This is a genomic window from Bordetella ansorpii (assembly GCF_900078705.1).
GTDB lineage: Bacteria > Pseudomonadota > Gammaproteobacteria > Burkholderiales > Burkholderiaceae_B > Bordetella > Bordetella ansorpii_A.
Map to the genome: position 1 here is coordinate 338167 of NZ_FKIF01000007.1, position 55243 is coordinate 393409.

54 protein-coding genes, 1 tRNA gene and 1 pseudogene (2 of these 56 running past the window's edge) are annotated in these 55243 nt (G+C 68.6%); 34 read left to right on the top strand and 22 right to left on the bottom strand.

The annotated features are described in order from the left end of the window. The 7 genes in view from A6745_RS17230 to gspN are tightly spaced (each overlapping or abutting the next) and all read left to right on the top strand, a layout consistent with a single transcriptional unit that may run on beyond the window. Positions 1-217: the final stretch of a GspH/FimT family pseudopilin gene (locus A6745_RS17230; protein ID WP_066131323.1), read on the top strand. It extends 275 nt beyond the left edge of the window; 217 of the gene's 492 nt are visible here — the last part of the coding sequence; its start codon lies beyond the left edge, outside the window; its stop codon occupies positions 215-217. Beyond that, positions 204-587 carry a type II secretion system minor pseudopilin GspI gene (gene gspI / locus A6745_RS17235; RefSeq protein ID WP_082853120.1) on the top strand — a complete coding sequence of 128 codons (384 nt, stop codon included), beginning with the start codon at positions 204-206 and terminating at the stop codon, positions 585-587. The genes A6745_RS17230 and gspI overlap by 14 nt, the downstream gene beginning before the upstream one ends. Beyond that, positions 584-1198, top strand: a complete 615-nt coding sequence (locus A6745_RS17240) for a PulJ/GspJ family protein (protein WP_066129816.1) — start codon at positions 584-586, stop codon at positions 1196-1198. The genes gspI and A6745_RS17240 overlap by 4 nt, the downstream gene beginning before the upstream one ends. Further along, complete coding sequence (gene gspK / locus A6745_RS17245) at positions 1195-2190, top strand: type II secretion system minor pseudopilin GspK (RefSeq protein WP_066129819.1); 996 nt, start codon at positions 1195-1197, stop codon at positions 2188-2190. Before A6745_RS17240 ends, gspK begins: the two co-directional genes overlap by 4 nt. Then, on the top strand, positions 2187-3191 hold the full coding sequence (gene gspL / locus A6745_RS17250; protein WP_066129820.1) for a type II secretion system protein GspL: 1005 nt from the start codon (positions 2187-2189) through the stop codon (positions 3189-3191). Before gspK ends, gspL begins: the two co-directional genes overlap by 4 nt. Then, positions 3188-3811, top strand: a complete 624-nt coding sequence (gspM, locus tag A6745_RS17255) for a type II secretion system protein GspM (RefSeq protein ID WP_231886033.1) — start codon at positions 3188-3190, stop codon at positions 3809-3811. Before gspL ends, gspM begins: the two co-directional genes overlap by 4 nt. After that, entirely contained in the window at positions 3808-4554 is a 747-nt protein-coding gene (gspN, locus tag A6745_RS17260; protein WP_066129824.1) for a type II secretion system protein N, read from the top strand. The genes gspM and gspN overlap by 4 nt, the downstream gene beginning before the upstream one ends. Before the next feature lie 180 nt (positions 4555-4734). Here gspN and gspE read toward each other — a convergent pair whose 3' ends face one another. Together gspE and gspD are read right to left on the bottom strand one after the other, a co-directional pair. Further along, positions 4735-6165 carry a type II secretion system ATPase GspE gene (gene gspE, locus A6745_RS17265; RefSeq protein ID WP_066129827.1) on the bottom strand — a complete coding sequence of 477 codons (1431 nt, stop codon included), beginning with the start codon at positions 6163-6165 and terminating at the stop codon, positions 4735-4737. A gap of 9 nt (positions 6166-6174) precedes the next feature. Then, a complete protein-coding gene (gene gspD, locus A6745_RS17270; protein ID WP_066129831.1) occupies positions 6175-8817 on the bottom strand; it encodes a type II secretion system secretin GspD in 2643 nt (880 codons plus the stop codon). A gap of 124 nt (positions 8818-8941) precedes the next feature. On the opposite strand from gspD, the gene gspF reads away from it, so the two are divergent. Then, entirely contained in the window at positions 8942-10150 is a 1209-nt protein-coding gene (gspF, locus tag A6745_RS17275) for a type II secretion system inner membrane protein GspF (protein ID WP_066129834.1), read from the top strand. 182 nt (positions 10151-10332) lie between these two features. On the opposite strand, the gene A6745_RS17280 is transcribed toward gspF, so the two are convergent. Continuing rightward, on the bottom strand, positions 10333-10671 hold the full coding sequence (locus tag A6745_RS17280; RefSeq protein WP_066129835.1) for a P-II family nitrogen regulator: 339 nt from the start codon (positions 10669-10671) through the stop codon (positions 10333-10335). A gap of 99 nt (positions 10672-10770) precedes the next feature. Then, entirely contained in the window at positions 10771-12411 is a 1641-nt protein-coding gene (locus tag A6745_RS17285; protein WP_066129838.1) for an NAD+ synthase, read from the bottom strand. A gap of 200 nt (positions 12412-12611) precedes the next feature. Here A6745_RS17285 and argH point away from each other — a divergent pair, with 200 nt between their 5' ends. Beyond that, on the top strand, positions 12612-14027 hold the full coding sequence (gene argH / locus A6745_RS17290) for an argininosuccinate lyase (protein WP_066129841.1): 1416 nt from the start codon (positions 12612-12614) through the stop codon (positions 14025-14027). 94 nt (positions 14028-14121) lie between these two features. Here argH and A6745_RS17295 read toward each other — a convergent pair whose 3' ends face one another. Further along, complete coding sequence (locus tag A6745_RS17295) at positions 14122-14700, bottom strand: nitroreductase family protein (RefSeq protein WP_066129844.1); 579 nt, start codon at positions 14698-14700, stop codon at positions 14122-14124. Positions 14701-14855: 155 nt separating this feature from the next. Further along, entirely contained in the window at positions 14856-15290 is a 435-nt protein-coding gene (gene cadR, locus A6745_RS17300) for a Cd(II)/Pb(II)-responsive transcriptional regulator (RefSeq protein ID WP_066129847.1), read from the bottom strand. Positions 15291-15408: 118 nt separating this feature from the next. Between cadR and A6745_RS17305 the strand changes: the two are divergent. From A6745_RS17305 to A6745_RS17320, 4 genes and pseudogenes are all read left to right on the top strand, one after another. Further along, positions 15409-17871: pseudogene (locus tag A6745_RS17305) on the top strand (heavy metal translocating P-type ATPase); the annotation flags it as partial. 199 nt (positions 17872-18070) lie between these two features. Beyond that, positions 18071-18856: an amino acid ABC transporter substrate-binding protein gene (locus A6745_RS17310; RefSeq protein WP_066129850.1), complete on the top strand. Its 786-nt coding sequence runs from the start codon at positions 18071-18073 to the stop codon at positions 18854-18856. A 46-nt stretch (positions 18857-18902) separates the two neighbouring features. Further along, positions 18903-19583: an amino acid ABC transporter permease gene (locus tag A6745_RS17315; RefSeq protein WP_066131327.1), complete on the top strand. Its 681-nt coding sequence runs from the start codon at positions 18903-18905 to the stop codon at positions 19581-19583. Continuing rightward, positions 19580-20368: an amino acid ABC transporter ATP-binding protein gene (locus A6745_RS17320; RefSeq protein WP_066129853.1), complete on the top strand. Its 789-nt coding sequence runs from the start codon at positions 19580-19582 to the stop codon at positions 20366-20368. The genes A6745_RS17315 and A6745_RS17320 overlap by 4 nt, the downstream gene beginning before the upstream one ends. A 122-nt stretch (positions 20369-20490) precedes the next feature. On the opposite strand, the gene A6745_RS17325 is transcribed toward A6745_RS17320, so the two are convergent. After that, positions 20491-20823: a SelT/SelW/SelH family protein gene (locus A6745_RS17325; RefSeq protein ID WP_066129856.1), complete on the bottom strand. Its 333-nt coding sequence runs from the start codon at positions 20821-20823 to the stop codon at positions 20491-20493. 161 nt (positions 20824-20984) lie between these two features. Here A6745_RS17325 and A6745_RS17330 point away from each other — a divergent pair, with 161 nt between their 5' ends. Beyond that, complete coding sequence (locus A6745_RS17330; protein ID WP_066131329.1) at positions 20985-21917, top strand: LysR family transcriptional regulator; 933 nt, start codon at positions 20985-20987, stop codon at positions 21915-21917. On the opposite strand, the gene A6745_RS17335 is transcribed toward A6745_RS17330, so the two are convergent. From A6745_RS17335 to araD, 4 genes are all read right to left on the bottom strand, one after another. Continuing rightward, positions 21868-23430 carry an EAL domain-containing protein gene (locus A6745_RS17335; RefSeq protein ID WP_066129859.1) on the bottom strand — a complete coding sequence of 521 codons (1563 nt, stop codon included), beginning with the start codon at positions 23428-23430 and terminating at the stop codon, positions 21868-21870. The genes A6745_RS17330 and A6745_RS17335 overlap by 50 nt on opposite strands. Positions 23431-23619: 189 nt before the next feature. Beyond that, the gene (locus A6745_RS17340) at positions 23620-24606 is read right to left on the bottom strand and encodes a Bug family tripartite tricarboxylate transporter substrate binding protein (RefSeq protein WP_066129862.1); all 987 of its coding nucleotides are present in this window, start codon (positions 24604-24606) and stop codon (positions 23620-23622) included. Positions 24607-24728: 122 nt separating this feature from the next. After that, a complete protein-coding gene (locus tag A6745_RS17345) occupies positions 24729-25448 on the bottom strand; it encodes a ribonuclease activity regulator RraA (RefSeq protein ID WP_066129865.1) in 720 nt (239 codons plus the stop codon). Positions 25449-25501: 53 nt separating this feature from the next. Beyond that, complete coding sequence (araD, locus tag A6745_RS17350; RefSeq protein WP_066129867.1) at positions 25502-27235, bottom strand: L-arabinonate dehydratase; 1734 nt, start codon at positions 27233-27235, stop codon at positions 25502-25504. A 116-nt stretch (positions 27236-27351) separates the two neighbouring features. Between araD and A6745_RS17355 the strand changes: the two genes are divergently transcribed. Continuing rightward, positions 27352-28056 carry a GntR family transcriptional regulator gene (locus A6745_RS17355; RefSeq protein ID WP_066129869.1) on the top strand — a complete coding sequence of 235 codons (705 nt, stop codon included), beginning with the start codon at positions 27352-27354 and terminating at the stop codon, positions 28054-28056. Between the two features lie 14 nt (positions 28057-28070). Here A6745_RS17355 and A6745_RS17360 read toward each other — a convergent pair whose 3' ends face one another. Continuing rightward, positions 28071-29624: a sensor domain-containing diguanylate cyclase gene (locus tag A6745_RS17360; protein WP_066129872.1), complete on the bottom strand. Its 1554-nt coding sequence runs from the start codon at positions 29622-29624 to the stop codon at positions 28071-28073. A gap of 308 nt (positions 29625-29932) precedes the next feature. On the opposite strand from A6745_RS17360, the gene A6745_RS17365 reads away from it, so the two are divergent. Then, positions 29933-30901, top strand: a complete 969-nt coding sequence (locus tag A6745_RS17365; RefSeq protein WP_066129873.1) for a GGDEF domain-containing protein — start codon at positions 29933-29935, stop codon at positions 30899-30901. 59 nt (positions 30902-30960) lie between these two features. Here A6745_RS17365 and A6745_RS17370 read toward each other — a convergent pair whose 3' ends face one another. Then, positions 30961-31275: a DUF1488 family protein gene (locus tag A6745_RS17370; protein ID WP_066129876.1), complete on the bottom strand. Its 315-nt coding sequence runs from the start codon at positions 31273-31275 to the stop codon at positions 30961-30963. Positions 31276-31594: 319 nt separating this feature from the next. Here A6745_RS17370 and A6745_RS17375 point away from each other — a divergent pair, with 319 nt between their 5' ends. The 4 genes from A6745_RS17375 (at position 31595) to A6745_RS17390 (ending at position 33807) form a co-directional block, all read left to right on the top strand. Next, positions 31595-32101, top strand: a complete 507-nt coding sequence (locus A6745_RS17375; protein ID WP_156513433.1) for a hypothetical protein — start codon at positions 31595-31597, stop codon at positions 32099-32101. Beyond that, positions 32098-32712 carry a TetR/AcrR family transcriptional regulator gene (locus A6745_RS17380; RefSeq protein WP_066129882.1) on the top strand — a complete coding sequence of 205 codons (615 nt, stop codon included), beginning with the start codon at positions 32098-32100 and terminating at the stop codon, positions 32710-32712. Before A6745_RS17375 ends, A6745_RS17380 begins: the two co-directional genes overlap by 4 nt. Positions 32713-32892: 180 nt before the next feature. Continuing rightward, entirely contained in the window at positions 32893-33681 is a 789-nt protein-coding gene (gene xth, locus A6745_RS17385) for an exodeoxyribonuclease III (RefSeq protein ID WP_066129884.1), read from the top strand. 50 nt (positions 33682-33731) lie between these two features. Continuing rightward, positions 33732-33807 (top strand) — tRNA-Ala (locus A6745_RS17390). Between the two features lie 153 nt (positions 33808-33960). On the opposite strand, the gene A6745_RS17395 is transcribed toward A6745_RS17390, so the two are convergent. Continuing rightward, positions 33961-34419, bottom strand: a complete 459-nt coding sequence (locus tag A6745_RS17395) for a hypothetical protein (protein WP_156513434.1) — start codon at positions 34417-34419, stop codon at positions 33961-33963. A gap of 78 nt (positions 34420-34497) precedes the next feature. Then, complete coding sequence (locus tag A6745_RS17400) at positions 34498-35253, bottom strand: sulfite exporter TauE/SafE family protein (RefSeq protein WP_066129889.1); 756 nt, start codon at positions 35251-35253, stop codon at positions 34498-34500. A 190-nt stretch (positions 35254-35443) separates the two neighbouring features. On the opposite strand from A6745_RS17400, the gene A6745_RS17405 reads away from it, so the two are divergent. Then, the gene (locus tag A6745_RS17405) at positions 35444-36367 is read left to right on the top strand and encodes a LysR family transcriptional regulator (protein WP_066129892.1); all 924 of its coding nucleotides are present in this window, start codon (positions 35444-35446) and stop codon (positions 36365-36367) included. Positions 36368-36409: 42 nt separating this feature from the next. Here A6745_RS17405 and A6745_RS17410 read toward each other — a convergent pair whose 3' ends face one another. From A6745_RS17410 to A6745_RS17420, 3 genes are all read right to left on the bottom strand, one after another. Continuing rightward, positions 36410-37189 carry an SIR2 family NAD-dependent protein deacylase gene (locus A6745_RS17410; protein ID WP_066129895.1) on the bottom strand — a complete coding sequence of 260 codons (780 nt, stop codon included), beginning with the start codon at positions 37187-37189 and terminating at the stop codon, positions 36410-36412. Positions 37190-37202: 13 nt separating this feature from the next. Continuing rightward, the gene (locus A6745_RS17415) at positions 37203-38627 is read right to left on the bottom strand and encodes a DUF7256 domain-containing protein (protein ID WP_066129898.1); all 1425 of its coding nucleotides are present in this window, start codon (positions 38625-38627) and stop codon (positions 37203-37205) included. Positions 38628-38912: 285 nt separating this feature from the next. Beyond that, positions 38913-39824: a LysR family transcriptional regulator gene (locus A6745_RS17420; RefSeq protein ID WP_066129900.1), complete on the bottom strand. Its 912-nt coding sequence runs from the start codon at positions 39822-39824 to the stop codon at positions 38913-38915. A gap of 109 nt (positions 39825-39933) precedes the next feature. Here A6745_RS17420 and A6745_RS17425 point away from each other — a divergent pair, with 109 nt between their 5' ends. From A6745_RS17425 to phnE, 6 genes are all read left to right on the top strand, one after another. Next, a complete protein-coding gene (locus A6745_RS17425; RefSeq protein WP_066129903.1) occupies positions 39934-41376 on the top strand; it encodes a CoA transferase in 1443 nt (480 codons plus the stop codon). A gap of 73 nt (positions 41377-41449) precedes the next feature. Beyond that, the gene (locus A6745_RS17430; RefSeq protein WP_066129906.1) at positions 41450-42433 is read left to right on the top strand and encodes a Bug family tripartite tricarboxylate transporter substrate binding protein; all 984 of its coding nucleotides are present in this window, start codon (positions 41450-41452) and stop codon (positions 42431-42433) included. A gap of 286 nt (positions 42434-42719) precedes the next feature. Continuing rightward, positions 42720-43709 carry a Bug family tripartite tricarboxylate transporter substrate binding protein gene (locus A6745_RS17435; RefSeq protein ID WP_066129909.1) on the top strand — a complete coding sequence of 330 codons (990 nt, stop codon included), beginning with the start codon at positions 42720-42722 and terminating at the stop codon, positions 43707-43709. 163 nt (positions 43710-43872) lie between these two features. Further along, positions 43873-44715 carry a phosphonate ABC transporter ATP-binding protein gene (gene phnC / locus A6745_RS17440; protein WP_066129912.1) on the top strand — a complete coding sequence of 281 codons (843 nt, stop codon included), beginning with the start codon at positions 43873-43875 and terminating at the stop codon, positions 44713-44715. A 46-nt stretch (positions 44716-44761) separates the two neighbouring features. Continuing rightward, positions 44762-45748 (top strand): phosphonate ABC transporter substrate-binding protein, encoded by a 987-nt coding sequence (phnD, locus tag A6745_RS17445; RefSeq protein ID WP_066129914.1) that lies wholly within the window; start codon positions 44762-44764, stop codon positions 45746-45748. A gap of 17 nt (positions 45749-45765) precedes the next feature. After that, entirely contained in the window at positions 45766-46563 is a 798-nt protein-coding gene (gene phnE, locus A6745_RS17450; RefSeq protein WP_066129916.1) for a phosphonate ABC transporter, permease protein PhnE, read from the top strand. Positions 46564-46649: 86 nt separating this feature from the next. Here phnE and phnN read toward each other — a convergent pair whose 3' ends face one another. From phnN to phnF, 4 genes are all read right to left on the bottom strand, one after another. Then, positions 46650-47264 carry a phosphonate metabolism protein/1,5-bisphosphokinase (PRPP-forming) PhnN gene (phnN, locus tag A6745_RS17455; RefSeq protein WP_066129918.1) on the bottom strand — a complete coding sequence of 205 codons (615 nt, stop codon included), beginning with the start codon at positions 47262-47264 and terminating at the stop codon, positions 46650-46652. After that, complete coding sequence (locus A6745_RS17460) at positions 47261-48001, bottom strand: DUF1045 domain-containing protein (RefSeq protein WP_066129920.1); 741 nt, start codon at positions 47999-48001, stop codon at positions 47261-47263. The genes phnN and A6745_RS17460 overlap by 4 nt, the downstream gene beginning before the upstream one ends. Before the next feature lie 4 nt (positions 48002-48005). After that, positions 48006-49199 (bottom strand): alpha-D-ribose 1-methylphosphonate 5-triphosphate diphosphatase, encoded by a 1194-nt coding sequence (locus tag A6745_RS17465; protein WP_066129921.1) that lies wholly within the window; start codon positions 49197-49199, stop codon positions 48006-48008. Positions 49200-49288: 89 nt separating this feature from the next. Further along, positions 49289-50014 carry a phosphonate metabolism transcriptional regulator PhnF gene (gene phnF / locus A6745_RS17470; RefSeq protein WP_066131331.1) on the bottom strand — a complete coding sequence of 242 codons (726 nt, stop codon included), beginning with the start codon at positions 50012-50014 and terminating at the stop codon, positions 49289-49291. Positions 50015-50271: 257 nt separating this feature from the next. Here phnF and phnG point away from each other — a divergent pair, with 257 nt between their 5' ends. The 7 genes from phnG to A6745_RS17505 all read left to right on the top strand — a co-directional run. Beyond that, entirely contained in the window at positions 50272-50739 is a 468-nt protein-coding gene (phnG, locus tag A6745_RS17475; RefSeq protein ID WP_066129923.1) for a phosphonate C-P lyase system protein PhnG, read from the top strand. Then, positions 50739-51344 (top strand): phosphonate C-P lyase system protein PhnH, encoded by a 606-nt coding sequence (gene phnH / locus A6745_RS17480; RefSeq protein ID WP_066129924.1) that lies wholly within the window; start codon positions 50739-50741, stop codon positions 51342-51344. The genes phnG and phnH overlap by 1 nt, the downstream gene beginning before the upstream one ends. 81 nt (positions 51345-51425) lie before the next feature. Next, on the top strand, positions 51426-52547 hold the full coding sequence (locus A6745_RS17485) for a carbon-phosphorus lyase complex subunit PhnI (RefSeq protein WP_066129925.1): 1122 nt from the start codon (positions 51426-51428) through the stop codon (positions 52545-52547). Then, on the top strand, positions 52544-53416 hold the full coding sequence (locus A6745_RS17490; RefSeq protein ID WP_066129927.1) for an alpha-D-ribose 1-methylphosphonate 5-phosphate C-P-lyase PhnJ: 873 nt from the start codon (positions 52544-52546) through the stop codon (positions 53414-53416). The genes A6745_RS17485 and A6745_RS17490 overlap by 4 nt, the downstream gene beginning before the upstream one ends. After that, on the top strand, positions 53416-54192 hold the full coding sequence (gene phnK, locus A6745_RS17495; protein WP_066129928.1) for a phosphonate C-P lyase system protein PhnK: 777 nt from the start codon (positions 53416-53418) through the stop codon (positions 54190-54192). The genes A6745_RS17490 and phnK overlap by 1 nt, the downstream gene beginning before the upstream one ends. A gap of 2 nt (positions 54193-54194) precedes the next feature. Further along, positions 54195-54914, top strand: a complete 720-nt coding sequence (gene phnL / locus A6745_RS17500; protein ID WP_066129929.1) for a phosphonate C-P lyase system protein PhnL — start codon at positions 54195-54197, stop codon at positions 54912-54914. Positions 54915-54919: 5 nt separating this feature from the next. After that, positions 54920-55243, top strand: partial view of an alpha-D-ribose 1-methylphosphonate 5-triphosphate diphosphatase gene (locus A6745_RS17505; protein ID WP_066129931.1) — the 5' portion only. The gene runs 867 nt beyond the window's last position; 324 of the gene's 1191 nt are visible here — the first part of the coding sequence; the start codon lies at positions 54920-54922; its stop codon lies beyond the right edge, outside the window.

Consider the following 55243-nt stretch of genomic DNA (forward strand, 5'->3'; position numbering starts at 1 on the left):
GGACGACGGCCCGTCCCGGCCCGATCGCTTCAAGCAGGACGACCTGCTGGGCGAGCGCGGCTGGACCAAGCCGCCCGTCACCGTGCGCACCGATCCCGCCATGCCGCTGGTGTTCGGCACCGAATGGATCGCACCGCCCATGACACTGCAGTTGCAGGCCAATGGCGACACCCTCACCATCACGCGCGATGCCGCCGGCCGCTATGACATCCAATAGCGCACGCCGCGAACGCGGCTTCACCCTGATCGAAGTGCTGGTGGCGCTGGCCATCATCGCCGTGGCGATGGGCGCCGCCATGCGCGCCACCAGCGTGATGATCAGCAACAACCGCGCCCTGCAGGACAAGACCCTGGCGTTGATGGCCGCCGAGAACGCGCTGGCGCAGATGCGCCTGGAGCAGACGCTGCCGCCGCCGGGCACGCGCAAGGTGGCCTGCCCGCAAGGCGGCCAGGCCATGCAGTGCGAACTGGTCACCACCAGTTCGCTGAACCGCGGCTTCCGCCAGGTCACGGTGCGCGTGCATCCGGCCGGCGACGACGATGCCGTCATCACCCAACTGAGCGGCCTGGTGTCGAACCTGCGATGAGCGCGCGCCCTTTCGAAGCGGCTCGCGGCCGCCGGCAACGCGGCTTCACGCTGATCGAAGTGCTGGTCGCCATCGCCCTGATGGCCCTGGTCAGCCTGATGGCCTGGCGCGGCCTGGCGCAGGTGTCCGACGCCCGCGAGTGGATCGACGCCGAGGCGCAGGACAACGACATGGTCGTGCGCGTGCTGGGCCAGATCGAACGCGACGTCGATCAGGCCTACGTGGGCCCGCGCTCCGCCGCGCCGGATGGCGCGCTGCCCGACGGCGTGAACGTGCTGCGCGGCAACGGCGCCGCGCCCCTGCTGGACATCGTGCGCGCGGCGCCCGACCAGCCAGGCATGTGGCAGCGCGTGGTGTGGCAGTTGCGGCCCGACGGACTGTGGCGCTACGTGGGCGCCGCGGGCACCCGCTACCCCCTGCCTGCGCCCGACACCGGCGCGCTGGTGATGCCGCAGGTCACCGCGCTGCGGCTGCGCGCCTGGGTGCCGGGCAGCGGCTGGGCCAACCTGCCTGCCGCCCTGCCCGCGCAGGCCACCGGCCTGGACATCGCGCTCGAACGCCGCCATCGCGAAGTCCTGCAGCAGTTCAACCGCATCCTGGTGCTGCAATGACGTCACGCCGTCCTTCCCGCCAGCGCGGCGCCGCGGTCATCGGCGCGCTGATCATCGTGGCCATCGTGGCCGCGCTCAGCACCAGCCTGTTCCTGCGGCAGACGGCCACCCTGCGCCAGGTCGAGAACGAAGAAGCGCGCGTGCAGGCGCGCTGGCTGCTGATGGGCGGCATCGACTGGGCGCGCCTGATGCTGCGCGACCACGCGCGCCGCGAAGCCACCACCCAGGGCGACCAGATCTGGGCCACGCCGGTGCAGGACACCCGCATCGAGCAGCCCGGCGACGACCGCGTGGCCATCTTCTCGGGTTTTCTCGAAGACGAGCAAGGCAAGTACAACCTGTACAACGTGGCCATCGGCGGCAAGGTCTCCGAGGCGCAGCTCGAAATGCTGACGCGCCTGCTGTCCAACCTGAACCTGCCGGCCTCGCTGGCGCCGCAGATGGCCAACCTGATCGCGCAGGCCCAGCCGCCCGCGCCGGTCAGTTCCTCCGACGGGCAGACCTCCTCCCCCGGCACCACCACCTCGTCGGCCAGCGAGGCCGCCGAGGAAGCCCTGCAGGCCAAGGCCCGGACCGATGCGCCGCTGCCGCGCGGCATCGACGACATCGCCAACCTGCTGGGCGTCGATCAGGTCTCGCGCCAGGCCCTGCGGCGTACCATGACGGTGCTGCCCGCCCGCACCACCGTCAACGTCAACACCGCGCCGCCCGAAGTCATCGCCGCGCTGGTGCCCGGCCTGTCGCTGGGCCAGGCGCGCAGCCTGGCCGGCGACCGCGACCGCGGCCGCTGGTTCCTGAACAGCGGCGACTTCGGCAACCGCGTCACCGGCACCGGATCCGAAGTGCAAGTGCCGACGGTGGCCACCACCAGCACCTGGTTCATGGCCACGGGCACCGTGGTCTACGAGCGCGCCCGCGTTACCATGCGCGCGCTCATGCAAAGCTCCACCGGAGGGGCGCCTCGCACCCTCTGGACACAGGAAGTCATGTGAAGAATATCCTGCGCATCGCCCTCCCTCCGCTGGCCGACCTGACGGCCAGCTCGCTGCTGGACTACGCCTGGTTCGACCGGCGCGGCCAGCGCGCCCGCCATGGCACCCTGGCGCCCGCCGGCCTGGCAGGCGCCTTTCCGAACATTCCGGTGCAGGCCGTGCTGCATCCGCACGATGCCATCCTGGCCAGCGTGCAGGTGCCCGCCGTGGCCGCCGCGCGCTTCGATGCCGCCGTCAACGGCGCGCTCGAAGCCCTGGTGCTCAGCGACCTGTCCACCCTTGCCGTGGGCCACGGACCGCGCGCCGCCGATGGCGCCGTGGCGGTGGCCTGGGCCGACAGCGCCGCGCTGCAGCGCGCCTGGATGATGCTGTCGCAAGCCGGCCTGCAGGTGCGCGCGCTGGTGCCGGTGCAGGTGCTGGCTGGCGATGCGGCCGACGCCGACGCCCCGCTGGGTTCGCACGAAGACCCGCGCTGGAACCACGACGCGCCGTCATGGTCGCTGGCGCTGCCGCACCTGGCGCCGCAGCGCCCCTCGCGCTGGAAGCCGGCGCTGCGCTGGGCCGCCGTCGCCGCGGTGCTCTGGATCGCCGGGCTGAATTTCTACGCCGCGCAGTTGCGCGGGGAAGCCACCCGCCTGCGCGAGACCATGGTCTCGCAGGTGCGCGACACCTTCCCCGGCACGCCCGTCGTGCTAGATGCGGTGCGCCAGGCCGAGCAAGGCTACAACGCGCTGCTGGCCGGCAACGGCGCCGGCAGCGCCGGCGACTTCATGACGCTGGCGCGCGGCGCGGCCCAGGTGCTGCCGTTCGCCGCCGACAACGTCGAAAAACTGACCTACAAGGACCAGACGCTGTTGCTGGAACTGGCGCCGGCCAAGGACGGCAACGACGACCGCGTGGGCGATGTGCCGGCCATCATGGCAAAGGCCACGGCCCTGGGCCTGCGCATCGAGCGCGAAGAGAACACGCCGAATTGGCGCATCCTGCAGGCGCAACCATGACCACCAGAACCTCCACCTTCCTGCCGATGTGGCACAAGCTGCGCGACCGCTATGCGCAGGCCCGGCGCCAGGGCCAGGCCTGGCTGGCCCGCCTGGCGCCGCGCGAGCGCCGCCTGCTGGGCATCGCCGCGGCGGTCGTGGGCCTGGCGCTGGCCTGGCTGGTCTTCATCGAACCGGCCATGAAATCGGTGCGGGACCTGGGCGTCGAATTGCCCAAGCTGCGCGCCCAGGCGGCCACCGTGGCCGACCTGACCGCCCGCGCGCGCGGCCTGCGCCGTGGCGGCGAACATACCGCCGGCACCCTGCCCACCGATGCCGAACTGCGCGCCAGCCTGCACCAGGCAGGGCTGTCCGAGAACCAATGGTCGGCCGCGCCGGCCCAGCCCGCAGCGGGCGCGGCCGCAGACGCCAAGCCCGGCCTCACGCTCACGTTCACCGAAGCCTCTTCCGTCGCCGCGCTGCGCTGGCTCGACGGCGCCCCGCGCGACTGGCGGCTGGTGGTCACCGACGTGACGCTCACCCGTCCGCGCGACGCCGACGACCGGCGCCTGCCCGGCCGCCTGAGCGGCACCGCCACCCTGGTCCCCTACGACGCGGCGCCGAAGGCTCGGGCACGATGATCGAATTGCTGCGCAAGTTCCGCATCGGCACCCTCGTGCTGGCGGCGGTGGTCGCCCTGGCGGCGGCGCTCACGGTATTGCCGGCGCGCTGGCTGCTGTGGCTGATGCCCGCCGACGCGCCCATCACGGTCGTCGAGGCCAGCGGCACCCTGTGGTCGGGCACCGCCTGGATCGCGCTGGGCAGCCCGCAATCGCGCCGCATGCTGACCGAGCCGGTGCAATGGCGCTGGAACGGCGCCTCGGCCGAGGTGCGCCACCCCTATCTGCGCGGCCCCGTCAAACTGTCCTTCGGACTGGGCGGGGTGTCGGTCTCGGCGCAGCAGGCCACGCTGCCCGCCGCCGTGCTGGCCGGCATGGGCACGCCCTGGAACACCATGTCGCCCGGCGGCCAGATCGACGTGCAATGGCGCGCGTTCACCGCGGGCGCCCTGGCGCAAGGCACGCTGGCCGATATCTACTGGCGCAACGCCAGCGCCGCCATGGCGCCCATCGCCCCCATCGGCGACTACCACGTGCGCCTGGAGGGCAGCGGCCGCAACGTCAAGATCACGCTGTCCACCGACAAGGGCGTGCTGCAACTGACCGGCCAGGGGGAATGGACCGGCCGCCGGCTGAATTTCCAGGGCCGCGCCAAGGCCTCGGACAAGGCCAGCGACACGGAACAGGCCGCGCTGACCGGGCTGCTGACGGCGATCGGGCCCGAGCGCGACGACGGACATGCGTTCGGGACGGGGCGTCTGTAAGGCCGAGCTTGCCTGCCGGGCGCGATGCCCGCGGCGGTTCACGCGCGACGCGGATGGCGGCAAGGCCGGCGGCCCTGCCTGGATGCCGTGCGGTGGCGTGCCGGCCTGCGCGCATGGCCCCATCAAGAAAATGGCGCGGACATTCCGCGCCATTTTTCATCTCTTGGCCAGGTTCAGCGCCTAATCGTCGCGCGTCACCCGCACGATTTCCTCGGGCGACGTCACGCCCGCCTCGATCCAGCGCTGGCCGTCTTCACGCATGTTGTGCATGCCCGACGCCGCGGCGGCCTGGCGCAGGGCCTGCTCGTCGCGGCCTTCATGGATCAGCGTGCGCGCGGTGTCATCCACCACGAACAGCTCGTGGATGCCCGAACGGCCGCTGTAGCCCGTATGGTTGCAATGCGGGCAGCCCACGGCGCGGTACACCGTGGAGCCATCGGCCAGCACCTCCGGCTTGCGGCACTCGGGGCACAGCTTGCGCACCAGCCGCTGCGCCAGCACGCCCAGCAGCGACGAGGCCAGCAGGAAGGGCTCGACGCCCATGTCCGTCAGGCGCGTCACCGCCGACACCGAGTCGTTGGTGTGCAGCGTGGCCAGCACTAGGTGGCCCGTCAGCGAGGCCTGCACCGCGATCTGCGCGGTTTCCAGGTCGCGGATTTCGCCGATCATGATCACGTCCGGATCCTGGCGCAGGATCGCGCGCAGGGCCATGGCGAAGCTCATGTCGATCTTGGCGTTGACCTGCGTCTGGCCGATGCCGGGCAGGTCGTATTCGATCGGATCTTCCACCGTCAGGATGTTGCTGGTGGAGGCGTCCAGGCGCGACAGCGCCGCGTACAGCGTGGTGGTCTTGCCGCTGCCGGTCGGACCGGTGACCAGCACGATGCCGTGCGGCTGGCGGATCAGCTTGTCCAGCCGGCCCAGCACGATGGGGCTCATGCCCAGCTTCTCCAGTTGCAGGCGGCCGGCTTCCTTGTCCAGCAGCCGCAGCACCGCGCGCTCGCCGTGGCCCGTGGGCAGCGTCGAGACCCGCACGTCGATCGGGCGGCCGCCCACGCGCAGCGCGATACGGCCGTCCTGCGGCAGGCGTTTCTCGGCGATGTCCAGGTGCGCCATGATCTTGATGCGCGAGATCAGCGCCGAATGCAGCGCCTTGCGCGGCGACACGACGTCGCGCAGCGTGCCGTCCACGCGGTAGCGCACCACCGAGTGGGTTTCGAAGGGCTCGATGTGGATGTCGCTGGCGTTGTCGCGCGCGGCCTGGGCGAACAGCGCATTGATCATCCGGATCACCGGCGCGTCGTCCTGCGCTTCCAGCAGGTCGGCCACCTCGGGCATGTCCTGCAGCAGGCGGTCCAGGTCGATCTCGTTCTCGGCCACGCCCATCACGGACGCGGCGTCCTCGGTATCGCTGTAGGCGGCCGTCAGCATGGTCTCAAGCGCGCTGTCCTCCACGCTGACCACCGGCACCTCGCCATGGCAGCGCAGGATCTCGCGCACCGCCCAGGCCGGCGTGCGCGGGCTGACCGTCAGTTGCACGGCGCCCGGCCGCATCGACAGCATGGCCCGGTGCGCACGCGCCCAGGCATAAGGCAAGGGATGAGGATTCATCTCCCGCCCTTACATGTTCGTCACGAGTTCGGGCTTGAAGCCAAGCTGGCGCAGCAGGTCCAGCGAGGTGTCCACCGTGGTGGCATCGCGCGCCACGGCCGCGCGCACCACCACGCCCAGGCCGCCAGGGCCCACGCGGGAATAGGCATTCAGGCCGCTGATCTGCACGCGCTTGACGATCTGGTCGGCCTCTTCCTGGGTGTTCACCGAGGCGATCTGCAGCGTGGTGGTCGTGGTGTCCGCCTGGCCATAGATGGCCGTCGGGTCGCGCGCCACGCTGACGCCCAGCGGCAGGCTGGCGCGGATGGGCTTGTTCGCCTCGTCCTGGCCGCCCGGCAGCTGCGGCATCTGGCGCACGGCCGTCGACTGCGAGGACATCGGACCCGGACGGCGCATGGTGTCGGCCACGTGCTCGGGACGCATGTCGTACGGGCGCTCGCCCACCACCGGCACGTTGGCCGGCGGCAGTTGCGCGCCCTGCATGTCGGGCAGCAGCCAGTGCTGGCCCGGCTGCGCGTTGCTCTGTGCCCGGCGCATGTAGTCGTAGCGGTCCAGCGTCACGTTGGCGCTGCTGCGCGAATCGCGCAGCACGTAGGGGCGCAGGAACACCATCAGGTTGGTCTTGGTGCGCTGGCGCGAGTCGTACCGGAACAGCGCGCCCAGCAACGGGATGTTGCTCAGGCCGGGCACGTTGTTCGAGGAAATCGTCATGCTGTCCTCCAGCAGGCCGCCCAGCACGATGATCTGGCCGTCGTCGATCAGCACGCTGGTGTCGATCGCGCGCTTGTTGGTGACGATGCCGGTGGTGGCGTTGGAGCGCGCGTCGTCGATGCTGCTGACTTCCTGGTAGATGTCCAGCTTGACCGCGCCGCCTTCGGAAATCTGCGGACGGATGTTCAGCTTCAGGCCGATGTCCTCGCGCTCGACCGTCTGGAAGGGATTGCTGGTGCTGTCGCTGCCCGAGGTGACGTACGACCCGGTGACGAACGGCACGGTCTGGCCAACCAGGATGCTGGCCTGCTCGTTGTCCAACGTCAGCAGGTTCGGCGTGGACAGGATGTTGGCCTGCCCGGAATCCTGCAGCGCGCGGGCCAGCACGCCCAGGTTGATGACCTGGTTGCCCAGCACGTCGACCGTGCCCTTGACCAGCCCCAGGCTCAGGCCGCTGCCCAGCGAGTCCAGCGTGGTGGGGCCCGTGGCGGTGATGCCGCTGCCGCCCAGGTTGGTGCCGCCGATGAAGCTGGTGCGGCCGCTGGACAGGCCGTTGCCGCCGGTCATCCACTGGATGCCGAACTCGGAACTCGAATTGGCGTTGACCTCGACGATCATGCTCTCGACCAGCACCTGCGCGCGGCGCTGGTCGAGCTGGTCGATCACTTCGCGCAGGCTGCGGTACAGCGGCTCGGGCGCGGAGATGATCAGGGTGTTGGTGGAGGGATCGGCCTGGATCACCGCGCCGCCAGCCGCGTAGGACACGGGCTGGGACGCGTCGTTGGGGTCCTCGCGGGAAATCTGCTGCGTGTTGCTGCCCAGGCCGCCGGAATTGCTGCTGCCCAGGCCGCTGCTGGCGTTGTTGCCGCCGAAGCCGCGCGAGCTGCTGCGCGTCGAACCGGAAGACGTGCTGCGGCCGCTCAGGCCGGTGCCCGCGCCGGCCACCGCACCGGCCGCCCCCGGGCCCGACGTGCCGATGCTCTGGGTCTGGCTCTGGCCGTTGAGCAGGCCGCCCAGCACGTGCGCGATGCGCGTGGCCTGCGCATTGCGCAGGTACACCACGTGCAGGTTGCCGGCGTTTTTCTGGCGGGCATCCAGCTTGGCGATCAGGTCGCGCGCCAGGCGCGTGCGCGCCGGGTTGCCCGAACGGATCACGACGCTGTTGCTGCGCGGATCGGCCACGATGGCGATGCGCGAGGCATCCGCGCCCGCGCCGCCCTGGCCAGGGGCGCCCTGCCCGTCCATCAGTTGCGAGGCCAGGGCCGCGATATCGGACGCGATGCCATATTCGATGGGCACCACGTCGGTGTCCATCGACGAGGCCACGTCGATGCGCGCGATCACCTGGGCGATGCGCTCCAGATTGTCGGCGTAATCGGTGATGACCAGGGTGTTGTTGCCCGGATAGGCGTTGATCGGGTTGTTCGGCGGTACCATCGGGCGCAGCACCGGCACCAGATTGGCGGCGTTCTCGTACTTCAGCGAGAACACCCGCGTGACCATCTGGCTGCCGCGGGCGAAATCGTCCATCGACATCGAGCCGCTGGCGCCCCGGCCCGTGCCGGAACCACGCGGCCCGTCGGTCACCACCGGGCTGCCCTGCAGCTTGCCGTCGGCCTCGGGCACCACGCGGGTCACGCCGTCCACGTCGACGATGGCAAAACCCTGCAGCCGCAGCGCGCCGGTCAGCATGGACAGCGCCTGGTCGCGGCTGACGGGCCGCTCCGACACCAGGGTAATCTTGCCCTTGACGCGCGGGTCGACCAGGAAGTTGCGCTGGGTGAATACGGACAGGGCACGCAGGACGGCCGGAATGTCGGTGTCGACGAAATTCAGGCTGACCCGGTTGTCGCTCTGTTGCGCTTGCGCGCTCTGTACCGGCAAGGCGCAACTACTGGCGGCAATGACGGCGGCCAAGCCGAACGACAGGATTTGACGCATGAAAATCTACACCACTGGGCTGGAAAACTTGCCGAGTATACGAGGTGGCAACGAAACACTACAGTCATAATTCGCCTGCATGGTGTGAGCCCAACGCCTCGCACTGAAACCTGATCTTATCGACATGCCCTCTTATCGTTACGAAGCCACCGACGCCCTGGGCAAGATCGTGCACGGCACGATCGAAGCCGAAACCGAGCGCGGGGCCCGCAACCAGTTGCGCAGCCGTGGCCTGCTGCCGCTGTCCACCGCCCCCACGGCGGCCGCCAGCGGCTCCCTGTCCGGCCTGTTCCGCCCGCGCCTGTCGGACGCCGACCTGGCCTGGATGACGCGCCAGCTGTCCAGCCTGCTGGCCGCCAGCCTGCCGCTGGACGCCGCGCTCAGCGCCACGCTGGACCAGTCCGAGAACAAGCACATGGCCGCGCTGCTGGCCGAAGTGCGCGCCGACGTGCGCGCCGGCCATCGCCTGTCGGTCGCACTGGCCTCGCGTCCCCGGGATTTCCCGGAGATCTACCGCGCGCTGGTCGGCGCCGGCGAAGAATCCGGCGACCTGGCACAGGTCATGGACAAGCTGGCCACCTACATCGAAGAACGCAACGCCCTGCGCAGCAAGGTGCTCACGGCCTTCATCTATCCCGCCGTGGTGGCCTGCGTCTCGGTCATCATCGTGATCTTCCTGCTGGGCTACGTGGTGCCGCAGGTGGTCACGGCGTTCAGCCACGCCAAGCAGCAACTGCCGTTGCTCACCCGCATCATGCTGGGCGCCAGCGACTACGTGCGGCAGTGGGGCTGGCTGACGGCCCTTGCCATCGGCTTGCTGGTGGCGCTGTGGCGCTACACCCTGCGGGCGCCCGCGGCGCGCATGGCCTGGCATAGCCGCATGCTGCGGCTGCCGCTGGTCGGACGCTTCGTGCTGGGCGTGGATGCGGCGCGCTTCGCCTCCACGCTGGCCATCCTGACCGGCAGCGGCGTGGCCCTGCTGACCTCGCTGGACGCCGCGCGCCGCACGCTGGGCAACGACCGCCTGCGCGCCGCCGTGGACGACGCCAGCGCCCGGGTGCGTGAAGGGGCCTCGCTGTCGGCCTCGTTGGGGGCGCAGAAGTGCTTTCCCTCGCTGCTGGTGCACCTGATCGCCAGCGGCGAGAAGACGGGCCGGCTGCCCGAATTGCTGGAGCGCGGCGCGAACAATCTGTCGCGCGACCTGGAGCGCCGCGCCATGGCCATGACCGCGCTGCTCGAACCGATGCTGATCGTGGTGATGGGCGGCATCGTGCTGATGATCGTGCTGGCGGTGATGATGCCGATCCTGGAGATGAACCAACTGGTGCGCTGATCGGCGCGCGGGTTGGATCCGCCCGGCGCGGACCATGCAAAAGCCCCTGGCCAGGGGCTTTTTGCTGGCTGACGGCCTGCGGGCGTCAGCGGGGGCTACGGGCGGCGCTCAGCGCGCGCCACCGGACCAGGCAGGGAGGCTGGCGCGTCGGCCTGGCGAAATGGACCTGACGCCGCTTCTTCTTACAGGGCTTCTTCGTCGCTTTCGCCGGTGCGGATGCGGATGGCCTGTTCGACCGGGGTGACGAAGATCTTGCCATCACCGATCTTGCCGGTGCGCGCCACCTTCAGGATGGCGTCGATGGCGGGCTCGACCATTTCGTCGGACAGCACCACGTCGATGCGGATCTTGGGCAGGAAATCGACCACGTATTCGGCGCCGCGGTACAGCTCGGTGTGCCCTTTCTGGCGCCCGAAGCCCTTGACCTCGGCGACCGTCAGGCCGCTGACGCCGACCTCGGCCAGCGCTTCGCGCACTTCGTCGAGTTTGAACGGCTTGATGATGGCGGTGACTTGTTTCACGTGCGTTTTCCCTGGTTTTGCTTGGAGATGATGACTGCGGGGCTGCGGGAGGGGCTGTGGGGGCCGGCGCGCAGGCGCGCCGAATTCAAGACGACAGCGTCAGGACGACAGCGGTTCGCGGAAGCCGTTGGTGACAGGATAGCGCCAATCCCGGCCAAACGCGCGTGGCGTGATGCGCGGCCCCGGGGGAGCCTGGCGGCGCTTGTATTCGTTGATGCGGATCAGCCGCACCACCTGCTCGACCGCGGCAGGCGGATAGCCCGCCGCGACGATGTCGTCAGGAGATTCGTTGTCTTCCAGGTAGCGCGCCATGATGCCGTCCAGCACGTCATAGGGCGGCAGGCTGTCCTGGTCGGTCTGGTCCGGGCGCAGTTCGGCCGACGGCGGACGGGTGATGATGCGTTCCGGAATGATTTCCTGCCGCGTGTTGCGCCATTGCGCCAAGCGGTACACCAGCGTCTTGGGCACGTCCTTGATGACGGCGAAGCCGCCCGCCATGTCGCCGTACAGGGTGCAGTAGCCGGTGCTCATCTCGGACTTGTTGCCGGTGGTCAGCACCAGGCGGCCGGTCTTGTTGGACAGGGCCATCAGCAAGGTGCCGCGCACCCGGGCCTGGATGTTCTCTTCGGTGGCATCCACCGGCAGTCCTTCGAACTGGGCGGCCAGCATCTGCTCGAACGCGCCGATCGCGGGCGCGATGGCGATGTCGTCGTACTTCACGCCCAGGCGCTGCGCCATGTCGGCCGCGTCGATCTGCGAGATGTCGGCCGTGTAGCGCGACGGCATCATCACCGCGCGCACGTTGTCGGCGCCCAGGGCATCGACCGCCACGGCCAGCACCACGGCGGAGTCGATACCGCCCGACAGGCCGATGATGGCGCCGGGGAAGCCGTTCTTGCCCAGGTAGTCGCGCACGCCCAGCACCAGGGCGTTCCAGACCTGCTCTTCCAGGCAATACGGCGCCACGTCGGCCTGGCGCGTGACCGGGCGCACGCCGCCCTTGTCGTCGACCTCGAGCACGTTCACGCCCTCGGTGAAATCGGGCAGGCGCGCGGCGCGCTGGCCGTGGGCGTCGATGGCGAACGAGGCGCCGTCGAAGACCAGTTCATCCTGGCCGCCGACCATGTTGGCGTAGATCACGGCGCAGCCGGTATCGCTCACGCAACGCTCGGCCACGGACTGGCGCAGGACCTGCTTGCCGGTGTTGTACGGCGAGGCGTTGGGAACCAGCAGCACGCGGGCGCCGGCCGCCGCGGCGGCGCGGGGCGCATGCTCGAACCAGATGTCTTCGCAGATGGCGACGCCGAAGGGCACGCCCTTGACGTCGAACACCAGCGGCGCGCCATCGGCGGCGAAATAGCGCTGCTCGTCGAAGACGGCATAGTTGGGCAGTTCGCGCTTGCGGTAGACGCCGATCTCGGACCCGCCGCACAGCACCGTCGCGGCGTTGTACAGGCGGCCATCGCGCCGCTGCACGTGGCCCACCACGACGTGCAGGCCGTCCAGCGCGGACAGGTCGCGGGCCAGCCCGCGCAGGACCTCTTCCTGCTTCTGCACGAAAGAGGGGCGCAGCAACAGGTCTTCGGGCGGGTATCCGGTCAGTACGAGTTCGGGCGTGACCAGCACGTCCGCCCCCTGCTCGCGCGCCACGCGGGCGGCCTTCAGCACTTTGGCGGCATTGCCGGCCAAGTCGCCGACGACGGCGTTGATTTGCGCAATTGCTACCCGGGCGACGCTCATTGGAGGGGTTCCAGAATCCGTGAAGAGAAACGGAAAAAATTATCGCACGGCGCAAGCAGGTGCATGCCCCGCCAGAATCGGCAGGTGCCGGCCCTGCCCTGCCTGAGGTACCGTTACGAGCCTGGCACGGACAGTTTTCCGATCCGCGCACCGCACCGCGCTCAGCGGCGCATCCTCTCGCAGCCTATAATTCCGCCACCATGGCAAATACCCCCTCTTCCTCGCAAGACCAGTTCGCCAACAAGGCGCAAGCCTGGTCCGCCCGGTTCTCCGAACCCGTCTCCGATCTCGTCAAGCGCTACACCGCCTCGGTCGACTTCGACCAGCGCCTGGCCCGCCACGACATCCAAGGCTCCCTGGCCCACGCCGAAATGCTGGCCGCGCAGGGCATCATTCCCTCGCAGGACCTGGCCGACATCCAGCGTGGCATGCAGCAGATCCTGTCCGAGATCGACGCCGGCACCTTCCAATGGCTGCTCGACCTGGAAGACGTCCACCTGAACATCGAAAAGCGCCTGGTCGAGCTGGTCGGCGATGCCGGCAAGCGCCTGCACACCGGCCGTTCGCGCAATGACCAGGTCGCCACCGACATCCGCCTGTGGCTGCGCGATGAAATCGACAACCTGATCGGCCTGCTGCGCCAGCTGCGCCGCGCGCTGGCCACCGTCGCGCTGGAAAACGCCGGCACCATCATGCCGGGCTTCACGCACCTGCAGGTGGCCCAGCCCGTCACCTTCGGCCACCACCTGCTGGCCTACGCCGAGATGTTCGGCCGCGACGCCGAGCGCCTGGCCGACTGCCGCAAGCGCGTCAACCGCCTGCCGCTGGGCGCCGCCGCCCTGGCCGGCACGTCCTACCCCATCGACCGCGAACGCGTCGCCGCCACGCTGGGCTTCGACGGCGTCTGCCGCAACTCGCTGGACGCCGTGTCCGACCGCGACTTCGCCATCGAATTCTGCGCCGCCGCCGCCCTGGTCATGACGCACGTGTCGCGCCTGTCCGAGGAACTGGTGCTGTGGATGAGCCCGCGAGTGGGCTTCATCGACCTGGCCGACCGCTTCTGCACCGGCAGCTCGATCATGCCGCAGAAGAAGAACCCCGACGTGCCCGAACTGGCCCGCGGCAAGACCGGCCGCGTCAACGGCCACCTGGTCGCCCTGCTCACCCTGATGAAAGGCCAGCCCCTGGCCTACAACAAGGACAACCAGGAAGACAAGGAAGGCCTGTTCGACACCGTCGACACGCTGCGCGACACGCTGACCCTGTTCGCCGACATGGCCGGCGGCATCCGCGTCAAGGCCGACAACATGCGCGCCGCCGCGCTGCAGGGCTTCGCCACCGCCACCGACCTGGCCGACTACCTGGTCAAGCGCGGCCTGCCCTTCCGCGATGCCCACGAAGTCGTGGCCCATGCCGTGCGCGACTGCGAGCAGCGCGGCATCGACCTGGCCGACCTGTCCCTGCAGGAGCTGCAGGGCTATCACGCCGCCATCGAGGCCGACATCCACCAGGTGCTGACGCTGGAAGGCTCCGTGGCCGCCCGCAAGCACATCGGCGGCACGGCCCCCGAGCGCGTGCGCGAGGAAGCGCAACGCGTGCTGGCCGAGACGGCCTGATCGCCCCCGCCACCGCACAGGCCTGCCTCGGCGGGTCTGTTCCGGCGCCGATGAGAAAGGGCCGCTCCTTGCAGGACCGGCCTTACGGCCGTCCTTACAGCCCGTTCCACTCCGACACGAACTGCCTGTAATCCGGACGCTGCAACGGCGGCAGTTCCATGGACAGCTTGCCCACGGCCAGAAAGCCCAGGAAACGGTGATCCAGCGCGTCCAGGCCCAGCTTGTCCTGCACCTCTTCCACATAGGTGCCCAGGCCGGTGCTCCAGAATGCCGCGTAGCCCGACATGTGAATGGCATTGAGCAGGTTCATCACCGACGCGCCGGTGGCCAGCAACTGCTCGTGCTCTGGGATCTTGGTGTTGTCGTGGTCGATCTTCTGCGCCACGGCGATCACCAGCGGCACCTGGGCCAGCCACTCGCGTGTGGCTTTCTCTTTTTCCGGCGTCATGCGCGTGTCGCCGCTGCGCTTGACCGCATCCAGCGCCATGTCCGCCAGACGCCCGATGGCCTCGCCGCGGATCAGCACATAGCGCCACGGACGCATCGCGCCATGGTCCGGCGCGGACATGCCGGCCTGCAGGATCTGCGCGAGTTCGGCATCGCTGGGCGCGGGGCCGGTCAGCATCTTGGTGGAACGGCGGGTAAGCAGGGCGTCGATCGGGGTGGCGGTCATTGAATGAGGCGGAAGCTAGTCGAGAAGAATTCTCATCATACGCCAGGCGGACGGCGCGGCGCGCCATGTCCAGGCCCGAAGTGCGGATTTGGCGCGGACGCCATCCCCCCTGCCGAAGCCAGGCGGCGCCGGCGGCACGGCCGGCCCCCTGGGCATCACCCCAGATGGGTATGCCGCTCGGGCCGCTCGCCGGCCTCCATCTCGGCCAGCCCATGAAGGATGCCGCAGTCCTCGGTATCCTCATGCGCCGACCGGCACCGCTGCCGCAACTCGGTCAACTGCCCTCGCAACTGGGTAAGCTCGGCGATGCGCGCGTCCACATGGGCAATATGTTCATCGAACAGGTCGTTGATCGGCGCGCATCCCGACTCATCGTTGTCCGCCAGGGCCAGGATGGCGCGGATTTCTTCCTGCGTCATGTCCAGCGCGCGGCAGTTGCGGATCAGCTTCAGCCGTTCCAGATGAGGCTGCCCGTAAGTCCGGTAGTTGTTCAAGCCCCGGTCCGGCGCGGGCAGCAGACCCTCTTTCTCGTAATAGCGCACCGTTTCCACGGTGGTGCCGGCCGCCTTGGCCAATTCACCGATCTTCATGGCGGGTCTCCTGGAGACGTCGAAGCCGTTGTTCACCTGTTGACCCTATAGTAACTCCAGGGTGTGGAATGCGGTCAATCGCTGACACTCCGGGCCTGCCGCCCGACCGGAAAACACCATGTCCCGCCACACTCCGACCTCTGAAGACACGCTTTCGTCTTCCGCCTCGCCAGGCACCGGCCATGACGCGTGCCGCGGCGGGCAGGCGCAGGCAGGTCCGCGGATCATCAAACGCCTCAACACCGAACACGCCGCCTCAAGAAATCGCCGTCACGATGAGGCAGACAAACGGATCGCACACGGCCAGGACGCCGAGCACAGCCGGCAACGGCCAGGGCAACCGGAAGGCCATGCCCACGCGGCCAAGGCCGAAGACCATTCCTGCTGCGGCCGCGCCCACGCCTGCGGTGACGACGCCGCCTCGCCCGCCTCCCGCCCGGCATCCCCCACCCTGCAGGCCGGCCCCGGCCAGCGCGTCGCGCGCCTGCGCATCGGCCAGATGGACTGCCCCACCGAGGAAACGCTGATCCGCCGCAAGCTCGGCAACCTGCCTGAAGTCCACGCGCTGGACTTCAACCTGATGCAGCGCATCCTCACCGTCGTGCACGCCGAGGGCGCGCTGGACAAGGTGACCGCGGCCATCCGCTCGCTGGACATGACGCCCGAGCCCCTGCGGGACGACGCTGCCGCCACCACGGCGCCGCCAGCGCCCGGCCGGGGCTGGCGCATGCTGGCCGCCGCGGGCGTGCTGGCGGCCGCCGCCGAGGCCGCGCACTTCGCCGCCCTGCCGCTTGCCGTCACGGCCGTGCTGGCGGTGCTGTCCATCCTGGCCTGCGGCATCTCCACGTACCGCAAGGGCTGGATCGCCGTGCGCAACCGCAATCTCAACATCAATGCCCTGATGAGCATCGCCGTCACCGGCGCCGTGCTGATCGGCCAATGGCCCGAAGCCGCCATGGTGATGTTCCTGTTCAACGTGGCGGAACTGATCGAGGCGCGCGCGCTGGACCGCGCCCGCAATGCCGTGCGCGGCCTGATGGACCTGGCGCCCCAGACCGCCACGGCCCGCCAGCCCGACGGCGGCTGGGCCGAGATCCCGGCCGCGCGGTTGCAGTCCGGCGACGTCGTGCGCGTGCGCCCCGGCGAGCGCATCGCCGCCGACGGCGAGGTCTCCGAAGGCCGCTCGGCCGTGGACCAATCGCCCATCACCGGTGAAAGCCTGCCCGTGGACAAGGGGCCGGGCGACCCGGTCTACGCCGGCACGGTCAATGCCTCCGGCAGTTTCGAATACCGCGTCACGGCCGCGGCCGGCAACACCACGCTGGACCGCATCATCCACGCCGTCGAACAGGCCCAGGGCGCGCGCGCGCCGACCCAGCGTTTCATCGACCGTTTCTCGCGCATCTACACGCCCGCCGTGGTCGGCCTGGCGGTGCTGGTGGCCGTCGTGCCGCCATTGCTGCTGGACCACGCCTGGCTGGCTTCCATCTACCAGGCGCTGGCGCTGCTGATCATCGCCTGCCCCTGCGCGCTGGTCATCTCCACGCCGGTCAGCGTGGTCAGCGGGCTGACGGCCGCCGCGCGGCGCGGCATCCTGATCAAGGGCGGCGTCTATCTGGAAGAAGGCCGCAAGCTGGCCTGGCTGGCCCTGGACAAGACCGGCACGCTGACCCGCGGCGCGCCCGAACAGACCGATCTCGTGACGCTGCGGACCGCCAGCGCCGCCGGCACGCCCGCCCTGCGGGCCGCCGTCAGCCTGGCCTCGCGTTCCGATCACCCCGTGTCCCGGGCGCTGGCCCAGGCGGCGGATGCGCCCCATCCGCTGCAGGTGGAGGACTTCACCGCCCTGCCCGGGCGCGGCGTCAGCGGCCGCATCGGCGCCGAGACCTTCCATCTGGGCAATCGCCGCCTGCTGCGCGAACTGGGCGCGGACCATGCCGACGTGCAGGCGCGCATCGACGCCCTGGAAAGCCAGGGCAAGACCACCGTGGCCCTGGCCTGCGGCGGACAGGTGCTGCTGCTGGCCGCGGTGGCCGACACGCTGCGCCCCGGCAGCGCCGACGCCATCGCCGATCTGCACCGGTTGGGCGTGCGCACCCTGATGCTCAGCGGCGACAATGCCCGCAGCGCGCGCGCCGTGGCCGACGAGGCGGGCATCGACGAGGCGCGCGGCGAACTGCTGCCCGAGGACAAGCTGGCCGCCATCGAGGGCAAGCTGAACCCGGCTGGCGCGGTCGGTATGGTGGGCGACGGCATCAACGACGCCCCGGCGCTGGCGCGCGCCGACATCGGCTTCGCCATGGGCGCGGCTGGTACGGGCACCGCCATCGAGACCGCCGACGTCGCCCTGATGGACGACGACCTGCGCAAGATCGGCACCTTCGTGCGCCTGTCGCGCGCCACGCATCGGGTGCTGATGCAGAACATCGCGCTGGCGCTGGGCATCAAGGCCCTGTTCCTGCTGCTGGCCCTGACCGGCCAGGCCACGCTCTGGATGGCGGTGTTCGCCGACGTGGGCGCGGCGCTGCTGGTGGTGGCGAACGGACTGCGCCTGTTGCGGGCAGGCGGCCCGCGCGCGGCGCCCCGCCCAAAAGACCCGCAACGCCGGCCGCGGGCCGCCGCTACCCGGCACGGCACGGATGCAGGCTCCGAAAACTCGTTCCCCGCCAAATAACCAAAAGTCATCATTTCATCCACACTTATTCTTTGTAGAAAAATGAAGCCCTGGTTACAGTGAGCACCCTATCCCCGTCCTGTGAACGTCCACGCGGAGCTCCAAGATGAAATTCTCTTTCCGTACCTTGCTCGTTGCCGGTGTGATGCAGTTGGCCGCCCTGGGCGCCGCGCATGCCCAGTCCGAACTGGACGCCATCAAGAAAGCCGGCGCCATCAAGATCGGCACCGAGGGCACCTATGCCCCCTTCACCTTCCATGACGCCTCGGGCCTGACCGGCTTCGACGTCGAGATCGGCCGCGCCATCGCCAAGCAACTGGGCGTGAAGGCCGAATTCGTCGAAGGCAAGTGGGACGGCCTGATCGCCGGCCTGGACGCCAGGCGCTACGACGTGGTCATCAACCAGGTCGGCATCACCGAGGCCCGCCAGGCCAAGTACGACTTCTCCGATCCCTACATCTCGTCGCCGGCCGCGCTGGTCGTGCGCAACGACAACAAGGACATCAAGACTTTCGCCGACCTCAAGGGCAAGCGCTCGGCCAATACGCTGACCAGCAACTTCGGCAAGCTGGCACAGAGCTACGGCGCCGAGATCGTGCCGGTGCAGGGCTTCAACGAATCCGTCGACCTGCTGCTGTCGCGCCGCGTGGACGCCACCGTCAACGACAAGCTGTCCTTCCTCGACTTCAAGAAGCAGAAGCCCAACGCGCCGCTGGTCGCGGTGGCCTTCGCCGACGGCCGCGACCTGAACTCGTCGGGCGTGCTGCTGCGCAAGAACAATCCCGAACTGCGCGACGCCATCAACAAGGCGCTGTCCGCCATCAAGGCCGATGGCACCTACAAGAAGATCTCCGAGAAGTACTTCGGCGCCGACCTGTCGGCCGCCCAGTGACACGTAACCAGGCCACTCATCGATGATCTCCGAGTACGCCTCGCTGCTGCCCCCATGGCTGCGGCTGATGGCCGAGTCGTTCTGGCCGCTGCTGCACGCGGGCCTGACGTTCACCGTGCCATTGACCCTGCTGTCCTTTGCCGCGGGACTGGCGCTGGCCTTCGTGGTGGCGCTGATACGGCTGTTCGGGCCGGCGCCGCTGGTGGCGCTGGTGCGCTTCTACGTCTGGTTGATCCGCGGCACGCCGCTGCTGGTGCAGTTGTTCGTGATCTTCTACGGCCTGCCCAGCGCGGGCATCGTGCTGGATCCGCTGCTGGCCGCCACGATCGGCTTCACGCTGAACGTGGGCGCCTACAACTCGGAGGTCATCCGCGCGGCCATCGAGTCCATCTCGAAAGGCCAATGGGAGGCCGCCTATTCGTTGAGCATGACGCGCGGCCAGGCCATGCGCCGCACCATCCTGCCGCAGGCGGCCCGCGTGGCGGTGCCGCCGCTGTCGAACTCGTTCATCTCGCTGGTGAAGGACACTTCGCTGGCCGCGGTGATCACCGTGCCCGAGATCTTCCAGGCGGCCCAGCGCATCGCGGCGGTCACCTATGAACCGCTGATCCTGTACGTGGAAGCGGCCATCATCTACCTGGCTTTCTGCTCGGTGCTGTCGGCCCTGCAGACCCGCCTGGAACGGCGCTACGGCCAGCACGCGGCCTTTTCGGGGAACCTGCGATGATCCGGCTGGAAGGCATCACCAAGACGTTCGACGGCAACCGCGTGCTGCACGGCGTGGACGTCGCCATCGCCGAAGGCAGCGTCACCGCGCTGATCGGCCCGTCGGGCAGCGGCAAGAGCACGCTGCTGCGTTGCGTGAACCTGCTGGAAGTACCCGAGGCCGGCACACTGACGCTGGGCGAGGAAACCCTGCGCTTCAGCGCGGAGCGTCCGTCCGGCATCGCCGTGCAGCGCATCCGCCGCCAGACCGGCATGGTGTTCCAGAACTTCCAGTTGTTTCCGCACCAGACGGCGGTGGCCAACGTGATGGAAGGCCTGGTCACCGTGCAGAAGTGGGACAAGTCCCGCGCCCGTGAGCGCGCCCTGGAACTGCTGGACAAGGTGGGCCTGGCCGCCAAGGCCGATGCCTGGCCCGCCACGCTGTCCGGCGGCCAGCAGCAGCGCGTGGCGATCGCCCGCGCGCTGGCGCCCTCGCCCGGCGTGCTGCTGTGCGACGAGCCGACCTCCGCGCTGGATCCTTCCCTGGCCGGCGAGGTGGTGGACGTGCTGCGACGCCTGGCCGCCGAAGGCATGACCATGCTGATGGCCACCCACGACCTGCGCCTGGCCGCGGCCATCGCCAACCAGGTGATCTACCTGGAAGCCGGCCAGGTGGTCGAATCGGGCGCGCCACGCCAGTTGTTCACCCAGCCCGCCGATCCGCGCACCGCGGCGTTCGTGTCCACGTTGACCCAGAGCAGCCTGCCCGAGGAATGGTCGCAGCCGGCGCAGGGCCGTTCGGTGTGAAAGGTTCTGCCTGAAAAGCTCGGCCTGAAAGGTTCGCCCTGAAAGGTTCGACGGACAGGCTCGGCCTGAAAGGCTCGGCCTGAAAGGCTCGGCCGAAAGGCCGCGCCCGGCGCGCGGACGAATCAGCCGCCCGCCTGCTCGTCCGTTTTCCCGCGGTCGATGTGCCCCAGATTCCGGCCCGGATCAAGGTGGTCGCGCACACGCTGCTTGAGCACCTTGGCATCGGGGAAACCGCCGTCCGTCACCCGGTCCCAGATCAGGTGGCCGTCGTAGTGGATGCGGAACACGCCGCCCGTGCCCGGCACCAGGGCCACCTCGCCCAGGTCGGTCGAGAACGTGGACAGCAGTTCCTGCGCCATCCACGCCGCGCGCAGCAGCCACTGGCATTGGGTGCAGAATTGTATGGATATACGCGGGCCGGCGGCGGCCGGCGTGGAAGAAACGGCAGTATTCATAAGGTTCCGGCCGCATGGCGGCAAATGGATCCAGGCGGACGAGCCCGGGCACAGAGGCATTCGATCGGACTGCCCGGGTCGGCCAGATGCCATGGCCCATCCCCGCACGCCCCGGCATGCGGCGCGATCCCGGCCGATTTTGCCATGCTACGCTGCCCGCCATGCGCTTCGACCTGACCGACCTGCGGCTGTGCCTGGACGTCCAGGAGACCGGCACCATCACCGCTGCCGCCGCGCGCTCGCACATGACGCTGGCGGCGGCCAGCGAACGCATCCGAGGCATGGAAGACGCGCTGGGCGTGCCCTTGATGACGCGCAACCGGCGCGGCGTCACTCTCACGCCCGCCGGCCGCACGCTGGCGCATCATGCGCGCACGGTCCTGCTGCAGATGGACCGCCTGCGCGGCGACCTGCAACAGTACGGCCACGGCCTGAAGGGACTCGTGCGCCTGCAATGCAATACCTCGGCGCTCAGCGAATACCTGCCCGAGGCGCTGGCCGCCTTCCTGGCGCGCCATCCGGCCATTTCGATCGACCTGGAGGAACGCGTCAGCCGCGACATCGCCGACGCCCTGCGCGCCGGCCTGTGCGACCTGGGCGTGATCGCCGACACCGCCGACCTGTCCGGCCTGCAGATCCACCCTTACCGCCCGGACCCCCTGACCCTGATCGTGCCGCGCGGCCACGAACTGGCGGCGCGGACGCGCGTCAACCTGGCCGAGGTGGCGCACCTGGATTTCGTCGGGCTGGAAGAAAGCAGCGCGCTTCAATCGCACGTTGCCGGCCATGCGCGGCGGGCCGGCAAGCCGCTGGCGTACCGCATCCGCCTGCGCAGCCTCGAAGCGGTGTGCCGCATGGTGGGCCAGGGTATCGGCATCGGCGTGGTGCCCCAGGCGGCGGCGCTGCGCTACGGCCGCGCCGCCGGCATCCGCCGCGTGGCGCTGGCCGACACGTGGGCCCATCGCTCGCTGGTGCTGGGGGTGCGCGATGACGACGATCTGCCCGGCTACATCCGCGAACTGATGCTGCACATCCTGGCCGGCCCTAGTCCGAAGCCCGCTCGCCACCGTTGCGCCGATCGTAGAAGTCGATGAACTCCTTGGGCGCCAGGGCCTTGGCGTACAGCCAGCCCTGCGCGTAGTCGACCCCCGCCTCGCGCAGATAGGCCTCTTGCTCGACCGTCTCGACGCCCTCGGCGACGATGCGCAGCCGCAGGCCCTGCGCCATTTCGATGATGTGCGGCGTGACCACGCTGGTGGCGGCTTCCTTGCCGATGGCGTCCACGAACGTCTTGTCGATCTTCAGCGTGTCCAGCGGCAGTTGCTCCAGCATCGACAGGCTGGAATAGCCCGTGCCGAAATCGTCGATGGCGACCACGTGCCCCGCCGCGCGCGCCGACTCGATCGTCTTGCGCGCCGCCTTGGCATGCATGAAACCGCGCTCGGTGGCTTCCAGCCAGATCTGTTCGGGGTCGATGCCGTAGCGGTGCAGCGTGCGGGCCAGCACCGGCAGGAAGCGTCCGCTCTCGATGTCGCTGGACGAGATGTTGATCGAGATGTGCATGCCCGGTTCTTGCGCCAGCGTCCTGGCCAGGTCCTGCGCCACACGTTCGATCACCAGGTCGGTGATGCGCGCGATCAGGCCCACCTGCTCGGCCATCGGAATGAAGACGTTCGGCGGCACCATGCTGCCATCGGGCTTCTGCCAGCGCACCAGCGCCTCGCCGCCCACGCACAAACCGCTGGAAAGCTCGATGATGGGCTGGTAGTGCGCCACGAATTCGCGCTTCTTGATGGCGATGGCCAGTTCGCCGCGCGTCGACAGGCGCTGCCGCGACATCCACAGCACCAGCGCCAGCAGCGCCCCGGAAGCCAGCAAGCCGACGGGCACCAATGTCCACAACTCGTTGTCCAGGCGCCGCTGGATGGCCGAACGCTCGGAGATCGCGAACACGGTCAGGCCGCGGCTGGTCTCGCTGGCGTACAGGTGATGGGCGTCCATGCCGCTGCCCGGATGCGCCAGCAATCGGCTGACCAGGTCGGGATCCGCCTCGCCGGAAAGGGCGATCAGCTTGCCGTTCTCGGTGGCGATGCCCAGCGTCATGTGCGTGTCGCGCAGCACGTCGACCAATTGCTGCGGCCGGATCAGCACATTGTGGCTGCCCTTGCTGAGCGCCAGCATCGGCCCCGCCTGGGACACCAGGGCATCGTGGCCCACGTGCAGGCCGAATCCGCCGGGCAGCGTGGCATCGACCGTGCCGAACGGGATGCGCTGCATCACCACGCCCCAACTGGTGCAGGCCAGCAGGTCGTTCTGGAAAAAGCCGACTTCGGCGATGTAGGCGGACGCGACGGCGAGCTGCCGCATGCGGCCGATGTGCTCGGGCGAGCACTCCGACCAGTGCTCTTTCTCGATTGCTTCGAGCAGGTCGCGCCCTTGGCCCAGATTGGCGTCGGCCCGCCGCGCGGTCCAGGACGCGTACTCGGACAGGTGGCGCAATTCGGCTTCGGTGGCGCGCATCCGGGAGAATTGCACCGCGGCGACCAATGGAAGGATCGCCGCGCAGACGGCCAGGCACCCCGCGACGATGAATACCTTTCGGCGCATGCGGGAAGGGCTCCGGATACAGGCATGCAGCGCATGGGCCGGCAACCTAGCGCCGATGCGGGTTACCGGGATGAGCGCAAATCGTAACGGGTGATGACGGCGCGGGCAATGGGCAGAAACACTGGGCATGCAACGCTTGCCCGCGTCATGCCCAGGTCACAAACATGGCCTAGGCACCCGATCCGCCGGTCAATCCACGCTGGCGCCCGACTGCTTCACCACTTCCGCCCAGCGCGGAATCTCGGCGGCCATCAGGTCACGCAACTTGTCGGGCGTGCCGCCCACCAGTTCCATGCCCATGGTCTTGCCCAGCTTCTCCTGCACGTCGGGCTCTTTCAGGATCGCCGCGATCTCGCGCGACAGGCGGTCGACGATGGGCTTGGGCGTGCCCTTGGGCGCATACACGGCCTGCCACGACGCCACGTCGAAGCCCGGCACGCCCGCCTCCGCCAGCGTCGGCGTCCCGGGCGAGAGCTTGATGCGGTTCTTCGTGGTCACCGCCAGCAGCTTCAGCTTGCCGGTCTGCAGCAGCGGCAGCGCGGCCGTCATCTGGTCGAACATGAACGTGACGGCGCCGGACGACACGTCCACCATGGCGGGCGGCGTGCCCTTGTACGGCACGTGCGTCAGCGGCACGCCGATCATGCCGGCGAACAGTTCGCCCGTCAGGTGCGTGGACGTTCCCGCGCCCGAAGACGCGAAGGTGCGCTTGGCCGGATCGCGCTTGAGCAGGGCGATCAGGTCGGCCACCGAATTCACGCCCAGATTGGGATCGACCAGCAGCACGTTGGGCAGCGTGGCCACCAGCGAGACGGGCTCGAAGTCCTTCACGGGGTCGTACTTCAGGTTCTTGTACAGGCTGGCGTTGATGGCGTGCGTGCTGATGGTGCCGCCGAACAGGGTATAGCCGTCGGGCGTGGCCTTGGCCACATAGGCCGCGCCGATGCCGCCGGCCGCGCCGGGCTTGTTCTCGACCACGACGTTCTGGTGCAGGCGCTCGCCCAGCTTCTGGGCGATGACGCGGCCGACCACGTCGGTCGAGCCGCCCACGGTGAAAGGCACGACGTAGCTGATGGGTTTCTGGGTGGGCCAGTCGGCGGCCTGGGCGGACAGCGCGGGCGCGCACAGGGCGGCCGCCAGTACGCCGGCCATCAGGATGCGGCGGGTGGGTTGCATGGTTTGTCTCCGGTTTTATATAGGTAGGCGTGGCCGGCCGATCCGGCGCGTCGCCGTCCGGTACTGCCGCGAAGCTCTCCGTGTGGCGGGCCGGCCGCCCGCCACACGGATCCATCACGTCCTCAGCGCCCCTGCTGCGCGCGCCATGCCGCGAATCGGTCGCGGGTGCCCGGATCGGTGGGCGGATACAGGCCCAGCACCGAGGCGCCCTGCTGCACTTCATGGGTAACGAAGTCCTCGAAAGCGGTCATCTCCACGGCCTCCACCGCGATCTCATCCGCGATCGCGGCGGGAATCACGACCACGCCCTCGCCGTCGCCCACCACCACGTCGCCCGGAAACACCGCCACGTCGCCGCAGGCGATGGGCAGGTTCATGTCCATGGCCTGGTGCAGCGTCAGGTTGGTCGGAGCCGAGGGGCGGTTGTGATAAGCGGGAATCCGCAGGGTGGCGATTTCGGGCGAATCACGAAAGCCGCCGTCGGTCACCACGCCGGCCACGCCGCGTTTCATCAGGCGCGTGACCAGGATGCCGCCGGCCGACGCGGCCCGCGCGTCCTTGCGGCTGTCGATGACCAGCACGGCGCCCTCCGGGCAGGTCTCGACGGCCACCCGCTGCGGATGCGCGCGGTCCTCGAACACCTTGATGGTGTTCAGGTCTTCGCGCGCCGGGATGTAGCGCAGCGTGAAGGCCGGCCCCACCATGTTGGGCAGCGAACGGTTCAGCGGATGCACGTCCTGGATGAACTGGTTGCGCAGGCCGCGCTTGAACAGCGCGGTGCAGAGCGTGGCGGTGCTGACGCCCAGCAGCCGGGCGCGGGTTTCGGGGTTGAGCTGGGACACGGTGTCTCCGGGGATGCGAAGCGGCGCGGCCCCGTGGGCCCGCGCCGCGGGGATCAGAAAATCGAGGGTTCGGGCACGGGCGCGCCGAAGCCGGTTTCAAGGAAATCGAAGTCGCAGCCGTCGTTGGCCTGCAGGATGTGCTGGCTGTACATCCATCCGTAGCCGCGTTCGTAGCGGCGCGGCGGCGGCGTCCAGGCCGCGCGGCGGGCCGCCAGTTCCTCGTCGCTGACGTTCAGGTGGATGCGGCGCGCCGGCACGTCGACGGTGATGAGGTCGCCCGTGCGCACCAGCGCCAGCGGGCCGCCCACGTACGATTCGGGCGCGGCGTGCAGGATGCAGGCGCCGTAGCTGGTGCCGCTCATGCGGGCATCGGACAGCCGCAGCATGTCGCGCACGCCCTGCCTGACCAGCTTGGTCGGGATGGGCAGCATGCCCCATTCGGGCATGCCCGGCCCGCCCTGCGGCCCGGCGTTGCGCAGGATCATGATGTGGTCGGCGGTGACGTCCAGGTTCTCGTCGTCCACCGCGGCCTTCATGCTGGGATAGTCGTCGAACACCAGGGCCGGCCCCGTGTGTTGCAGATACCGCGGCGCGCAGGCGCTGGGCTTGATCACGCAGCCATCCGGCGCCAGGTTGCCGCGCAGCACCGCCAGCGCGCCCTCGTCATAGATGGCGTTGTCCAGCGGGCGGATCACGTCGTCGTTGTAGACCTCCGCGCCCTGGATGTTCTCGCCCAGCGTGCGACCGGTGACCGTCATGGCCGACAGGTCAAGGTGCTTGCCGGCCAGGCGTGTCATCAGGCCGGGCAGCCCGCCCGCATAGAAGAAATCTTCCATCAGGTACGTGCTGCCGCTGGGACGGATGTTGGCGATCACCGGCACCTTGCGGCTGGCGGCGTCGAAGTCGTCCAGGCCGACCGCGCAGCCGGCGCGGCGCGACATGGCCACCAGGTGCACGATGGCGTTGGTCGAACAGCCCATGGCCATGGCGACGTTGATGGCATTGTGGAACGAGGCCGGCGTCAGGATGCGCTGCGGCGTCAGGTCTTCCCACACCATCTGCACGGCGCGCCGGCCGCATTCGGCCGACATGCGCATGTGATTGACGTCGGCGGCCGGAATGGACGAGGCGCCCGGCAGCGTCATGCCGATGGCTTCGGCGATGGCGGTCATGGTGCTGGCCGTGCCCATCGTCATGCAGGTGCCGTAGCTGCGCGCGATGCCGCCCTCGACCTCCGTCCACTGCTCGGTGGTGAGGTTGCCGGCGCGGCGCTCGTCCCACAGCTTCCAGGCATCCGATCCCGAACCCAGGATCTTGCCCTTCCAGTTGCCGCGCAGCATGGGGCCGGCGGGCACGTACACGCACGGCAGGTTGGCGCTGATGGCGCCCATGATCAGGCCCGGCGTGGTCTTGTCGCAGCCGCCCATCAGCACCGCGCCGTCCACCGGGTGGCTGCGCAGCAGTTCCTCGGTCTCCATGGCCAGGAAGTTCCGGTACAACATGGTGGTGGGCTTGACCATGGACTCGGACACGGAAATGGCCGGCAGTTCCACCGGGAATCCCCCTGCCTGGAACACGCCGCGCTTGACGTCTTCCACGCGCTGCTTGAAATGGCTGTGGCAGGGGTTGAGGTCGGACCAGGTGTTGATGATCGCGATGACCGGCCGTCCGGCCCAGTCCTGCGGCCCATACCCCATCTGCATCATGCGCGAGCGGTGGCCGAAGGATCGAAGGTCGTCATGGGCCATCCAGCGGGCGCTGCGCAGGTCTTCGTAGGAACGGGTCATGGCGGAAGCGGGGGGGGGTTGGTCATCGATGCGGAAGATTGAAACACTAATATATTAGTACGTCAATCCGAATCCGCCTCGGTACAATCCGGGCATTCATCGCCCTGCCCTTGCCCATGACCTTGCTGGACTCCCTGCCCGCCGACCTGCGCCTCGATCGCTCGCGCCATGCCGCCCCGCAGGTGTTCGAAAAGCTGCGCGACCTGATCATGTCGCTGGAGCTGGCGCCCGGCACGGTGCTGTCGCGCGGCGAGTTGGCCGATGCGTTCGGCCTGAGCCAGACTCCCATCCGCGACGCCCTGAGCCAACTGCGCGACGAAGGCCTGGTCGACATCTTTCCGCAGCACACCACCGCCGTCAGCCGCATCGACATCGCGGCGGCGCGCCAGGCGCATTTCCTGCGCCGTTCGCTGGAACTGGAGATCGTGCATCAGTTGGCCAGTCAGGCCGATGCCGCCCTGATCGACCGCCTGCAGGCCCATATCGACGTGCAGCGCGCCAACCTGGGCCCCGAGCGCTACCAGCGCTTCATCGCGGCCGACCAGGCCTTTCACCGCGAAATGCACGACGCGGCCGGCGTGGGCCATCTATGGGAACTGGAGCAGCGCCACAGCGGCCACGTCGACCGGCTGCGCCGCCTCCACCTGCCGGAAGCCGGCAAGGCCGACCGCATCCTGCGCGACCACCAGCGCATCGTGAATGCCATCGCGGCGCAGGACGTGGCGGGCGCGCAGCAGGCGCTGCGCGAACATCTGTCGGGAACCCTGAGCCAGGTCGACGAGATCTGCCGGCGTTATCCGGATTACGTCGTGCCGGCCTGAGACCACCAGGACAACTAGGGCGCGCTGCGCACGCGGTTCTTGCCCGCGCGCTTGGCCTCGTACATGGCCTGGTCGGCCTGTGCGATGGCGGCGTCCAAGGTCGAACCGTGGTCCGGCCAACGCGCGACGCCGATCGACACGGTGACGCCGCCCAGTGCGGCCTCGACCGCGTGGCGCAGGCGCTCGGCGAACGCCAGTCCATCCTCGCGATCCACGCCGGGCACGAACACCGCCAGCTCTTCGCCGCCCATGCGCGCGGCGATATCGTCCTCGCGCACCTGCGCCCGCACCACGCCGGCCAGGCCGCGCAGCACCTCGTCGCCGGCCGCGTGGCCCCGCGTGTCGTTGATCTTCTTGAAGTTGTCGACGTCCATCAGCACCACGGACATCGATGCGTTCTGGTTGCATGCGTCGATCAGCGCCTCGTCCGCGCCGCGCCGGTTGAGCAGGCCGGTCAGGGGGTCCGACGCGCGTTCGCGCTTCAAGCGGCCGATCCGGCCCGCCACCGCGCTGGCGGCGCGCAGCATGGCGCCCCGCAGTTCCTCGACCTCGAAATACCAGCCATTGACGCCGCGTATCCGGTCGGCGGCCTGATTGGAACCCAGCTCGCCCGCCGCATCCGCCAATGTGCGCAATGGCACCGACACGAACTGCGCCAGCCACCAGATGCCGGCCAGGCACAGGGCGATGATGGGCACCGAGAACAGGAACATGCGCCCGAACTGTTCCTGGACCACGTCCAGGGCCACCGCCGTCGGCCTTTGCGCGATCACCGTCCATCCCGTGGAGCCCATGCGCGCGTATCCCGCCAGTTCGTCGATGCCGTCATCGTCGCGCACCCGCGCCGAGCCGGTCCTGGCCGCCCGCGCCAGCAGCACGGCCGGATGCTTGCCGACCTGCTCGCCCACCTTGGCGTTATCGGGGTGATAGAGAATGCGGCCGCTCTTGTCGACGACGTACAGCAGCGAGCCATCCGTGAAATCATGCTCGGCCAGCACCGTGTGCAGCGCATTCCGTTCGTGCAGATAGATCGTGCCGAACAACGCTCCGGCATATCGGCCATCGGCGTCGAACACGGGGTGCGAGACCGTCACGATCCAGCGTCCGGTGACCGCCCGGTAGGGCTCGGAAGTCGTCGGCGCGCGCGCGCTGAGCACGCGCCGGGTCTCATCGCTTTGCAGCACGGTGCCGACCAGGCGCAGCGTGGCCGGGATGGTGGCCAGCACCAGGCCGCGCTGATCGATGACGATCAGCGAGTTGAAGGTGTTGGTCACGCGGGACAACCGGTCGACCACCAGCTTGGCCGACTGCCCGTTGAGATCGCTCTTGCCGCTCAGCTCATCCGCCCCGGCCCCCAGCAACTGGCGCGCGCCGCCCAGGAAAACGTCCGTGGCCTGCGCCACCTTGGTCGCGTAGACGCGGTTCAATTCCAGCGTATTGGCCAGCAAGGCGCTTTGCTGGACCCGGTACGCCGCGACGAACGTGTTGGCCAGCGCCAGCGCGAAGATGATCAACGACGTCCAGAGGATGAGATGGCGAAGGTCGGGACGGATGAGGATTCGGGTCATTGTCTTGAAGGCACGCGCAACCAGCCCCGTGCGCCACGGACGGCTGGGCGGCGGGTGGCGAATTGTATGCCGCGGGGAATCGGCCACCTACCTGAAAACGCTGTCATGCCGACGGATGTATATCTTTCACGACACCGCGAAAGTCATGCTGTTGCGTGTTTTCAGTTGAAACGGGGGTTGTCGATCAAGTATCGGCTCCGGCACCTTGGACTAGAATGATCCGGATAACGGCGAGCAGCCGCGTCTTCCGTTTCCTTCTCCGCGGCCTGCTCCATCACACGTCACCGTCGATAGTGGAGGTATGTGTCATGCAGGCTGCGCCCACACCGGCCGATGAAAGAGCGCGCATCGCGGCGCTGCGATCCCTGAATATCCTGGACACGCTGCCCGAAGAACGGTTCGACCGCTACACCCGCATGGCCCGCCGCCTGTTCGGCGTGCCGGTTTCGCTGGTCAGCCTGATCGACACCGACCGCCAGTGGTTCAAGTCGCGCATGGGCCTGGAGCTGCCGCAAACGCCGCGCGACGTCTCCTTCTGTGCCCACGCCATCCTGAGCGACGACATGTTCCTGGTGCCCGACGCCCGGCAGGACGAGCGCTTCCACGACAACCCGCTGGTATCCGGCGATCCGCGCATCCGCTTCTACGCCGGCTGCCCGCTGTCCGCCCCGGATGGCAGCAAGCTGGGCACCCTTTGCCTGCTGGACTTCGAGCCGCGTGTCATGGATGAAGAGAATCAGGGCTTGCTGCGCGACCTGGCCAGTATGGTGGAGGAAGAGCTTTCCAGCCTGAAGCTGGCGGGCACCGACCCGCTGACCGGGCTGTCGAACCGCGCGGGCTTCGAGACCCTGGCCATGCACGCGCTGAGCTTCTGCCAGCGCATGGAGAAATCGGCCACGCTGCTGTTCTTCGACCTGAACGAGTTCAAGCCGATCAATGACCAGTTCGGGCACGCCGAAGGCGACCGGGCGCTGGTGACCTTCGCCGCGGTATTGCGCACGTCCTTGCGCAACATGGACGTGATCGCGCGGCTGGGCGGGGATGAATTCGTGGTGCTGCTGGTGGATGCCGGCGCAGAAGACGTGGAGCGGATCGCTTCACGGCTGCGCGAAGCGATGGATGAGAAGAACCGGTCGCTGAACCGCGGGTACGCCATCAAGTACAGCGTGGGCCGCACGACATACGACCCGCAAAGGCATGCCTCGGTGCAGGCGCTGCTGGCGGACGCGGATGCGGCGATGTACGAGCAGAAGCGGCTGGGGAAGGCGGGCCGATGAAAACCGGCCGCGCCGGTGCCCCCCGCCACTCATCCGATATGCGGCGCGCGTGACGATCGCTAGACCGCCCCCGCGTCGTCCTCTCCGATCCCCCGCAACACCTCCTTCTTCGCTCCCGACTGGTTTCTGGGCGCCAGGTCTTCCTCCTTGACCAGCGGCTCCTGCCCCTCGTCCAGCAGTTGTTCGGCGCGGTTACGGATCTGCTGTTCGTGATCGGCAAAGGCTTTCAGGCGCGCGGCCTCGCCCTCTCCACAACCGTAAGCCCGTGCCAGCGCCTGTCCCGTCACGGCGGCCTCGACCCACTCGCTGGTTTCTCCCGCCAGGCTGAAGACGATCAGATCCTGCCTGCTGTCGTAATGCACGTGCTTGTCCATGCGGGTTCTCCTGTGTTCCGGTACTGAGCGGCCAGGCGCGGATATCCTGCCCACGCCGCGGCAAAAATCGACGCCCCCGCTTGCAGCGGCGTCGACGGCGCTGCGCAGCATGCGGCATTCCCGCTGAGGCCCGCACCTCGCGGCGCCGTCGAACAAACAGGAATCAATCTTGTTCATATTGATGACTGACCGTTAGTCAGTTAATATCCCGTCATCCACTGCCCTGCACACGCCCTGGCGCGCTTCGCTGCCGATGCTGGCCGGCCTTGCTCGCCGCAACACCCTTGGCCAGCGTGGCCGCCGCCAGGAAGGACCCACCATGACCCTGCACGAACTCGAAAACCTGCCCCTGGCCATCAGCATCGCCCACCATGCGCGCACGGCGGCCGAGCGGGCCGGCGCCTGGATGCCCGCCACCCAATGGCCCGGCAGCGGTGAGCGGCTGGCCGTGCTGCACGTGCTGGCGGGCGGCGACCAGAGCATCGGCGAGCCGGAGGATGCCCTGCGCGACATCAAGGCCTGGCTGCAGGCCTATGCCGTCCAGGCTGGCAGGCAGATCCTCTGCGTGGCCATCGTCGCGCCCCCCGCCCAGGTGGACCGGATAAAAGGCGCCGATGCCGAACACATGCTCGGCGTGCCCGCCGAGGTGTTCGCGGACGTGGCCCGCGCGCTGGATTTCATGGGATGGTTCGTCGCCCCGGCGGAAGAGGCCGCCTGGGACGCCGCCGTCATCCAGGCCCGGGTCCAGCAGGCGTTACGCGATAATCCGGGGGTGTCCCAGCCCCTGCCGCCGCGCGCTGCCCGCCGGCCCTCTCTCATCCGATGACCTCTTCACCCGACGCCAAGCGCCCGCGCACCAAGCCCGCGGAGACCCGCCGGGGCGAACTCATGGACGCCGCACTGGCGCTTTTCCTGGACAGGGGATTCGACGGCACCAGCGTCGACGAGATCGTCAACCGGGCCGACGTCGCCAAGGGCACCTTCTACCTGTACTTCAAGACGAAGGACGACGTGCTGCAGGCGCTGCGCGAGCGCTTCGTCGAACAGTTCCTGACGCGCCTGGAGGATGCCGTGGCGGGCCGCGCGGCCGACGATTGGGCGGGGCGGCTGGACGCCTGGATCGAAGCCGGCATCGATCTCTACCTGAAGGAATTCGCGCTGCACGATCTGGTGTTCCACGAGTTTCGGCCGTCGCATCGGCATGCGCGCAACGACAATGTCGTCATCGCGCACCTGGCGCGGCTGATCGAAGCCGGCGCGCAGGCCGGCGCGTGGCGCTCGCGCAATCCCCGCCAGACCGCCGCCATGGTGTTCAGCGCCGTGCACGGCGCCGTCGACCAGGAGATCGTTTCGGCAACCAGGATGGGCAAGGAAGCGTTGACCGGCGAGGTGCTGGCCTTCTGCAGAAGCGCGGTCGGGCTGCCCCTACGCGTGTAGACGCCCCGGGAATCGCGCAAGCGCCCCGCCCGTGGAGGGCTGCTGTTACCATCCCGGCACATCCCACCATTCGCCTGTACGCCGTACGGGCTGCTTTCCCGGGTTGCCCGGCCCGCCGCGGCGCGCGTCGCTCGCCGGCACGATGGCCGCGACCCGCCGATATCGAGAGATTCCCCAACGATGCGTATCGCCACCTGGAACGTCAACTCCCTGAACGTCCGCCTGCCCCAGGTGCTGGACTGGCTGGCCGCCAACCCCGTCGAAGCCCTGTGCCTGCAGGAACTGAAGCTGACGGACGACAAGTTCCCCACGGCGGCCTTCACCGAGATCGGCTATCACGCGGCCTTCACCGGCCAGAAGACCTACAACGGCGTGGCCATCCTGTCGCGCGACCCCGCGCGCGACGTGGTGCGCAACATTCCCGGCTATGAAGACCTGCAGCAGCGCGTGATCGCCGTGACGCTGCCCAGCCCCGCCGGCGACGTGCGCGTGATCTGCGCGTACTGTCCCAACGGCCAGTCGCTGGAATCGGAAAAGTACCTCTACAAGCTGGAGTGGTTCTCGGAACTGAAACGCTGGCTGCAGGAGGAAATGGCCGTGCATCCGCGCCTGGCCATCCTGGGCGACTACAACGTGGCGCCGGCCGACGAGGACGTGTACAACCCCGAGAAATGGGAAGGCCAGGTGCTGGTGTCCGAACCCGAGCGGTCAGCCTTCAAGGCCCTGCTGGAGCTGGGCCTGACCGACTCCTTCCGCCAGTTCGAGCAGCCCGAGAAATCGTTCAGCTGGTGGGACTACCGGCAGTTCGCGTTCCGCCGCAATGCCGGGCTGCGCATCGACCACATCCTGCTGACCGACTCGCTGATGAAGGCCTGCACGGCCTGCGTCATCGACAAGGAGCCGCGCCGCAACGAGCAGCCGTCGGACCACACTCCGGTGGTGGCCACGCTCGATCTCTCGGGCGCCTGAGCCTGCGGGATTTACATCGGCTCGGAAAATCAGGTATATTTTCCGTCTTTGGGGCGGTAGCTCAGCTGGGAGAGCGTCGCGTTCGCAATGCGAAGGTCGGGAGTTCGATCCTCCTCCGCTCCACCAAGATTCCAGACGAAAAAGCCTTGGCAACACGACGTGTTCCAAGGCTTTTTTGTTTCTACATGATTGGCTTTCGCCTCTGGTGGCGTCAGCCCGACACGGCGGCTGGGCCGGGCAATGCCCCCTGCTGCATCACGCCTCGCGCGCGCCACGCCGTCAATGCGGCAACACCACTGCCAATGCCAGGCCGACCACGCTGATCAGGACGAAGGTGAACGTCATCAATTCAGCCAGGCGGCCTGCTGCGTCGATTCGCTCGATGTCGCCTTTCCGATAAGGCCAAAGCAGAAGAGACCACCCTGCCGGAACCTTGCCCCTGGTCTGCGGACTCCTGGCCCGGAACCGCACCAACCGGCGCACCGCCACGAGGCCCCACAGGACAAGCATGCAGTAGAAAGTGATGCCCAGGCCGCCAACCAATATCCACGAGACGAAGGTCTCCGACTGGCCGTATGCCTGGACGTAGAGCCAGGTGAGCAGGAGCAACACGCCAAACGCCGCGAAGACCCACAGGAACGCCCGCAGCGTTCGCCCCTCGCGGGGCAACAGCATCGCCAACTTGGTAAACCCTGGCAGCATCGTCGTGACTCCCTTGCTGTCTCTGTCGCTGGCCACGATTCTACCCGCCCGCAAGCGGCCCATGCTGTGAGGAGGTTCCCGAACGGGATCGAGGCGCGAGGGGTTCAAGCCCCCTCACGCGAAGTACCGCACCAGCACGAACACGCCCGACACCAGCACCACCCCGTTGACCAGCCGCACGAACTGTTCGCGCGACAGGCGCAGCGTGATGCGCCGTCCCGCCCACACGCCGATCAGCATGCTGGGCGCCAGCAGCGCGGCCAGGATCAGCAGATTGGCGTCGGCATAGACGCCCGCGATCAGGAACAGCACGACCCGTATCAACGTCGACAGGCCGATCAGCGAGCTCTGCGTCACCCGCATGCGCTGCTTGTCGTCCAGCCTGCCCTGCAGATAGATGGCGTACAGGAAGCCGCCGCTGCCGAACAGCGCGCCGAAGACGCCACCCGCCAATCCGAAAGGCACGGCCAGTCGCGGCGAGCAGCGGGATTCGGGCTGGTAGCCGCCGGCCAGCGAATACAGCGCATAAGCGATCACGAATACGCCCAGCAACAGCAGCAGCACGTCGGGCCGCGTGTGGAGCAAGATGCCCGTGCCGATGCAACCGCCCGCCAGCATCAGCGGCGCCAGGCGCGTCAGTTCCGCCCTATCGGCCTGACGGCCATCGCGGATCAGGTGGGTGGCCGCCGCGCAGAAATCCAGGAGGGCCAGCAGCGGCACGATCTGCGCCACCGGCATGAACTGCGCCAGCAAGGGGCTGGCCACCAGCGCGGTGCCGAAGCCCGCGATGCCGAAGACCAGATAGGCGATGGCCACCCCCAGCCAGATGATCAGCAGGTCGGTAGTGGCGAGATGAGCAAGCAGCGGCATGGATGTCCTGATGATGGAAACGCACACGGCCGGCGCCGGGGCGTGTTGCTGGCCGCCGCGACGTCATTCGATGACCCCTTCGCGAGGCCGCTGTCCGGCACGACGTGCCGCCGTGCCGATGAATATAGGCCTGGCCCCCGCTGCTGAAAAATATAGAATTCTCACCAACCTATCTCAAAAAGGCATAGCCATGGTGTCGATGCGGCAGTTGCGCTACTTCGTGGAGATCGTCGAGGCGGGCAACTACAGCCTGGCGGCCGAGCGGCTGTACATCGCGCAGTCGGCGCTCAGCCGCCAGATCAAGGAACTGGAAACCACCGTACAGGCGCAACTGCTGACGCGCGGCGCGCGCCGTGTGGAACTGACCCCGGCGGGCCGTACGTTCTACGACGGCGCCAAGCGCCTGCTGTTCAACCTGAACGAAACGCTGGTGCGGACCCAGCACGCCGACCGCGGCGAACAGGCCCTGGTGCGGCTGCTGCACTCCAGCTCGGTGCCGCTGGATCCCGTGCTGATGGGCCGGATCCAGGCGTTCCTGGATGCGAATGAGGGCGTATCGCTGGAGATTTCGCAACTGACGTCAGAACATCAGGGCGACGATATCGAACAGGGATCGGGCGATGTCGGATTGGCGCGGCTACCTGTTCAACACCGGCATCCGGGCGTGCGGATCGAAGAATTGCTGACCGAACCGCTGATGCTGGCGGTGCCGGCAAGACACCGGCTGGCGCGCCGCAAGAAGGTCGCGGTCGCGGACCTGCGGGATGAACGCTTCGTCTGCCTGCCGCACCCCGAGCGTGGCGGCCTGGGGTTTCGCGTGGCCGAGCTCTGCATGCGCAACGGTTTCTTTCCCCACGCGGCCCGCGCCACCTCGCGCAAGACCACGCAACTGACGCTGATCGCGGCGGGCATGGGCGTGTCGCTGCTGCCTGCCTGCATGCGGTCCATCGCGCCGGCCGGGGTGCGTTTCGTGCCGCTGGCGGACGAGGACACCTCCACCACCGTGGCCCTGCTGCATCGGCATGACGCCCCGGCGCTGACGTACGAATTGCTTCAGGCATTGCGTGGCACGGCGCATGGGTTCGCCAGGCCGGGGCGCCGTGCCGCGTCATGAAGTGTCCTCTGCCCATGAACCCGCGTCACGGGACGGCGAGGATCATGCCGGTCCGCGTCCCCACACCCGCTCGTACAGCGCCGGCAGGATCTCGCCCGCCGGCCCGGCCAGGTTGTATTTGACGATGCCGTCCAGCGGCGTGGGCTGCGGGTTGACCTGCACCACGCAGGCGCCGCGCCGCGCGGCCTGGGCCGACAGTCCCGCCGCGGGCTGCACCGCCGCCGAGGTGCCGATGGTGAACAGCATTTCGCATTCGTCGCAGGCATCCACCGCCGCCTCCCATTCGATCTCGGGCAGGGTCTCGCCGAACCATACGACCCCGGGCCGTATCGCGCCGCCGCAATGCGCGCAGCGCGGCGGGGCCAACCGGCGACCGCCCTCCGGTTCCGCCGGGATGCCTGGAGCAAACGCGTGGTCGCGCCGGCATTCGAAGCAGAACGGCTTGTCCATCCGGCCATGCAGATGCAGCACGTCGCGGCTGCCCGCCCGTTCGTGAAGGTCGTCCACGTTCTGCGTCACCACCGTGGCGTGCGGCACCCGCGTGGCCATCGCCGCGATGGCCAGGTGCGCGCCGTTGGGCCGCGCGCGCAGCACGCCCATGCGGCGCCATTCGTACCAGCCCCAGACCAGCTCGGCGTCGTGCCGGAAGGCATCGGCGCAGGCCAGCGCCATGGGGTCGTATCGCGCCCACAGGCCCGTCATGGGATCGCGAAACGTGGGAATGCCGCTTTCGGCGGACACGCCCGCGCCCGTCAGGAAGACCACGCTGGACGCCTGGCGCAACGTGGCGACCAGCGCGTCGGGAAATTCGGCGATGCTCATCGGAAATCCATCTCTACTGTGCCCAGTCCAACTGCATGGACACCAGATCGAGCTGACAGTTTCCCGTGCCGAAGTTCGGCAGGCCCATGCTCTCTTCGAACTCGATGTAGAACGGGCTGAGATCGGGCATGGCCTGCGCCGGGCTGGCCGTGCCGCCGAAATGCAGGTCGCCATAGGACACGTCCAGCTTCCTCGCCTCCCATTCTTCGCTGTACCTGGCGATGTAGCCGTCCGCGTTCTCTTGGTCCTCGGTGGGCGTGCGGCCGATGTTGGGATCGTCGGTGCGCTCGGTCGCGCGCAGCCGCAGGATCTCCCACGGTTCGGCGGGCTTGCCTCCCACCATGCGGTGCAGCCCTTGCCTGGGGTCGTACGCCGCGCGCCCGTTTTCACCGAAGATCCTCTGGATCGCGCTCGTGGACAACCAGGGCGGCACCTCGCACATCGCATTGGCCGGCGTGCGCGCCGGTTTGGGCGGCTCGCAGACCTTGCCCTTGAAATCGGCCTCGGTCAGCCAGATGGCGGCGAACGAGGCGTACAGGATGTCCTTGCAGCGGAACTCCATGGGGTGCCGCTGGCGCAGGTGATCCGCGAACGGTTGCAGGTCCGCGCCCACCTTGTCCGGCAGGCCGCGTCCGTCGTAAATGCGGTCCATCAGGTCGATGATCTCTTCGGACACATCGGTCTCGCCCGCCGTGTCGCTGAAGAAGGCCAACGCCACGTATTGCGGCCCCTTGGTCCGGTACTGCGCCGGCACGCGCACCGTGAAGTGGTGCTCCATCGGAAAGCCCGTGCGGTTCGACAGCGGCCACTGCGCGGGCGTGATGCCGCGCGGCAGGCCGTAGGCCCAGCCATCCGGCGCCTCGGCGTCGCGGGCCTGCGGGCCAGGCACGATGCGCACGTCGATAGCCATCGTGGGTTTCGGCAGAGGCATCGGCAGATCGGGAAACTCGGTGTCGCGCGACAGGCTCAGTTCGGTGACGCGGCCATGCCCGACCTGCACGAGCAGCCGGACGCCATCGGGCAGTTGCAGATAGCCGAAGCGGTACGGAAAGCCCGCGCGGACCGGCTTGCCCAGATTCAGGCCGGGAACGCGCTCGGCGTCTGCCTCGGCCATGCCCAGGTGCAGGCCCGCGATGCGCGCCTCGGGATCGAAACGATGAGTGAACTCGGTACGGCCGACGCGGCCGTACCGGTCCAAGCGGGCCGTGAAGGCGAAAGCCTCTTCCAGATAGCGGATATGGCCGGTTTCCTCGGGCCGGGGATCGCGCCAGCGCTCACCCACGGCGGCGGCCAGTTTCTCCTTGGCGTCGCCCGGGCGGATGTCCGCCAGTGCCTGCATGTCGGGATCGCCCTTCTCGGCCGCCATCGTGAACCTCCCTGGAAACAGCAACGCGCCCAGCAACGCCAGGCCGCGCAGAAATCCTCGCCGCGTATGCATGTGTGTCGAGCCTTGTCGTGGAAAACGGCCGGCGCGCGCATGAGCGGCGCCGGCGGGTCTTTGCCGATGATGCCGTTGCGGGATGACAGCCCGGCGCAACGAACGCCGGGATTCCGGCGGTTGTGGCGGGAATCCCGAAGCGGCCCATTCTACGCAGACGCGGCGGCCGCGATGCCAGGCGGCATCCTGATCGTGAGACCCCACAGGCAATCAGGCAGGCCTGGTCACAGCGGGCTCGTCAGCCGGGAGAAGCAGGCGATTCCATTCGTTGAACCGGCGAATTCCTCATCGCGGCGTCCATGGAGTCTCCAACTGCCGCGCCACGTCCAGAAAAGACGCCAGCGCCGGATTGTCGTCATGCCTGCGCCATGCAATCGCCACCTCCTGCTCCAGCAGCGGCAGCCGGTCCGCCAGCGGCACGTACTGCACCTTGGGATGGATCAGCGAGGTCAGGTTGCCCGACACCAGCGCCACGGTCAGCCCGGCTGCGATCACGCAGATCACGCTGGCGATCTGCGAGCATTCCTGCTCGATGGCCGGATAGAACCCCGCCGTGGCGCACGCCGCGATCAACTGCGCATGCGCCGCCGGCACCTTCTCGCGGGAGAATGCCACGAAGGACTCGCCCGCCAACTGCTTCAGTTCGATGCTGGCCCGTCCCGCCAGGGGATGGCTCCTGGACAGCGCCACCATCAGCACGTCGCGCTGGTACGGCCGGGTCTCGATCTGCGGCGCCTCGACGGGCAACGGCGTGCGCAGCAGGCCCACGTCCAGCGCACGGCCGCGCAACTGTTCCAGTTGATCCTTGGTCGTCATCTCGGACAACCGCAGCCGCACCTGCGGATAGTCGTGGCGGAAGCGGCTGATGAGCTCGGGCATGAAGCCATAACCCACGCTGCCGATGAAGCCCACCGACAACTGCCCCGTCCCGCCGCCCGCCGCGCCCCGCGTGCGCTGCAGGGCGACCTGCTCGTAGCGCAGCCACTGGTAGGCCTCTTCCAGGAAGACCTTGCCGGCGGGCGTCAGCGCCACCGAGCGCTTGTTGCGCAAGAACAGCGGCGTGCCGACCTGCGCCTCGAGTTTCTGGATGGCCTGGCTGAGCGGCGACTGCGCGATGCCGACGCGCGCGGCAGCGCGGCCGTAATGCAGTTCCTCGGCCACGGCGATGAATTGCCTGAGCAGTCGGCTGTTTAACATAAAGACTTTTTTCGTCTTACAGACCGAGAAATTATATGTTGGACGAGGGTATGACCGCTTTATAGACTGATTTCAAAAGCAGGACACCACAACGACGGAGACAAGCAAGATGGATGCATCCCATCCCGAGCCCGAACACGCCTACCAGGCCATCGCCGACATCCTGGGCGCGCAGGCGCCGTGGAAAGAATCGCCTTCCAGCCGGTTACGCTTCTACGGCAGCGCGCCCGTTTTCGACTCGCCGCACCGGCTGACGCTGTCGGCGGGCGCCGCCATCGGCGCGTATGCCCTGGCAGTGGAGAAATGGTGGCACCTGGCCACCGGCCAGCGCCAGAACGTGGGCATCGATTGGATGCAGGCGGCCAGTTCGCTCAATCCCGGCCACTTCCAGACCCAGAGCGGCTACAGCCTGCCCGCGCTGTCGTTGCTGACAGAATTGAAGGCCGACTTCTACCGCACCGCCGACGACCGCTGGTTCTTCCCCATCGGCTCGTACCCGCACCTGCGCGACGGCGTACTGGACCTGCTGGACTGCGCCAACAACCCGGCCGCGCTGGCCAAGGGCATCGGGCGCTGGGAAGGCGATGCGCTGGAAGCGGCCTTCGAGGAACGCCGCCTGCCCGGCGTGTATGCCCGCACCACGAAAGAATGGCTGGCACATCCGCAGGGCGAACTGCTGGCCCGACTGCCCGTGGTGGAAGTGATCAAGATCGCCGACGGCGAACCCGAGCCGGCACAAGCCCTGAACCGCCCGCTGGACGGCCTGCGCGTGCTGGACCTGGGCCACGTCATCGCCGGCCCCGTGGTGGCGCGCTCGCTGGCCGAGCATGGCGCCGAGGTGCTGCGCATCGCGCCGCCCGCCATGCAGGACCCGTTTCGCCAGACGGTGGACACCAATATCGGCAAGCGCTCGGCCTTCCTGGACCTGGACCGCGAGGAAGACCGCCTGCGCGCCCGCGAGCTGATCAGCGGCGCGGATGTGGTGGTGCAGTCGTGGCGGCCCGGCAGTCTGGCCGGACGCGGCCTGGGGCCGGAAGACGCCGCCGCGCTGCGTCCTGGCGTGGTGTACGTCAGCGTCAGCGCATTCGGCGAAACGGGGCCGTGGCAGCGCCGCGGCGGCTTCGAGCAACTGGGCCAGGTGGTCAGCGGTATTGCGATGGCCGAGGCGGCGGGTGGCCGGCCACGCGTGGTGCCCACCTATCTGCTGAACGACTACCTGACGGGCTATCTGGGCGCGGCCGGGGCGATGCTGGCGCTGATCCGCCGCGCCACCGAAGGCGGCAGCTATCACGTGAGGGTGTCGCTGACGCAGACCTCGATGTGGGTGCAGCGGCTGGGCCTGGAGCCGGGTTTCGAGCCCCGCGAGGAACGCCGGCATTTCGCAGAAGGTCTGGCGCCGCTGCTGGAGACGCGGCCGTCCGCCTACGGCCCGCTGCAGCAATTGCCGCCGGTAGCCCAGTTCTCGCGCACGCGCGCCCACTGGAGCCTGCCGCCCGCCCCCAACGGCGCGCATCCGCCCGTCTGGCTGGACAACCTGGCCCGCGAGGCCTGAACGCCGCAGCCATCCGGCACTGACACATAAAGCGGCGCCAAGCCGCAACAAGAACCCGAGAGGAGACGACACCATGAAGAACAAGCACGCCGTGCTGGCCATGACCCTGGCCGGGCTGGCGGCGGGCGCCCTGCCCGCCCGCGCCGCCGACACCTATCCCGACAAGCCCATCACGCTGATCATCGGCTTCGCGCCCGGCGGTCCCACCGACGCCATCGGGCGGGTGCTGTTCAAGCGCGTCTCCGAAGAACTGAAGACACCCATCGTGATCGAGAACCGTCCCGGCGCGGGCGGCAACATCGGCACGCAGGACCTGGTGCGCGCCAAGCCCGACGGCTACACGCTGCTGTACGGCACCTCGTCGCTGACCACGGCGCCCGCCCTGTTCAACCGCGCCGACCTGGATCCGACCAAGGCCTTCGACGTGGCCAGTTGCTCGGTGGCGGTGCCGATGATCCTGCTGGTGTCAAAGAAGAATACGGCCGACAGCCCGCGGGCGCTGTACCAGGCCATGAAGGCGGATCCGTCCAGGTTTTTCATGGGGTCGTCGGGCAACGGCTCGGTCGACCATCTGGTGGCGATGGACCTGGCGGCCAGGCTGGGCTTGACCTTCCAGCACGTGCCCTACAAGGGCAACGGGCCGGCGCTGACGGACCTGGCGGCCGGCAACGTCAACTTCATGTATTCGGGCTCGTTCAACAGCGCCATGCCGTTCATCCAGAATGGCCAGGTGCGGGCCCTCGCGGTGACGTCCGACCACCGGTCGTCCGCCTTGCCCAAGGTTCCCTCGCTGAGTGAAAGCGTGCCCGAGCTCAAGGGCTTCGACGCGGCCACCGCGCAGGTGCTGGCCGCGCCCAAGGGCACTCCGCCCACCATCCTGGCCCGGCTGGACCAGGCGATCCAGATCGCGATCAAGGATCCCAAGGTGAAGGAAAGCCTGGATTTCCAGGGCGCGGAACCCATGAACCTGTCGCCCGCGCAATGCAAGGCGCACATCGCGGACGAGTTCAAGCGCTGGACCGGCACCATCGAGCGGCTGGGGCTGAAGGCGCAGTGAGCGGCGGCGATCCATCAAATCTGTTTGTGGCAGCGACAAACAGAGTCGATTGATCCCGTCCGGCGGGCAGCGTATCTTTCAGTGTCCCGCGCGCGGCCGCGCGCAGGGCCAGCGGGCGCAGACCCGCGGCGGGCCGGGGTCCGAGACCCCGCCGCCGATTCCCCGGAGGGCGTGGAGACAGCACGCCAGAGTGGTGCCCCAGGGATCCGTCGCATGGCGAAACGTGCCTGCGGATCCTCAAGGACACCGCCCTGGAACACAACCACACTCCAAGGGAATTCCTCGCATGAACGCCGCACCCGCTTTTCGATCCTTCCGGCGCCTGGGCGCCGCTTTGCTGCTGGCCGGCCTGGGCTTTGCGCCCGCCGTGCAGGCGGCCTATCCCGAAAAGCCCATCCAGGTGATCATCTCGTTCCCGCCGGCCGGCGCCACCGACGTGCTGGCGCGCGCGGTCGGGCAGAAGCTGTCGGCCGAACTGAACCAGTCGGTCGTGGTGCAGAACCGTCCCGGCGCCGGCGGCGCCATCGGCCTGGTGGCCGCGGCGCGCGCGCCCGCCGACGGCTACACCCTGTACCTGGCGGCGGTCACCAACGTGCAGATCGCCCGCGCCATCTACAAGGACTGGAAAGCCGACCTGGAAACCGATTTCGTGCCGATCGCCGGCGTGGGCGCCGTGCCGCACGCACTGGTGGTGCCCACCTCGCTGGGCATCGACAATGTGGCCGGCCTGGTGTCTTACGTGAAATCCTCGCCCGGCAAATACAACTTCGCTTCGCAGGGCACGGGCACGCTGTCGCACCTCGAATCCGAGCTGTTCGCGGCCAAGGCGGGGTTGAAGATGGTGCACATTCCGTACAAGGGCAGCGTCGAGGCCCTGCCGGACGTGGCCAACGGCAGCTCGGCGATGATGTTCGACAGCCTGCCCTCGTCCATGCCGCTGGTGTCGGCCGGCAAGCTGAAGTACCTGGCGGTGGCCTCGAAGACGCGGGTGTCCCTGCTGCCCGACGTGCCCACGCTGGCCGAGGCCGGCGTGCAGGGCGTGGCGGCCGACAACCTGTTCGGCTTCGTGGCGCCCAAGGGCACGCCGCCGGAGGCGGTGCAGACGATCGCCCGCGCGCTGCAGAAGGTGCTGGCCCAGCCCGACCTGAAGTCCGCGTTGGCGCAGCAAGGGGCCGAACTGCGATACACCAGCGCCGAGGACTTCCGGAAGGCCATCGCGCAGGAACGCGAGGTGTGGGGCGGCGTCGTGAAGGAATTCAACGTCCAGCCGCAGTGACCGCCTGACCGGCGGCACCCCGAGGGGCGGCGGTAGATGTCGATTTAATGACACATCTCCGTCCCTTTGCATGACATACCATCGGTTTTTTACGATCCTGCTTCACGGGCCGGTCATTTGCGCTGCCCATACTTCCGCCAGCCATCTCAAGCGGGAGACCTTCATGACCGATGCCATCGACGTACGCGGATTGTCCAAGACGTTCAAGGCGGGCAGCAAGGCGCTGGACAACGTCGACCTGCGTGTCGCGCCCGGCGAGATGGTCGCCCTGCTGGGCGCGTCGGGGTCGGGCAAGTCCACCCTGCTGCGCCATCTGGCCGGCTTCGTGCCGGGCGACCGCGATGCGGGCGAAGTCCACGTCAACGGCGAGCTGATCCAGCGCGGCGGCCGCATCAGCCGCTCGGTGCGCCGCTCGCGCGCCGGCATCGGCTTCGTGTTCCAGCAGTTCAATCTGGTGGGCCGCCTGCCGGTCATCACCAACGTGCTGACCGGCCTGCTGCCGCGCGTGCCCCTGTGGCGCAGCCTGACGCGCACCTTCACGCGCCATGAAGCGGCCGCCGGCATGGACGCCTTGGCCCAGGTCGGCATGGACGGCCACGCGTTTCAGCGCGCCTCGACGCTGTCCGGCGGCCAGCAGCAGCGCGCCGCCATCGCCCGCACGCTGGTGCAGAACGCCCGCGTCATCCTGGCCGACGAGCCCATCGCCTCGCTCGATCCCGAATCCTCGCGCCGCGTGATGGACACGCTGGCCCATATCAACCGCACCCGCAAGGTCGCCGTCGTGGTGTCGCTGCACCAGGTCGACGTGGCGCTGCGCTACTGCCCGCGCGTGGTCGCGCTGCGGCATGGCCGCGTGGTGTATGACGGCCCCTCTTCGGCACTGACGCCCGCCATGCAGCAGGATCTGTACGGCGCGGACCTGGCCGAACTGCGCGGTCCGGCGCCCGTGGCCGCCTCGCCCGTGCGCGCCCGCGGCCTGCAGGTGGCGCTGGACGCCGCCGTCTGAGTCCTCTTCCGTTGCTTTTCCCCCGCACTGCCCGATCGGAGCCATCATGTTCGTCAAGACCCTTTCCGCCCTCTTCGCCAGCGCCGCCCTGCTCAGCGCCTCCGCCCTGGCGCAGGACGCCAAGACACTGAACTTCGGCATCATCTCGACCGAATCGTCGACCAACCTGAAGTCCGCCTGGGATCCCGTCATCGCCGACCTGAGCCGCGCGATCGGCGTCCCCGTCAAGCCGTTCTTCGCCTCGGACTACGCCGGCATCATCGAGGGCATGCGCTTCAACAAGGTGCAGATGGCCTGGTACGGCAACAAGTCGGCCATCGAGGCCGTGGACCGCGCCCAGGGCGAAGTGTTCGCCTCGGTGATCGACAAGGACGGCAATCCCGGCTACTGGTCGCTGCTGCTGACCCACAAGAGCAGCCCGCTGCAAAGCGTGCAGGACGTCATCAAGAACGGCAAGACGCTGAGCTACGGCGCCGGCGATCCGAACTCGACCTCGGGCACCGCCGTGCCGAACTTCTACCTGTGGCTGGCCAACAAGGTCGAGCCCAGGACGCTGTTCAAGAACGTGCGCATCGCCAACCACGAGACCAACCTGCTGTCGGTGATCAACAAGCAGACGGACGTGGCCATCACCAACACCGAGGCCGTCGAACGCTACCGCCTGTCCACCGGCAAGAACGCCATGGAAGACGTGCGCGTGCTGTGGAAGTCGCCGCTGATCCCGGCCGATCCGCTGGTGTACCGCAGCGACCTGCCGCCCGAGCTGAAGCAGAAGGTCCGCGACTTCTTCGTCAACTACGGCAAGGGTTCGCAGCAGGAGCTGGATAACCTGAAGCGCCTGACCTACAAGGGCTTCCGCCCGTCGGACAACAACCAGTTGATCCCCATCCGCCAGATGGACCTGGCCGGCGCGAAGGGCCGCCTGGAGAACGACGCCAACCTGTCGGCCGACGACAAGAAAAAGCGCATCGCCGAGATCGACGCCAAGCTGGACGCCCTGGACAAGCAGGCCGCCGCCCTGGCGAAGCAATAAGCCCCACGAGCCCGCCCTTGAGCCAGACCCTCCCCCCCGCCGCCACGCCGTGCGCCCCCCTGCGCACGCCGATCTCCACGCTGCTGGCCTGGGCCGCCGTCTTCCTGCTGCTGGGCCTGTCCTGGCAAGGCGCGGACATGCGCCCCCTGGACCTGCTGCGCGACAGCGGCAACATGGGCCAGTTCGCCGCGGACTTCTTCCCTCCCGATTTCCGCGATTGGCGCAACTACCTGTCGGAAATGCTGGTCACGGTGCAGATCGCCCTGTGGGGCACCTTCCTGGCCATCGTCGTGGCGGTGCCGGCCGGCCTGATGTGCTCGTCCAACATCGTGCCCCCCTGGATCTACCAGCCCATGCGCCGCCTGATGGACGCCTGCCGCGCCATCAACGAAATGGTCTTCGCCATGCTGTTCATCGTGGCGGTGGGCCTCGGCCCCTTCGCGGGCGTGCTCGCCCTGTGGGTCCACACCACGGGCGTGCTGGCCAAGCTGTTCGCCGAAGCCGTGGAAGCCATCGATCCGCGGCCGGTCGAGGGCGTGCGCGCCACGGGCGCCAACGCGCTGGAGGAAATCGTCTACGGCGTGATTCCGCAGGTGATGCCGTTGTGGATCTCCTACTCGCTGTACCGGTTCGAATCGAACGTCCGCTCGGCCTCGGTCGTGGGCATCGTGGGCGCCGGCGGCATCGGCATGGTGCTGTGGGAAATCATCCGCAGCTTCCAGTATGCGCAGACGTGCGCGGTGATGCTCATCATCATCGCGTTCGTGATCGTGACGGACGTGCTGTCTTCGCGGATTCGGAAGGCGTTCATCTGATTCTTTCTTGCGGGCGTTGCGGGGTTCATGCGGCGGGTGGCGTTCTTCTGGCCGGCGCGGCTGCCCCAAGCCCCGCCAAGGACGCCTCAAGAACTCAACGCTCCCACCACACCGGAACCCGCCATCAATCGACGAACCAAGGCAATCAACTCCCCCGCGGCCTTGCCGGGAACATCGTTGTTCTCGATCCGATGCAACGTGACGCCAGCCGGCAGATCCAGAGGCATGCCCGCATCCGCCAGCCGACCCGCAATCTGCACGGCATCCTCGCGCCCGCGCCGCTGCAATCGTTCCAGCAGTACGGAAGGATCTACCGTGACCTGCACCGCCTGCAATGCCGGATAGCGTTCACAAGCCTGCGTCAGGCAGCGACGTGCGCCGTTGACGACCACGACATGTCCTTGGGCCAGATAGCTGTCCAACCGCGCCCCGATCCCGTAGCCGAACCCGTGGCTGCGCCAATGCAAGGCGAATCCGCCCGTGGCAACCATGCGTGAATAGTGATCCTCGGAGATCTCGATCGAGCCCTCGTCCGCGCTGCTGGGGCGCGTGATGGAGCGCCGCGCGATCCAGACCGGATCGGCCGGCCCGAGCGAAGCCCGTAACAGGCGCAGCAGCGTATCCTTGCCGCTGCCCGACGGGCCCATCAGGTAGATCATGCGGGCGCCGTCGTTGCGGGCGGCGGTCTTGCCCGCGTTCATGGCGCGGCCGGGCCTTGCAGGTAGCCGGCGGCGGCGCCGTCGGCCACCGTGCCGTCGAATCCGTAGTGCCGCGCCACCAGGAACGGCGCGCCGGGCTCGGGCTGCACGTACAGGCTGATGTCCCTGACCGGCATGGGCGTGCGGCATAACGGATCGCTGAAGGCGCGGATGCGCGCCTGGGCGTCCTGCATCTCGGGGCCGTCCAGCCTGCCCGTCAGCGTGATGTGGAAGGTGAAGTGCTCGAATACGTAAGGGTAGCCCCAGCGTTCCAGCATGGCTTCGTGCTGCGGGCTCAACGGCGATCCGCGGCGGCGCGCCAGTTCCGCCTCGGTGGGCGGGGCGCGCCAGCCGTCCAGCTGGCGCACCGCTTCGGCGGCCAGCGAAAGCATCGGCGCCTGCTCCCCGGCGTCGCCCGCCAGGCGCCAGGCCAGAAAGCCGCGCAGGGCCTGGCATTCCAGTTGCACCGAGAACGGCTCGGCGATGGCCGCCAGGCATAGCACGGCATCGTCCAGGCTGTCGGGCGTGCGGCCCGCGCGCAGGCGGAACGGCGGCTTCAGCGTGGCATGCAGGCCGTAGTGGCGCGGATCGGCCGTCCAGCCGGGCTGGCGCGGATCGGCGTCGGCCGAGGGCGGCAGCAGCAGGCCCGTGTCGGGGCAGCGGCCCAGCCACTGCGCGCCGGCGCGCCGCCAGGGCTCGGCCGGCGCCAGGTACAGCGCGTATCGATAGGCCAGCGGCATGGCGTCAGCCCACGGCGGCCGTGGCGGCCTGGCCTGCGCGCATGAACGGACGGTTGGCGTAGCGCAGGCGGCCGGCCACGATGGCCGCGCAGACGCGCGGCTGCCGCGGATCGTGGTCGTCGACCAGGATCAGGTCGGCCACCATGCCGGGCAGCAGTTCGCCGTGGCCCGCCAGGCCCGCGGCGCGCGCGGGATTGCGCGACACCAGGTTCCAGGCCTGCGGCAGCGGCAGCACGCCGTCGCACACCAGGCGCATCGCGGCGGCCAGCGGCGCGGGATAGTAATAGTCGGACGTCAACACGTCGCACAGACCGGCGCGGATCATCTCGGTGGCGTTCAACGCGCCGTTGTGGCTGCCGCCGCGCACCACGTTCGGGCCGCCCAGCACGATGGCGTCACCCTGCTCATGGGCGATCTGCGCGGCCTCGCGCCTGAGCGGGAACTCGGCCACGCTGCAGCCCAACTGGTGATAGTAGCGGCGGGTCGGGGCATCGGGATCGTCGTGCGAGGCGATGCGCAGGCCGGCTTCGCGCGCCGTGTCGGTCAGCGCGCGCATGGCGCCGCAGACCGAGTCGGCCGAACGCATGGCCTGGCGGATGCGGTCCTTGAAGGCGTCCAGGTCGCACTCGGCGCGCTCGGCGTACTGCAGCAGCTTGCGGTCGTCGCCCAAACGCTTGACCATGCTGGGCAGGTGATCGTTCAGCGCCAGGAAGCGCACCCGGCCCTCGCGGATCCACGCCTGCGCGGTCTCCACGCCCGCCACGTGGTGCGTCTCGAAACGCAGGTGCACGTGGTGGTTGGCGCCCAGCGCGGGGCGCGTGCGTTCCAGGGTGTCGAACATGCGCTCGGCGTAAGGCTGGCCGCGCAGGCCGCCTTCCCATGACAGCGTGACGCCATGGAATTCGGTGGTGATGCCGTTGGACAGCAACTGGCAGTCCACGTCGCGCAACGCGCCCTCGTAGGGAAACGCGACGCCGGGACGCGGCATGACCGCGCGCTCGAAGGCGTCGCCATGCAGGTCGACGATGCCGGGCAGCACCAGCAGCCCGTCGGCGTCCAGGCGCGCCGCATGCGCGCTGGCCGGGGCCAGGCGGCCATCCGCGAAATCGAATGCCGCGGCCTGCAAACCGGACGGCGTCAGCACCCTGGCGCCGGCAATGCCGCCCAGGACGTCGGAAAGGTCGGTAGTGTTCTGCATGATGCTCGAATGCTAGGGTTGCTTGATGACGACCAGATGTCTAGACGACCTCAGTGAAGACGAGGCGGGACTCACTTGCCCCGCCCGCTTCAACTTTCGTCGTCGGACACCACCAGTTGTACGAAATCGCCGCCGAAACGCGTCACGCTGTACTGCAGCGGCGCCAGCTTCTCGTCGACGTTCAGGGCCTCGACCTGCAGGATCGGCCGGGTCTTGGGCTGGCCCAGCAGGCGCGCGACGTCGGGATCGGGAATGGCCGCCGTGATGCGCGACCATTTGCGGGTGTAGTCGGCGATGCCGTATTCGGCATAGGCCTTGGAGACCGAGCCCAGCGCGTCCAGTTTCTCGGCCAGGTCGGGAAAACGCCGCGCGTCGAAATAGTGCTCGGACACGTCGATGACGCGCGTGCCCGATTTGCCCAGCATCTGCACGCGCAGCAGTTCGGCATTGCGCGGCAGGTCAAGTTGGGCGGCGGCCTCGGCATGGCGCAGCACCTGCTTGCCCAGGAATTCCAGATGCGCCGGCAGGCCCTGGCGGCGCAGGTTCTCGGAAAAGCGCGTGCGCTTGCCGATGGCGTAATCGATGGCATGTTCCTGCACGAACGTGCCGCGGCCCTGTTCGATGCGCACCAGCCCGCTCTGCTCCAGTTCGCCCATGGCGCGGCGGATGGTGTGGCGGTTGACGCCGTAGCGCGCCGCCAGCTCGGGCTCGGGCGGCAGTTGCTCACCCGGCGCATAGAGTTTCTTGCGTATGTCGGTGGCAAGCAATTCGCCAATCTGGCGCCAGACTGCAACCCCGGAACCTCGTTCGACCATCATGCCTGATACGTCCTGATGAATGGTGTCTCGTCGACTTGTTGTACTTGCATCGCGATTTTGCCGCGATATCCGCCATTGTGCCCGCAAGGCAGGATGCCGTGCGGACGTCTGCATGAGCATACGTGTCGACGTCCGGATTGGGCGGCCGACGAGGCCCGGGTCACGCAATGTCATCATAATTTCACGCCTTGGGGCTTGAATCACGGCTTGGCGAGGATCATACTACGCTAATCGTCTAGACGTTTAGAGGAAATATGGCCGAGATCGAAAACGCCCCCGATGCCGCGCGCCGCGGCTGGATGCGCGTGCTGGCGCTGGCCGACATCGCCGAACTGGACCGCGCCTTTGCCGCGCTGGGCCCCTTGCCCACCCGGCGCTGGCTGCGCAAGCCCGAGACCGGCATGGCCATGGTGCGCGCCCGCAGCGGCGGCACCGGCGCCCAGTTCAATCTGGGCGAGATCACCGTCACCCGCTGCGCCGTGGCCCTGGGCGACGACGACGGCGTGATGGGCGTGGCCTATGTGCGCGGCCGCGCCGCCCGGCATGCCGAGCAGGCGGCCGTGGCCGATGCGCTGCTGCAGATGCCGCAATGGCGCCAACGCGTGCAAACCGAGTTGATAGACCCCTTGGCCCGCGCCCACGCCGAGCGTCGCGCCGCGCGCGCCAGCCTCGCCGCGCAGACCAAGGTCGACTTTTTCACCCTGGTTCGGGGAGAAGACTGATGCACACCCTCACCTCCGCGCCAGCCGCGATGCTGCCGGGCTTCGACGATCCCGTCGCCGGCGCGCAGGCGGTATTCCGCGGCACGTTGCACGCGCTGTCGCATCCCGGCCGCGTGGTCGAACTGGACGCGCCCTGCGGCGTGCCCGCGGGCCTGTCGCCCGCCATGACGGCGGTGCTGCTGACGCTGGCCGACGGCGACGCGCCGCTGTGGCTGCCGCCCGGCGTCAGCGGCGACGTGGCGCGCTTCCTGCGCTTTCACACCGGCAGCCGTGTCATGGGCCGTCCGGGCGCTGCGGTGTTCGTCGCCATTCCGGCCGGGCTGGAGATGCCCGGCCTGGCCGACCTGCATCCGGGCGAACCGGCCTACCCCGATCGTTCGGCCACGGTGGTGCTGGAAGTGCAGTCGCTGCGCGACGGTTTCACCTACGAACTCAGCGGCCCGGGCATCCAGGACAGGCAGGCCCTGCGCGTGCGCGGCCTGCCGGCCGGTTTCGTCGCCCAGTGGCAGGCCAACCACCAGCGCTTCCCGCTGGGCGTGGACGTGCTGCTGACCTGCGGCGACCTGCTGTGCGGCCTGCCGCGCACCTGCCGGATGGAGGCATAAGGAAGTGCCCCCACGCTCACTTTGTTCACTGCCCCCCGAGGGGGCGCGGCAGCTCCTCGGGAGCGGCCCAGCGGAGCTGCCATGTATGTAGCCGTCAAAGGTGGCGAACGCGCCATCCTCAACTCCTACCGCCTGCTCGACCAGTACCGGCGCGGCGACACCGCCCTGCCCGAGCTGACCCTGGCGCAGATCCAGCAGCAATTGCCGCTGGCCGTGTCGCGCGTCATGGCCGAGGGCGCCCTGTACGACCCGCACCTGGCCGCGCTGGCCATCAAGCAGGCGGCCGGCGACACGCTGGAAGCGATCTTCCTGTTGCGCGCCTACCGCACCACGCTGCCGCGCCTGGGCTACACCGAGGCCATCGATACCGGCAGCATGCAGTTGCAGCGCCGCATCTCGTCGACCTTCAAGGACGTGCCGGGCGGCCAGATGCTGGGCCCGACCTACGACTACACGCAGCGCCTGCTGGACTTCAGCCTGGAAGCACCCGGCACGGCCGATCCGCTGCCCGCGGGCGAGCCCATCGAACCGGCCCCCACGCCGCGCGTGACCGATCTGCTGCAACGGGACGCCCTGATCGACGGCGACGCGCCGCCGCCCGGCGACCCCGCGCCCTTCGACCTGACGCGCCAGCCGCTGACCTTTCCCGCCGACCGCCCCGCGCGGCTGCAGAACCTGGCGCGCGCCGACGAGGGGTTCCTGCTGTCCATGGGCTATTCCACGCAGCGCGGCTACGGCAACACCCATCCCTTCGCCGCCGAGATCCGCTACGGCACGCTGGAAGTCGAGATGATCCTGGAAGAGCTGGACGCGCCCGTGGTGATCGGCGAGATCGACGTCACCGAATGCCAGATGGTCAGCCAGTTCGCCGGCACGGCGCAGGAAGGCCCGAAGTTCACGCGCGGCTACGGCCTGACCTTCGGCTATGGCGAGCGCAAGGCCATGTCGATGGCGCTGGTGGACCGCGCGCTGCGCGCCGCCGAACTGGGCGAACCCGCGCAATCGCCGGCCAACGACCAGGAGTTCGTGCTGTACCACAGCGACAACGTCGAGGCCTCCGGCTTCGTCCAGCATCTGAAGCTGCCGCACTACGTCGACTTCCAGGCCAACCTGGAACTGCTGCGGCGCCTGCGCGCCGAGCATGACCAGGCCCGCGCCGCGCAGCAACCGCCGGCCGACGCCGGCACGGAGACCCCGGCATGAACACGTCATCCGAACTTCCCGAGCGCGATCCCCACTACAACTTCGGCTATCTGGACGAATCCACCAAGCGCATGCTGCGCCGCGCCCTGCTCAAGGCGGTGGCCATCCCGGGCTACCAGGTGCCTTTCGGCAGCCGCGAGATGCCGTTGCCCTATGGCTGGGGCACGGGCGGCATCCAGGTGACCGCCTCGATCATCGGCCCCGACGACGTGCTGAAGGTGATCGACCAGGGCTCGGACGACACCACCAACGCCATCAACATCCGCCGCTTCTTCGGCCGGGTGACGGGCGTGCGCACCACCGAATCGACGCGCGAGGCCACCATCGTCCAGACCCGCCACCGCGTGCCCGAGACGCCGCTGTCCGAAGGCCAGGTGATGGTCTTCCAGGTGCCGGTCTCCGAGCCGCTGCGCTGGCTCGAACCCAGCGAGGCCGAGACGCGCACCATGCACTCGCTGGCCGAGTACGGCGCCATGCACGTGCGGCTGTACGAGGACATCGCGCGCTACGGGCACATCGCCACCACCTACGACTACCCGGTCACCGTGAACGGACGCTACATGATGCGGCCCTCGCCCATCCCCAAGTTCGACAACCCCAAGCTGGACATGAACCCCGCGCTGATGCTGTTCGGCGCCGGCCGCGAGAAGCGCGTGTACGCCGTGCCGCCCTACACCCGCGTGACCAGCCTCGATTTCGAGGACCATCCGTTCACCATCGAGAAATGGCCGGAAAGCTGCGCGCTGTGCGGCTCGCGCGACAGCTTCCTGGACGAGATCATCCTGGACGACCAGGGATCGCGCCACTTCGTGTGCTCGGACACCGAGTACTGCGAGCAACGCCAGCAATCGGCCAAGGAGGCGTCGTGATGGACCAACGCGCCCTGCTGTCGGTGCGCAACCTGACGCGCACCTGGGACGGCGTGCACGGCTGCCGCGATGTCAGCTTCGACCTGTATCCGGGCGAAGTGCTGTGCGTGGTGGGGGAATCCGGATCGGGCAAGAGCACGCTGCTGCAGGCGCTGTCCTGGCAGATCGAACCCGAGGCCGGCAGCATCTGGTATGACGTGGACCAGCAAGGCCTGGTGAACCTGGCGAACCTCTCGGGCGCGCGGCGCCGCGTGCTCTCGCGCACCGACTGGGGCTTCGTGCGCCAGCATGCGCGCGACGGGCTGCGCATGCAGGTCAGCGCGGGCGCCAACATCGCCGAGCGCCTGATGGCCGTGGGACAGCGCCACTACGGTGCGCTGCGCGGCACGGCCGCCAGTTGGCTGGCCAAGATGGAGATCGATGCGAACCGCCTGGACGAGGCCCCCGCCGCGTTCTCGGGCGGCATGCAGCAACGCCTGCAGATCGCCCGCAACCTGGTCACGCATCCGCGCATGGTGCTGATGGACGAACCCACGGCCTCGCTGGACGTCTCGGTGCAGGCGCGCCTCTTGGACCTGCTGCGTCAACTGGTGACCGACCTGCGGCTGGCCGCGGTGATCGTGACGCACGACCTGGCCGTGGCGCGCCTGCTGGCGCAGCGCACCCTGGTGATGCGCGGCGGCAACGTGGTCGAGAGCGGGCTGACCGACCAGATCCTGGACGACCCGCAGCATCCCTATACGCAGCTGCTGGTCTCTTCCATTCTGCAGAGCTGAGCATGACGACCCGAGACCCCATGATCGAAGTGCGCGGCCTGCGCAAGCTGTTCACCCTGCACAACCAGGGCGGCATCCGCCTGCCGGTGCTCGACGAGATCAGCTTCGATGCCGCGGGTGGCGACTGCCTGGTGCTGTCCGGCCCTTCGGGCGCGGGCAAGAGCACGCTGCTGCGCTGCCTGTACGGCAATTACCTGGCCACGGCGGGCAGCATCCGCCTGCGCGGCGGCGCTGGCCAGTGGACCCCCCTGACAGGCGCCAGCGAACAGGACATCCTGGCGCTGCGGCGCGACACGGTGGCCTATGTCAGCCAGTTCCTGCGCGTGATTCCCCGCGTGACGACGCTGGACGTGGTGGCCGAACCGCTGCGCCAGCGCGGCACGCCGGCCGGTGCGGCCCGCGAACGCGCCGCGCACCTGCTGGCGCGCCTGAACGTGCCCGAGCGGCTGTGGTCGCTGGCGCCCGCCACCTTCTCGGGAGGCGAGCAGCAGCGCGTCAACATCGCGCGCGGCTTCATCGGCGCGCATCCTGTCCTGTTGCTGGACGAGCCCACGGCCTCGCTGGACGCCGGCAACCGCGCCGTGGTGGTCGAACTGATCCAGGAGGCCCTGTCGGCCGGGCGCTGCCTGGTCGGCATCTTCCACGACGAGGCGGTACGCGACGCGGTCGCCACGCGCCTGCTGCCCCTGCAAGCCGCCGCGCCCGCGGCCCTGATGGAATGAGGCCCATGTCCGCCACCTACCTGACCCACGCCCGCATCATCCTGCCCGACCGCGTGATCGAGCGCGGCGCCCTGCTGATCGAAGACGGCCGCATCGCGGCGATCGAGCCGGATGGCGCGCCACCCGGCGCCCGGAACGTCGACCTCGACGGCCAGACGCTGATGCCCGGCCTGATCGACCTGCACTGCGATGCCATCGAGAAGGAAGCCGAGCCGCGCTCGCGGGTGCAGTTCCCGATGGACTTCGCGGTGGCGCAGGTAGACCGCCGCAATGCGGCCGCCGGCATCACCACGCCCTATCACGCGCTGTCGTTCGCCAACAATGAATGG

What these genes read in the sequence shown, in the direction of transcription:
- A6745_RS17335 (WP_066129859.1), bottom strand. Translation starts at nt 23,430, where the DNA reads ATGCGCCGAAAGGTATTCATCGTCGCGGGGTGCCTGGCCGTCTGCGCG.
- A6745_RS17355 (WP_066129869.1), top strand. Translation starts at nt 27,352, where the DNA reads ATGACCTTGCTGGACTCCCTGCCCGCCGACCTGCGCCTCGATCGCTCG.
- A6745_RS17320 (WP_066129853.1), top strand. Translation starts at nt 19,580, where the DNA reads ATGATCCGGCTGGAAGGCATCACCAAGACGTTCGACGGCAACCGCGTG.
- A6745_RS17400 (WP_066129889.1), bottom strand. Translation starts at nt 35,253, where the DNA reads ATGCCGCTGCTTGCTCATCTCGCCACTACCGACCTGCTGATCATCTGG.
- A6745_RS17410 (WP_066129895.1), bottom strand. Translation starts at nt 37,189, where the DNA reads ATGAGCATCGCCGAATTTCCCGACGCGCTGGTCGCCACGTTGCGCCAG.
- A6745_RS17420 (WP_066129900.1), bottom strand. Translation starts at nt 39,824, where the DNA reads ATGTTAAACAGCCGACTGCTCAGGCAATTCATCGCCGTGGCCGAGGAA.
- gspI (WP_082853120.1), top strand. Translation starts at nt 204, where the DNA reads ATGACATCCAATAGCGCACGCCGCGAACGCGGCTTCACCCTGATCGAA.
- A6745_RS17435 (WP_066129909.1), top strand. Translation starts at nt 42,720, where the DNA reads ATGAACGCCGCACCCGCTTTTCGATCCTTCCGGCGCCTGGGCGCCGCT.
- phnL (WP_066129929.1), top strand. Translation starts at nt 54,195, where the DNA reads ATGACGACCCGAGACCCCATGATCGAAGTGCGCGGCCTGCGCAAGCTG.
- A6745_RS17465 (WP_066129921.1), bottom strand. Translation starts at nt 49,199, where the DNA reads ATGCAGAACACTACCGACCTTTCCGACGTCCTGGGCGGCATTGCCGGC.
- A6745_RS17485 (WP_066129925.1), top strand. Translation starts at nt 51,426, where the DNA reads ATGTATGTAGCCGTCAAAGGTGGCGAACGCGCCATCCTCAACTCCTAC.
- gspE (WP_066129827.1), bottom strand. Translation starts at nt 6,165, where the DNA reads ATGAATCCTCATCCCTTGCCTTATGCCTGGGCGCGTGCGCACCGGGCC.
- A6745_RS17360 (WP_066129872.1), bottom strand. Translation starts at nt 29,624, where the DNA reads ATGACCCGAATCCTCATCCGTCCCGACCTTCGCCATCTCATCCTCTGG.
- xth (WP_066129884.1), top strand. Translation starts at nt 32,893, where the DNA reads ATGCGTATCGCCACCTGGAACGTCAACTCCCTGAACGTCCGCCTGCCC.
- A6745_RS17365 (WP_066129873.1), top strand. Translation starts at nt 29,933, where the DNA reads ATGCAGGCTGCGCCCACACCGGCCGATGAAAGAGCGCGCATCGCGGCG.
- phnD (WP_066129914.1), top strand. Translation starts at nt 44,762, where the DNA reads ATGTTCGTCAAGACCCTTTCCGCCCTCTTCGCCAGCGCCGCCCTGCTC.
- gspD (WP_066129831.1), bottom strand. Translation starts at nt 8,817, where the DNA reads ATGCGTCAAATCCTGTCGTTCGGCTTGGCCGCCGTCATTGCCGCCAGT.
- A6745_RS17240 (WP_066129816.1), top strand. Translation starts at nt 584, where the DNA reads ATGAGCGCGCGCCCTTTCGAAGCGGCTCGCGGCCGCCGGCAACGCGGC.
- A6745_RS17375 (WP_156513433.1), top strand. Translation starts at nt 31,595, where the DNA reads ATGACCCTGCACGAACTCGAAAACCTGCCCCTGGCCATCAGCATCGCC.
- A6745_RS17405 (WP_066129892.1), top strand. Translation starts at nt 35,444, where the DNA reads ATGGTGTCGATGCGGCAGTTGCGCTACTTCGTGGAGATCGTCGAGGCG.
- phnG (WP_066129923.1), top strand. Translation starts at nt 50,272, where the DNA reads ATGGCCGAGATCGAAAACGCCCCCGATGCCGCGCGCCGCGGCTGGATG.
- araD (WP_066129867.1), bottom strand. Translation starts at nt 27,235, where the DNA reads ATGACCCGTTCCTACGAAGACCTGCGCAGCGCCCGCTGGATGGCCCAT.
- gspN (WP_066129824.1), top strand. Translation starts at nt 3,808, where the DNA reads ATGATCGAATTGCTGCGCAAGTTCCGCATCGGCACCCTCGTGCTGGCG.
- phnH (WP_066129924.1), top strand. Translation starts at nt 50,739, where the DNA reads ATGCACACCCTCACCTCCGCGCCAGCCGCGATGCTGCCGGGCTTCGAC.
- A6745_RS17295 (WP_066129844.1), bottom strand. Translation starts at nt 14,700, where the DNA reads ATGACCGCCACCCCGATCGACGCCCTGCTTACCCGCCGTTCCACCAAG.
- A6745_RS17430 (WP_066129906.1), top strand. Translation starts at nt 41,450, where the DNA reads ATGAAGAACAAGCACGCCGTGCTGGCCATGACCCTGGCCGGGCTGGCG.
- argH (WP_066129841.1), top strand. Translation starts at nt 12,612, where the DNA reads ATGGCAAATACCCCCTCTTCCTCGCAAGACCAGTTCGCCAACAAGGCG.
- gspK (WP_066129819.1), top strand. Translation starts at nt 1,195, where the DNA reads ATGACGTCACGCCGTCCTTCCCGCCAGCGCGGCGCCGCGGTCATCGGC.
- A6745_RS17330 (WP_066131329.1), top strand. Translation starts at nt 20,985, where the DNA reads ATGCGCTTCGACCTGACCGACCTGCGGCTGTGCCTGGACGTCCAGGAG.
- A6745_RS17340 (WP_066129862.1), bottom strand. Translation starts at nt 24,606, where the DNA reads ATGCAACCCACCCGCCGCATCCTGATGGCCGGCGTACTGGCGGCCGCC.
- phnN (WP_066129918.1), bottom strand. Translation starts at nt 47,264, where the DNA reads ATGAACGCGGGCAAGACCGCCGCCCGCAACGACGGCGCCCGCATGATC.
- gspM (WP_231886033.1), top strand. Translation starts at nt 3,188, where the DNA reads ATGACCACCAGAACCTCCACCTTCCTGCCGATGTGGCACAAGCTGCGC.
- A6745_RS17490 (WP_066129927.1), top strand. Translation starts at nt 52,544, where the DNA reads ATGAACACGTCATCCGAACTTCCCGAGCGCGATCCCCACTACAACTTC.
- A6745_RS17460 (WP_066129920.1), bottom strand. Translation starts at nt 48,001, where the DNA reads ATGCCGCTGGCCTATCGATACGCGCTGTACCTGGCGCCGGCCGAGCCC.
- phnK (WP_066129928.1), top strand. Translation starts at nt 53,416, where the DNA reads ATGGACCAACGCGCCCTGCTGTCGGTGCGCAACCTGACGCGCACCTGG.
- A6745_RS17285 (WP_066129838.1), bottom strand. Translation starts at nt 12,411, where the DNA reads ATGAGCGTCGCCCGGGTAGCAATTGCGCAAATCAACGCCGTCGTCGGC.
- A6745_RS17380 (WP_066129882.1), top strand. Translation starts at nt 32,098, where the DNA reads ATGACCTCTTCACCCGACGCCAAGCGCCCGCGCACCAAGCCCGCGGAG.
- phnC (WP_066129912.1), top strand. Translation starts at nt 43,873, where the DNA reads ATGACCGATGCCATCGACGTACGCGGATTGTCCAAGACGTTCAAGGCG.
- A6745_RS17325 (WP_066129856.1), bottom strand. Translation starts at nt 20,823, where the DNA reads ATGAATACTGCCGTTTCTTCCACGCCGGCCGCCGCCGGCCCGCGTATA.
- A6745_RS17310 (WP_066129850.1), top strand. Translation starts at nt 18,071, where the DNA reads ATGAAATTCTCTTTCCGTACCTTGCTCGTTGCCGGTGTGATGCAGTTG.
- A6745_RS17425 (WP_066129903.1), top strand. Translation starts at nt 39,934, where the DNA reads ATGGATGCATCCCATCCCGAGCCCGAACACGCCTACCAGGCCATCGCC.
- A6745_RS17415 (WP_066129898.1), bottom strand. Translation starts at nt 38,627, where the DNA reads ATGCATACGCGGCGAGGATTTCTGCGCGGCCTGGCGTTGCTGGGCGCG.
- A6745_RS17370 (WP_066129876.1), bottom strand. Translation starts at nt 31,275, where the DNA reads ATGGACAAGCACGTGCATTACGACAGCAGGCAGGATCTGATCGTCTTC.
- phnF (WP_066131331.1), bottom strand. Translation starts at nt 50,014, where the DNA reads ATGGTCGAACGAGGTTCCGGGGTTGCAGTCTGGCGCCAGATTGGCGAA.
- cadR (WP_066129847.1), bottom strand. Translation starts at nt 15,290, where the DNA reads ATGAAGATCGGTGAATTGGCCAAGGCGGCCGGCACCACCGTGGAAACG.
- gspF (WP_066129834.1), top strand. Translation starts at nt 8,942, where the DNA reads ATGCCCTCTTATCGTTACGAAGCCACCGACGCCCTGGGCAAGATCGTG.